51 protein-coding genes, 2 tRNA genes and 1 other RNA gene (2 of these 54 running past the window's edge) are annotated in these 55099 nt (G+C 67.0%); 35 read left to right on the forward strand and 19 right to left on the reverse strand.

Going from position 1 to position 55099, the window contains the following annotated elements; translation table 11 throughout:
• From ACYVKR_RS05580 to ACYVKR_RS05680, 21 genes are all read left to right on the forward strand, one after another.
• Positions 1–344: the 3' portion of an ABC transporter substrate-binding protein gene (locus ACYVKR_RS05580; protein ID WP_460479812.1), read on the forward strand. It extends 1390 nt beyond the left edge of the window; 344 of the gene's 1734 nt are visible here — the last part of the coding sequence; its start codon lies beyond the left edge, outside the window; the stop codon is at positions 342–344.
• 148 nt (positions 345–492) lie between these two features.
• A complete protein-coding gene (locus ACYVKR_RS05585) occupies positions 493–2097 on the forward strand; it encodes a glycerol-3-phosphate dehydrogenase/oxidase (protein WP_460479813.1) in 1605 nt (534 codons plus the stop codon).
• 258 nt (positions 2098–2355) lie between these two features.
• Positions 2356–2724, forward strand: a complete 369-nt coding sequence (gene rplN, locus ACYVKR_RS05590) for a 50S ribosomal protein L14 (protein WP_184705451.1) — start codon at positions 2356–2358, stop codon at positions 2722–2724.
• 10 nt (positions 2725–2734) lie between these two features.
• On the forward strand, positions 2735–3055 hold the full coding sequence (gene rplX, locus ACYVKR_RS05595) for a 50S ribosomal protein L24 (protein ID WP_460479814.1): 321 nt from the start codon (positions 2735–2737) through the stop codon (positions 3053–3055).
• 10 nt (positions 3056–3065) lie between these two features.
• Positions 3066–3605: a large ribosomal subunit protein uL5 gene (gene rplE / locus ACYVKR_RS05600; RefSeq protein ID WP_460479815.1), complete on the forward strand. Its 540-nt coding sequence runs from the start codon at positions 3066–3068 to the stop codon at positions 3603–3605.
• Positions 3606–3613: 8 nt separating this feature from the next.
• Entirely contained in the window at positions 3614–3919 is a 306-nt protein-coding gene (gene rpsN, locus ACYVKR_RS05605) for an uS14 family ribosomal protein (RefSeq protein ID WP_460479816.1), read from the forward strand.
• 18 nt (positions 3920–3937) lie between these two features.
• Positions 3938–4333, forward strand: coding sequence for a 30S ribosomal protein S8 (gene rpsH, locus ACYVKR_RS05610; RefSeq protein ID WP_460479817.1), 396 nt, complete (start codon positions 3938–3940; stop codon positions 4331–4333).
• 27 nt (positions 4334–4360) lie between these two features.
• On the forward strand, positions 4361–4894 hold the full coding sequence (gene rplF / locus ACYVKR_RS05615) for a 50S ribosomal protein L6 (RefSeq protein ID WP_460479818.1): 534 nt from the start codon (positions 4361–4363) through the stop codon (positions 4892–4894).
• Positions 4895–4905: 11 nt separating this feature from the next.
• Positions 4906–5271 carry a 50S ribosomal protein L18 gene (rplR, locus tag ACYVKR_RS05620; RefSeq protein ID WP_460479819.1) on the forward strand — a complete coding sequence of 122 codons (366 nt, stop codon included), beginning with the start codon at positions 4906–4908 and terminating at the stop codon, positions 5269–5271.
• A 15-nt stretch (positions 5272–5286) separates the two neighbouring features.
• On the forward strand, positions 5287–5805 hold the full coding sequence (gene rpsE / locus ACYVKR_RS05625) for a 30S ribosomal protein S5 (RefSeq protein ID WP_460479820.1): 519 nt from the start codon (positions 5287–5289) through the stop codon (positions 5803–5805).
• Between the two features lie 15 nt (positions 5806–5820).
• Entirely contained in the window at positions 5821–6003 is a 183-nt protein-coding gene (gene rpmD / locus ACYVKR_RS05630) for an uL30 family ribosomal protein (RefSeq protein WP_460479821.1), read from the forward strand.
• 11 nt (positions 6004–6014) lie between these two features.
• Positions 6015–6446: a large ribosomal subunit protein uL15 gene (gene rplO, locus ACYVKR_RS05635; protein ID WP_460479822.1), complete on the forward strand. Its 432-nt coding sequence runs from the start codon at positions 6015–6017 to the stop codon at positions 6444–6446.
• A gap of 22 nt (positions 6447–6468) precedes the next feature.
• Entirely contained in the window at positions 6469–7788 is a 1320-nt protein-coding gene (gene secY / locus ACYVKR_RS05640) for a preprotein translocase subunit SecY (RefSeq protein ID WP_460479823.1), read from the forward strand.
• Positions 7789–7896: 108 nt separating this feature from the next.
• Complete coding sequence (gene rpmJ / locus ACYVKR_RS05645; protein WP_460479824.1) at positions 7897–8010, forward strand: 50S ribosomal protein L36; 114 nt, start codon at positions 7897–7899, stop codon at positions 8008–8010.
• A gap of 22 nt (positions 8011–8032) precedes the next feature.
• Positions 8033–8398, forward strand: coding sequence for a 30S ribosomal protein S13 (gene rpsM / locus ACYVKR_RS05650; RefSeq protein ID WP_460479825.1), 366 nt, complete (start codon positions 8033–8035; stop codon positions 8396–8398).
• A 13-nt stretch (positions 8399–8411) separates the two neighbouring features.
• Positions 8412–8816 (forward strand): 30S ribosomal protein S11, encoded by a 405-nt coding sequence (rpsK, locus tag ACYVKR_RS05655; protein ID WP_460479826.1) that lies wholly within the window; start codon positions 8412–8414, stop codon positions 8814–8816.
• Between the two features lie 86 nt (positions 8817–8902).
• Complete coding sequence (gene rpsD, locus ACYVKR_RS05660) at positions 8903–9526, forward strand: 30S ribosomal protein S4 (RefSeq protein WP_460479827.1); 624 nt, start codon at positions 8903–8905, stop codon at positions 9524–9526.
• Between the two features lie 117 nt (positions 9527–9643).
• Positions 9644–10636 carry a DNA-directed RNA polymerase subunit alpha gene (locus tag ACYVKR_RS05665; protein ID WP_460479828.1) on the forward strand — a complete coding sequence of 331 codons (993 nt, stop codon included), beginning with the start codon at positions 9644–9646 and terminating at the stop codon, positions 10634–10636.
• A 96-nt stretch (positions 10637–10732) separates the two neighbouring features.
• Complete coding sequence (rplQ, locus tag ACYVKR_RS05670) at positions 10733–11122, forward strand: bL17 family ribosomal protein (protein WP_460479829.1); 390 nt, start codon at positions 10733–10735, stop codon at positions 11120–11122.
• 120 nt (positions 11123–11242) lie between these two features.
• Positions 11243–11319, forward strand: a tRNA-Met gene (locus ACYVKR_RS05675).
• A 187-nt stretch (positions 11320–11506) separates the two neighbouring features.
• Positions 11507–11583: transfer RNA gene (locus ACYVKR_RS05680), tRNA-Met, on the forward strand.
• A 51-nt stretch (positions 11584–11634) separates the two neighbouring features.
• Here the strand turns inward: ACYVKR_RS05680 and ACYVKR_RS05685 are convergent.
• From ACYVKR_RS05685 to ACYVKR_RS05700, 4 genes are all read right to left on the reverse strand, one after another.
• Positions 11635–12885 carry an FIST signal transduction protein gene (locus tag ACYVKR_RS05685; protein ID WP_460479830.1) on the reverse strand — a complete coding sequence of 417 codons (1251 nt, stop codon included), beginning with the start codon at positions 12883–12885 and terminating at the stop codon, positions 11635–11637.
• A 47-nt stretch (positions 12886–12932) separates the two neighbouring features.
• Entirely contained in the window at positions 12933–13757 is an 825-nt protein-coding gene (locus ACYVKR_RS05690) for a PhaM family polyhydroxyalkanoate granule multifunctional regulatory protein (protein WP_460479831.1), read from the reverse strand.
• A 96-nt stretch (positions 13758–13853) separates the two neighbouring features.
• Positions 13854–15575 carry a cation acetate symporter gene (locus ACYVKR_RS05695; RefSeq protein WP_460479832.1) on the reverse strand — a complete coding sequence of 574 codons (1722 nt, stop codon included), beginning with the start codon at positions 15573–15575 and terminating at the stop codon, positions 13854–13856.
• Complete coding sequence (locus ACYVKR_RS05700; protein WP_460479833.1) at positions 15572–15880, reverse strand: DUF485 domain-containing protein; 309 nt, start codon at positions 15878–15880, stop codon at positions 15572–15574. Before ACYVKR_RS05700 ends, ACYVKR_RS05695 begins: the two co-directional genes overlap by 4 nt.
• Before the next feature lie 274 nt (positions 15881–16154).
• On the opposite strand from ACYVKR_RS05700, the gene ACYVKR_RS05705 reads away from it, so the two are divergent.
• The 5 genes from ACYVKR_RS05705 (at position 16155) to pssA (ending at position 26847) form a co-directional block, all read left to right on the forward strand.
• Positions 16155–17813, forward strand: a complete 1659-nt coding sequence (locus tag ACYVKR_RS05705; protein WP_460479834.1) for an MFS transporter — start codon at positions 16155–16157, stop codon at positions 17811–17813.
• A gap of 213 nt (positions 17814–18026) precedes the next feature.
• Positions 18027–19037 (forward strand): porin, encoded by a 1011-nt coding sequence (locus ACYVKR_RS05710; RefSeq protein WP_460479835.1) that lies wholly within the window; start codon positions 18027–18029, stop codon positions 19035–19037.
• Between the two features lie 265 nt (positions 19038–19302).
• Complete coding sequence (gene uvrA / locus ACYVKR_RS05715; protein ID WP_460479836.1) at positions 19303–25233, forward strand: excinuclease ABC subunit UvrA; 5931 nt, start codon at positions 19303–19305, stop codon at positions 25231–25233.
• Between the two features lie 156 nt (positions 25234–25389).
• A complete protein-coding gene (locus ACYVKR_RS05720; RefSeq protein ID WP_460479837.1) occupies positions 25390–26154 on the forward strand; it encodes a hypothetical protein in 765 nt (254 codons plus the stop codon).
• Positions 26155–26226: 72 nt separating this feature from the next.
• The gene (gene pssA, locus ACYVKR_RS05725) at positions 26227–26847 is read left to right on the forward strand and encodes a CDP-alcohol phosphatidyltransferase family protein (RefSeq protein WP_460479838.1); all 621 of its coding nucleotides are present in this window, start codon (positions 26227–26229) and stop codon (positions 26845–26847) included.
• Between the two features lie 6 nt (positions 26848–26853).
• On the opposite strand, the gene ACYVKR_RS05730 is transcribed toward pssA, so the two are convergent.
• Positions 26854–27570 carry a hemerythrin domain-containing protein gene (locus ACYVKR_RS05730; protein WP_460479839.1) on the reverse strand — a complete coding sequence of 239 codons (717 nt, stop codon included), beginning with the start codon at positions 27568–27570 and terminating at the stop codon, positions 26854–26856.
• A gap of 278 nt (positions 27571–27848) precedes the next feature.
• Between ACYVKR_RS05730 and ACYVKR_RS05735 the strand changes: the two genes are divergently transcribed.
• Entirely contained in the window at positions 27849–28265 is a 417-nt protein-coding gene (locus ACYVKR_RS05735; protein WP_460479840.1) for a hypothetical protein, read from the forward strand.
• Here the strand turns inward: ACYVKR_RS05735 and ACYVKR_RS05740 are convergent.
• The 7 genes from ACYVKR_RS05740 to ACYVKR_RS05770 form a co-directional block, all read right to left on the reverse strand.
• On the reverse strand, positions 28262–29698 hold the full coding sequence (locus ACYVKR_RS05740) for a Calx-beta domain-containing protein (RefSeq protein ID WP_460479841.1): 1437 nt from the start codon (positions 29696–29698) through the stop codon (positions 28262–28264). The two genes, ACYVKR_RS05735 and ACYVKR_RS05740, sit on opposite strands and share 4 nt — an antisense overlap.
• 129 nt (positions 29699–29827) lie before the next feature.
• Positions 29828–30901, reverse strand: coding sequence for a hypothetical protein (locus tag ACYVKR_RS05745; protein WP_460479842.1), 1074 nt, complete (start codon positions 30899–30901; stop codon positions 29828–29830).
• Between the two features lie 91 nt (positions 30902–30992).
• Complete coding sequence (locus ACYVKR_RS05750) at positions 30993–32054, reverse strand: IPTL-CTERM sorting domain-containing protein (protein WP_460479843.1); 1062 nt, start codon at positions 32052–32054, stop codon at positions 30993–30995.
• A 92-nt stretch (positions 32055–32146) separates the two neighbouring features.
• Positions 32147–33238 (reverse strand): hypothetical protein, encoded by a 1092-nt coding sequence (locus ACYVKR_RS05755; protein ID WP_460479844.1) that lies wholly within the window; start codon positions 33236–33238, stop codon positions 32147–32149.
• Between the two features lie 70 nt (positions 33239–33308).
• Positions 33309–34595 carry a TRAP transporter large permease gene (locus ACYVKR_RS05760; protein WP_460479845.1) on the reverse strand — a complete coding sequence of 429 codons (1287 nt, stop codon included), beginning with the start codon at positions 34593–34595 and terminating at the stop codon, positions 33309–33311.
• Positions 34596–34712: 117 nt separating this feature from the next.
• A complete protein-coding gene (locus ACYVKR_RS05765; protein ID WP_460479846.1) occupies positions 34713–35228 on the reverse strand; it encodes a TRAP transporter small permease in 516 nt (171 codons plus the stop codon).
• A 149-nt stretch (positions 35229–35377) separates the two neighbouring features.
• Positions 35378–36364, reverse strand: a complete 987-nt coding sequence (locus tag ACYVKR_RS05770) for a TRAP transporter substrate-binding protein (protein WP_460479847.1) — start codon at positions 36362–36364, stop codon at positions 35378–35380.
• A gap of 190 nt (positions 36365–36554) precedes the next feature.
• Between ACYVKR_RS05770 and ACYVKR_RS05775 the strand changes: the two genes are divergently transcribed.
• The 4 genes from ACYVKR_RS05775 to ACYVKR_RS05790 all read left to right on the forward strand — a co-directional run bounded on the left by ACYVKR_RS05775 (position 36555) and on the right by ACYVKR_RS05790 (position 40900).
• Complete coding sequence (locus tag ACYVKR_RS05775; protein WP_460479848.1) at positions 36555–37232, forward strand: response regulator; 678 nt, start codon at positions 36555–36557, stop codon at positions 37230–37232.
• The gene (locus tag ACYVKR_RS05780) at positions 37222–38727 is read left to right on the forward strand and encodes a sensor histidine kinase (protein ID WP_460479849.1); all 1506 of its coding nucleotides are present in this window, start codon (positions 37222–37224) and stop codon (positions 38725–38727) included. The genes ACYVKR_RS05775 and ACYVKR_RS05780 overlap by 11 nt, the downstream gene beginning before the upstream one ends.
• Before the next feature lie 136 nt (positions 38728–38863).
• Positions 38864–39346 (forward strand): tripartite tricarboxylate transporter TctB family protein, encoded by a 483-nt coding sequence (locus tag ACYVKR_RS05785; protein WP_460479850.1) that lies wholly within the window; start codon positions 38864–38866, stop codon positions 39344–39346.
• A 3-nt stretch (positions 39347–39349) separates the two neighbouring features.
• Positions 39350–40900 (forward strand): tripartite tricarboxylate transporter permease, encoded by a 1551-nt coding sequence (locus tag ACYVKR_RS05790; protein WP_460479851.1) that lies wholly within the window; start codon positions 39350–39352, stop codon positions 40898–40900.
• Positions 40901–41051: 151 nt separating this feature from the next.
• Here the strand turns inward: ACYVKR_RS05790 and putA are convergent, their stop codons facing one another.
• A complete protein-coding gene (gene putA, locus ACYVKR_RS05795; RefSeq protein ID WP_460479852.1) occupies positions 41052–45053 on the reverse strand; it encodes a trifunctional transcriptional regulator/proline dehydrogenase/L-glutamate gamma-semialdehyde dehydrogenase in 4002 nt (1333 codons plus the stop codon).
• Positions 45054–45379: 326 nt separating this feature from the next.
• Positions 45380–46297: a cysteine synthase A gene (cysK, locus tag ACYVKR_RS05800; RefSeq protein ID WP_460479853.1), complete on the reverse strand. Its 918-nt coding sequence runs from the start codon at positions 46295–46297 to the stop codon at positions 45380–45382.
• Between the two features lie 122 nt (positions 46298–46419).
• Between cysK and ACYVKR_RS05805 the strand changes: the two genes are divergently transcribed.
• Positions 46420–47370 carry a LysR family transcriptional regulator gene (locus ACYVKR_RS05805; RefSeq protein WP_460479854.1) on the forward strand — a complete coding sequence of 317 codons (951 nt, stop codon included), beginning with the start codon at positions 46420–46422 and terminating at the stop codon, positions 47368–47370.
• 112 nt (positions 47371–47482) lie between these two features.
• On the opposite strand, the gene ACYVKR_RS05810 is transcribed toward ACYVKR_RS05805, so the two are convergent.
• From ACYVKR_RS05810 to ACYVKR_RS05825, 4 genes are all read right to left on the reverse strand, one after another.
• Complete coding sequence (locus ACYVKR_RS05810; RefSeq protein ID WP_460479855.1) at positions 47483–48835, reverse strand: amidase; 1353 nt, start codon at positions 48833–48835, stop codon at positions 47483–47485.
• A gap of 20 nt (positions 48836–48855) precedes the next feature.
• Complete coding sequence (locus ACYVKR_RS05815) at positions 48856–49533, reverse strand: DUF2848 domain-containing protein (RefSeq protein ID WP_460479856.1); 678 nt, start codon at positions 49531–49533, stop codon at positions 48856–48858.
• Positions 49534–49560: 27 nt separating this feature from the next.
• A complete protein-coding gene (locus tag ACYVKR_RS05820) occupies positions 49561–50880 on the reverse strand; it encodes an MFS transporter (protein ID WP_460479857.1) in 1320 nt (439 codons plus the stop codon).
• A 215-nt stretch (positions 50881–51095) separates the two neighbouring features.
• The gene (locus ACYVKR_RS05825) at positions 51096–52004 is read right to left on the reverse strand and encodes a DMT family transporter (RefSeq protein WP_460479858.1); all 909 of its coding nucleotides are present in this window, start codon (positions 52002–52004) and stop codon (positions 51096–51098) included.
• Positions 52005–52113: 109 nt separating this feature from the next.
• Here ACYVKR_RS05825 and ACYVKR_RS05830 point away from each other — a divergent pair, with 109 nt between their 5' ends.
• On the forward strand, positions 52114–52905 hold the full coding sequence (locus tag ACYVKR_RS05830; RefSeq protein ID WP_460479859.1) for an AraC family transcriptional regulator: 792 nt from the start codon (positions 52114–52116) through the stop codon (positions 52903–52905).
• A 15-nt stretch (positions 52906–52920) separates the two neighbouring features.
• Positions 52921–53355: RNase P RNA component class A (gene rnpB, locus ACYVKR_RS05835), an RNA gene on the forward strand.
• A 53-nt stretch (positions 53356–53408) separates the two neighbouring features.
• Here rnpB and ACYVKR_RS05840 read toward each other — a convergent pair.
• Positions 53409–54284, reverse strand: a complete 876-nt coding sequence (locus ACYVKR_RS05840; RefSeq protein ID WP_460479860.1) for a LysR family transcriptional regulator — start codon at positions 54282–54284, stop codon at positions 53409–53411.
• Positions 54285–54426: 142 nt separating this feature from the next.
• On the opposite strand from ACYVKR_RS05840, the gene ACYVKR_RS05845 reads away from it, so the two are divergent.
• A protein-coding gene (locus ACYVKR_RS05845) for an amidohydrolase family protein (protein ID WP_460479861.1) crosses the window boundary here: on the forward strand, positions 54427–55099 show its 5' portion. 353 nt of this gene lie beyond the right edge of the window; the window shows 673 of its 1026 coding nt (coding positions 1–673); its start codon is at positions 54427–54429; the stop codon falls past the right edge of the window.

The raw sequence follows: 55099 nt of genomic DNA on the forward strand, positions 1-55099 counted from the left end.
GCAGCCCCGCGCGCGTGGCGTGGACGCCCACCGGCACCAACGTGCCCGACTACCCCAAGCTCGCGCAGCTGTGGTGGAAGAACGTGGCCCAGGCCGTGACCGGCGAGAAGACCCCGCAGGGCGCGATGGACACGCTGGCCGAGGAAATGGACCAGGTGATGGCCCGCCTCGAGCGCGCCGGCATGGCCCACTGCGCGCCCAAGCTCAACAAGAAGGAAGACCCGAAGAAGTGGCTGTCCGACAAGGGTGCGCCCTGGGCCAAGCTCGCCAACGAGAAGCCCAAGGGTGAAACCATCGCCTACGACACCCTGCTGCAGGCCTGGAAGGACGGCAAGGCGCGCTGAAGGCCGGGCCGCCGGGGCAGGGCGCCATGCCCGCCCCTTTTTTCGCAACCCCGGCCCGCGGCCGGGGTGTTCGAGAGCCCCAGGCCGGCTCTCAGAAATCCTAGTGAAAACCCTAGGATTGCCACGGAAGCGTGGACAATTGCATCCCATGACGACAACCGAACCATCCGCCCCTCTGCCCACCCCGCGCGCCGAACTGCTGGCCCGCCTGTCCGAGCCCAAGACCTATGACCTCGCGGTCATCGGCGGCGGCGCGACCGGCCTGGGCGTGGCGCTGGATGCGGCCGCCCGGGGCTTCTCGGTGGTGCTGCTGGAGTCGCATGACTTTGCCAAGGGCACCTCGTCGCGGGCCACCAAGCTGGTGCACGGCGGCGTGCGCTATCTGGCGCAGGGCAACATCTCGCTGGTGCGCGAGGCGCTGCACGAGCGCTCGACCCTGCTGCACAACGCGCCGCACATCGCGCAGCCGCTGGCCTTCGTGATGCCCTCGTACAAGCTGCTGGACACGCCGTTCTACGGCATCGGCCTCAAGATGTATGACGCGCTCGCCGGCAAGGCGGGCCTGGGCAACACCCAGTTCCTCAGCGCCTGCAAGACCCGCGAGCTGCTGCCCACGGTGCAGCAGCGCGGCCTCAAGGGCGGCGTCAAGTACTGGGACGGCCAGTTCGACGACGCCCGCCTGGCGATGGCGCTGGCCCGCACCGCGGCCCGCCGCGGCGCGCTGCTGGTGAACTACTGCCCGGTCAGGAAACTGATCCACGACAATGGCCGCGTCGCCGGCCTGGTCTGCGAGGACAAGGATACGGGCCGCAGCTACGAGGTGCGGGCGCGCTGCGTGGTCAACGCCACCGGCCCCTGGGTGGACGCGCTGCGTGAGATGGACGGCGCCGAATCTGGCCGCGCCACCCGCCCCATCGTCGCGCCGAGCCAGGGCGTGCACGTGGTGGTGGATCGCGACTTCCTGCCCAGCGACCATGCGCTGCTGGTGCCCAAGACCGCCGACGGCCGCGTGCTGTTCGCCGTGCCCTGGCTGGGCAAGGTCATCCTCGGCACCACCGACACCCCGCGCGACGACCTCGCGCGCGAGCCCGAGCCCTTCCAGGCCGAGCTGGACTTCATCCTCACCGAAGCCGGCCACTACCTGAGCCGCCGCCCCACCATGGCCGACGTGCGCAGCATGTGGGTCGGGCTGCGCCCGCTGGTCAAGCCCCAGGGCGAGGACGGCGAGAACACCAAGGGCCTGAGCCGCGAGCACACGGTGCTGACCAGCGCCTCCGGCATGGTCACGGTGACCGGTGGCAAGTGGACCACCTACCGAGCCATGGCCGAGGACGTGCTGGACACCTGCTTCACCGCCGGCGCCTTGCCCCGCCGCCCCGGCGGCGCCACAGTGCACCTGCCGCTGGTGGGCGCGCCGCTGGGCGGCGCGCAGCACAGCATGCACATGCCCCAGGGCCTGCACTCCTACGGCAGCGAGGCGGCCGCGGTCAACGCGCTGCCCGGCGCCGACCGCTGGCTGGCCGATGGCCTGAGCGAGGCCATGGTCCGCTTTGCCGCCCGCCACGAATACGCCCGCACGGTGGAAGACGTGCTGGCCCGGCGCTCGCGCCTGCTCTTCCTCGACGCCCGCCAGGCCGCCGCCGTGGTGCCCCAGGTGGCCGCCATCCTGCAGGAGGAACTGGGCCTGGACGACGTCGGCCTGCCGGCATTTTTGGCGCTGGCGCAACAGTACGCCGGCCAAAAAGCGGGTTGAGGCTCCACCCGCCGGCAGGGGCTTGACTCCCTGCCGCATCTTTGCAATAATCATGAGCTTCGCATTAATTTCTGCGGCGGCTATGCTATTTCGGTAGCGGCCTCGGCAGCGAGAGATGCGGAAATTCTGCCCAGGTGAAGCACCGCGTGGTTGCGGTGTGGACGACGGGCCCAAGACTGACTGGCTGCTGGCAGCTCATAAAGAAGTTCATTCTTTCGGGCTGTCCGGTCCTGCTGGTGCAAGTTGGGAAATATTGAAATGATCCAAACAGAATCTCGACTCGAGGTCGCCGACAACACCGGCGCGAAATCTGTTCAGTGCATCAAAGTGCTGGGCGGATCGCATCGTCGCTATGCGAGTGTGGGTGACATCATCAAGGTGAGCGTGAAAGAAGCCGCTCCGCGTGGCCGCGTCAAAAAGGGCGAGGTCTACAGCGCGGTTGTGGTGCGTACGGCAAAAGGCATCCGCCGCGCCGACGGTTCGCTCGTGAAGTTCGACGGCAACGCCGCAGTGTTGCTCAACGCCAAGCTGGAGCCCATCGGCACCCGCATCTTCGGCCCCGTGACGCGTGAACTGCGTACCGAGCGCTTCATGAAGATCGTGTCCCTGGCCCCCGAAGTTCTCTAAGGACAGCACCATGAACAAGATTCGCAAAGGCGACGAAGTGATCGTGCTGACCGGGCGCGACAAGGGCAAGCGCGGCGTGGTGACGCTGCGTTCCGACGACTCCCACGTGGTGATCGAAGGCATCAACCTCGTGAAGAAGCACGTCAAGCCGAACCCCATGAAGGGCACCACCGGCGGCATCGTGGAGAAGGCCATGCCCATCCACCAGTCCAACGTGGCAATTTTCAACGCGGCAACCGGCAAGGCTGATCGCGTGGGCATCAAGGTCCAGGCCGACGGCACGCGCGTTCGCGTGTTCAAGTCCAATGGCGCCGAAGTCAAGGCGGCCTAAGGAGTAAGACATGGCACGACTGCAAAAACAATACCGTGAGCAAATCGCTCCCGAACTGATGAAGAAGTTCGGCTACACCTCTCCGATGCAAGTTCCGCGTCTGAGCAAGATCACCCTGAACATGGGTGTGAGCGAAGCCGTGGCCGACAAGAAGGTGATGGACAACGCCGTGGCTGACCTGACCAAGATCGCTGGTCAGAAGCCCGTGGTGACCAAGGCCAAGAAGGCTATCGCCGGTTTCAAGATCCGCGAAGGCCAGGCCATCGGCTGCATGGTGACCCTGCGTGGCGTCCAGATGTATGAATTCCTGGACCGCTTCGTGACCGTTGCTCTGCCCCGCGTGCGCGACTTCCGTGGTATCTCCGGCCGCTCGTTCGACGGCCGTGGCAACTACAACGTCGGCGTGAAAGAGCAGATCATTTTCCCTGAGATTGAGTACGACAAGGTCGATGCACTGCGTGGTCTCAACATCAGCATTACGACGACTGCAAAGACTGACGACGAGTGCAAGGCACTCCTGCAGGCTTTCCGCTTCCCGTTCAAGAACTGAGGTGATGCATGGCTAAAGTAGCATTGATCCAGCGCGAACTGAAGCGCGAAAAGCTGGCAGCCAAGTTCGCTGCCAAGTACGCAGAGCTGAAGACGGCCTCCAAGGACGCCAAGCTGAGCGAAGAAGAGCGCGACGCTGCACGCCAGGCGCTGCAGCAACTGCCTCGCAACGCGAACCCCACCCGTCAGCGCAACCGTTGCGAAATCACGGGCCGTCCCCGTGGCACCTTCCGTCAATTCGGTCTGGGCCGCGCCAAGATCCGTGAGCTGGCTTTCAACGGCGACATCCCCGGTGTCACCAAAGCCAGCTGGTAAGCAGTCAGGAGATTAAACATGAGCATGAGTGATCCTATCGCTGACTTGCTGACCCGCATTCGCAATGCACAAATGGTGTCCAAGGCCACCGTGTCGGTGCCGTCTTCCAAGGTGAAGGTTGCCATCGCCAAGGTGCTGCAGGACGAGGGTTACATCGACGGCTTCGAAGTGAAGACCGAAGATGGCAAGTCTGAACTCGCAATTACCTTGAAGTACTACGCTGGCCGTCCGGTGATCGAGCGCATCGAGCGCGTGAGCCGCCCCGGTCTGCGTGTCTACAAGGGCCGCGATGCCATCCCCCAGGTCATGAACGGCCTGGGCGTTGCCATCGTCACCACCCCCAAGGGCGTGATGACGGATCGCAAGGCGCGCGCTGCCGGTGTCGGCGGCGAAGTGCTTTGCTACGTGGCTTAACCGTGGCATTGAAGGAGAAATACTGAAATGTCCCGAGTTGCAAAAATGCCTGTGAGCATCCCCCAAGGTGTGGATGTCTCCATCAAGGAAGACCAGATCAGCGTCAAGGGCTCCGGCGGTACGCTGAGCCTGACGCCCAACGCTCTGGTCAAGGTGGCCAGCGCCGACGGCAAGCTGTCGTTCGAACCCGTGAATGACTCCCGCGAAGCCAATGCCATGAGCGGCACCATGCGTCAGCTGGTGAACAACATGGTGGTGGGCGTGAGCAAGGGCTTCGAGAAGAAGCTGTCGCTGGTGGGCGTGGGCTACAAGGCCGCCGCTGCTGGCAGCAAGCTGAACCTGAACGTGGGTTACTCGCATCCCGTGAACTTCGAGATGCCTGCTGGCATCGCCGTGGCATGCCCGACCCCGACCGAAATCGTGATCAAGGGTGCTGATCGCCAACGTGTGGGCCAAATGGCCGCCGAGATCCGCGCCGTCCGTCCTCCCGAGCCTTACAAGGGCAAGGGCATCCGTTATTCGGATGAGAAGGTCGTGATCAAAGAGACCAAGAAGAAGTAAGGAGCTGCATGATGTTCAACAAGAAAGAGCAGCGTCTTCGTCGTTCCCTGCAGACCCGTTACCGCATTGCCGAGCAAGGCGTGGCGCGTCTGACCGTGAACCGTACGAACCTCCATATCTACGCTACCGTGATTTCCGGCGACGGAACCAAGGTGCTGGCCTCTGCTTCCACGCTGGAAGCCGAAGTGCGCAGCAGCCTGGGCGCCGCAGGCAAGGGTGGCAACGCCGCCGCAGCCCAGATCATTGGCAAGCGCATCGCCGAGAAGGCGAAAGCTGCTGGTGTCGAGAAGGTTGCATTCGATCGCGCAGGCTTTGCATACCACGGCCGCGTCAAGGCCCTGGCAGACGCAGCCCGCGAAGCCGGTCTGCAGTTCTAAGCGGAGTAGATAGAAATGGCAAAGTTTACCCCCAAGGTGCAAGACGAAGGTCGTGACGACGGTCTGCGCGAAAAGATGATCGCGGTCAACCGCGTGACCAAGGTCGTGAAGGGTGGTCGTATTCTCGGCTTCGCTGCACTGACCGTGGTCGGCGACGGTGATGGCCGCGTGGGCATGGGCAAGGGCAAATCCAAGGAAGTGCCGGCTGCTGTGCAGAAGGCCATGGAAGAAGCCCGCCGCAACATGATCAAGGTGTCGCTGAAGAATGGTTCCATCCACCACAAGGTGATGGGCCACCACGGCGCCGCCAACGTGATGCTGGCTCCTGCTCCCAAGGGTACCGGCATCATCGCCGGTGGCCCGATGCGCGCAGTTTTCGAAGTGCTGGGTATCACCGACATCGTGGCCAAGAGCCATGGTTCGTCCAACCCCTACAACATGGTTCGCGCCACTTTCGACGCTTTGAACAACTCCACGACCCCTTCGGAAGTGGCAGCAAAGCGTGGCAAGTCGGTTGAAGACCTGTTCGCCTGATAGGAAGTCTTCACTATGACGACGCAACAAACTGTCAAGGTCCAACTGGTGCGTAGCCCGATTGGCACCAAGGAAGACCACCGCGCCACGGTGCGCGGTCTGGGTCTGCGCAAGCTCAATAGCGTGAGCGAACTGAAGGACACCCCTGAAGTGCGCGGCATGATCAACAAGATCAGTTATCTGGTCAAGGTGCTCTGAAAGGATTGATGATGGAACTCAATAGCATCAAGCCTGCAGCAGGTGCCAAGCACGCCAAGCGCCGCGTGGGCCGTGGTATCGGCTCCGGCCTGGGCAAGACCGCTGGTCGTGGCCACAAGGGTCAGAAATCGCGTTCGGGTGGCTACCACAAGGTGGGCTTCGAAGGCGGTCAAATGCCTCTGCAGCGCCGTCTGCCCAAGCGCGGCTTCAAGTCGGCTTCGTTGAAGTTCAACGCCGAAGTGACGCTGGCAGCGCTGGAGAACCTCGGCCTGGCCGAAGTCGACCTGGCTGTGCTGAAGCAGGCTGGCCTGGTGGGTCAGCTGGCCAAGGTGGTCAAGGTGATCAAGAGCGGTTCGCTGAGCAAGGCTGTCAAGCTGAACGGCATCGGCGCTACCGCCGGCGCCAAGGCTGTGATCGAAGCTGCTGGCGGCAGCATCGCCTAACCCATTCTGAAAGAAGACATCAGTGGCTACGAGCAACGCAACGATTGCAAAGACCGGCAAGTACGGCGATCTGCGCAAGCGGCTGGTTTTCCTGCTGCTGGCGTTGGTGGTGTACCGCATCGGGGCTCATATCCCGGTGCCGGGCATCGACCCGACCCAGTTGCAGCAGCTCTTCAATAGCCAACAAGGTGGGATTCTCAACCTGTTCAACATGTTCTCGGGCGGGGCGCTGTCGCGCTTCACCGTGTTCGCACTGGGGATCATGCCGTACATCTCGGCATCGATCATCATGCAGCTGATGACCTACGTGGTCCCCAGCTTTGAACAGATGAAGAAGGAAGGTGAAGCAGGTCGTCGCAAGATCACCCAGTACACCCGTTACGGTGCACTGGCGCTGGCGCTCTTCCAGTCGCTCGGCATTGCCGTGGCGCTGGAAGGTACGGCGGGTCTGGTGCTGAATCCGGGTTTCGGGTTCCGCATGACCTCGGTGGTCAGCCTGACGGCAGGTACGATGTTCCTGATGTGGCTGGGTGAGCAGATCACCGAGCGCGGTCTGGGCAACGGTATCTCGATCCTGATCTTTGCGGGTATCGCCGCAGGCTTGCCGAGTTCGATCGGTGGGCTGCTGGAACTGGTGCGCACGGGTGCGATGAGCATCCTGGCCGCGATCTTCATCGTGCTCGTGGTGGCAGGCGTGACGTACTTCGTCGTGTTTGTCGAACGCGGGCAACGCAAGATCCTGGTGAACTATGCGCGCCGCCAGGTGGGCAACAAGGTGTATGGTGGCCAGTCTTCGCACTTGCCGCTGAAGCTGAACATGGCCGGGGTCATTCCTCCCATCTTCGCTTCGTCCATCATCCTGCTGCCGGCCACCGTGGTGAACTGGTTCAGCGCTGGCGAATCGATGCGCTGGCTGAAGGACATCGCAGGTACGCTGACCCCCGGTCAGCCGATCTATGTGATGCTCTATGCAGCCGCGATCATCTTCTTCTGCTTCTTCTACACTGCCTTGGTCTTCAACAGTCGCGAGACTGCAGACAACCTGAAGAAGAGTGGTGCGTTTATTCCCGGTATCCGACCAGGGGATCAGACTGCACGGTATATTGACAAGATTTTGGTTCGTTTGACACTTGCAGGTGCTGTCTACATCACCTTCGTGTGTCTGCTGCCAGAGTTCTTGATCCTGAAGTACAACGTTCCGTTCTATTTCGGTGGCACTTCCTTGTTGATCATTGTGGTGGTGACCATGGACTTCATGGCCCAGGTCCAGAACTACATGATGTCTCAGCAATACGAGTCGCTTCTGAAGAAGGCGAACTTCAAAGCCTCGCCCAAGGTTTGAGGCGAGCAGCTGAGATCAATAGGAAAGTGTGCCCTCCAGCCAATTCGGGGCCTTTGACAAGGAAGACCGCCGGCAGGCTGGAGCGGATGGAAGTTTTAGGAGAATGACATGAGAGTTTCGGCTTCGGTAAAGAAAATTTGCCGCAACTGCAAGATCATCCGCCGCAAAGGTATCGTGCGCGTGATCTGCACCGACCAGCGCCATAAGCAGCGCCAAGGTTGATTGAAAGTATTAGAGGACTAATATGGCACGTATTGCTGGTATTAACATCCCGCCGCACAAGCATGCTGAAATCGGCCTGACCGCCATCTTTGGCATCGGTCGTACGACGGCACGCAAGATCTGCGACGCTTGCGGCATCGAATATTCCAAGAAGATCAAGGATCTGACGGACGGCGATCTGGAAAAGATCCGCGACCAGTTGGCTCCGCTGACGCTGGAAGGCGATCTTCGTCGTGAAACCACGATGAACATCAAGCGCCTGATGGACATCGGCTGCTACCGTGGCTTCCGCCATCGCCGTGGCCTGCCCATGCGCGGTCAGCGCACCCGCACCAATGCCCGTACCCGCAAAGGTCCGCGCAAGGGCGCAGCGGCACTGAAGAAATAAGGATTAGATCGCTATGGCAAAGTCTCCTGCAAGCAACGCAGCTTCGCGCGTTCGCAAGAAGGTCCGCAAGAATATTTCGGACGGTATCGCGCACGTTCACGCTTCGTTCAACAACACCATCATCACGATCACCGATCGCCAGGGCAACTCCCTGTCGTGGGCATCCTCCGGTGGCCAGGGCTTCAAGGGTTCGCGCAAGTCGACGCCTTTTGCTGCCCAGGTGGCTTCCGAAGTGGCCGGCCGTGCCGCGATGGAACAAGGCATCAAGAACCTGGACGTCGAGATCAAGGGCCCCGGCCCGGGTCGCGAGTCCTCGGTGCGCGCTCTGGGCGCACTGGGTATCCGCATCACTTCCATCTCGGACGTGACGCCGGTCCCGCACAACGGCTGCCGCCCTCAAAAGCGTCGTCGTATCTAATTTATCCATAAGCCCACCGCCGCCTGCGCTTTTACTGCGCCGGCGGCTCCCGCAATGATTGCGGCAGATGACACAAGGAAGATCAAGTGGCACGTTATATCGGCCCCAAGGCCAAACTCTCCCGCCGTGAAGGCACCGACCTGTTCCTGAAGAGCGCTCGCCGCTCGATCGCCGACAAGGCCAAGTTCGACACCAAGCCCGGCCAGCACGGCCGTACCTCCGGCTCGCGCACGTCCGACTACGGTCTGCAGCTGCGTGAAAAGCAGAAGGTCAAGCGCATGTACGGCGTGCTGGAAAAGCAGTTCCGCCGCTACTTCGAAGAGGCTGACCGTCGCAAGGGCAACACCGGCGCGAACCTGCTGTCGCTGCTGGAAAGCCGCCTGGACAACGTGGTGTACCGCATGGGCTTCGGTTCGACCCGTGCCGAGGCGCGCCAGCTGGTGTCCCACAAGGCCATCACGGTGAACGGCCAGTCCGTGAACATTCCTTCCTACATGGTCAAGGAAGGTGACGTGGTTGCCGTGCGCGAGAAATCCAAGAAGCAGGCCCGCATCGTCGAAGCGCTGCAACTGGCACAACAGGTCGGCATGCCGGCGTGGGTGGAAGTGAGTGCGGACAAGGCTGAAGGCACTTTCAAGAAGTCGCCTGACCGCGACGAGTTCGGTTCCGACATCAACGAATCGCTGATCGTCGAACTGTATTCTCGTTAATTGCCCTGTCGTCTCGACTGCAGAGGTACCTGTTCCAGAACCGCGAGGCATCGCGGTTCTGGCGCTTCACCAGCCTTACCGGTGTAACGAGCCGGGGGTATTGAGAGGAAGTTTTGCATGCAAACCAATTTGCTGAAGCCCAAGACCATCAACGTAGAACAGCTCGGCCACAATCGCGCCAAGGTGGAGCTCGAGCCCTTTGAACGTGGATACGGCCATACGCTGGGCAATGCGCTGCGCCGCGTGCTGCTGTCGTCCATGGTGGGCTATGCAGCGACGGAAGTCACCATTGCAGGCGTTTTGCATGAGTACTCGTCGATCGACGGCGTGCAGGAGGATGTGGTCAACATCCTGCTGAACCTCAAGGGTGTGGTGTTCAAGCTCCACAACCGCGATGAGGTGACGCTCTCGCTGCGCAAAGATGGCGAAGGCGTGGTGACGGCAGCTGATATCCAGACGCCCCACGACGTGGAAATCATCAATCCCGAGCATGTGATTGCCCATCTGTCGCAAGGCGGCAAGCTGGACATGCAGATCAAGGTCGAAAAGGGCCGTGGCTATGTGCCGGGTAATGTGCGCCACTATGGCGACGAGTCGACCAAGTCGATCGGCCGCATCGTTCTGGACGCCTCTTTCTCGCCGGTCAAGCGCGTGAGCTACACCGTGGAAAGCGCCCGTGTGGAACAGCGCACGGACCTGGACAAGCTGGTGCTCGAGATCGAAACCAACGGTGCGATCGCTGCTGAAGATGCAGTCCGCTCGTCGGCCAAGATCCTGGTGGAGCAACTGGCGGTGTTCGCGCAGCTGGAAGGCGGCGCGCTCGACGTGTTCGACCAGCCGGGCAGCAACCGCAGCAACGCCACCTTCGATCCGATCCTGCTGCGTCCGGTGGACGAGCTCGAACTGACGGTGCGTTCCGCGAACTGCCTGAAGGCCGAGAACATCTACTACATCGGCGATTTGATCCAGCGTACCGAGAACGAGCTGCTCAAGACCCCGAACCTGGGTCGCAAGTCGCTCAACGAGATCAAGGAAGTGCTGGCCTCGCGCGGCCTGACCTTGGGCATGAAGCTCGAGAACTGGCCGCCGGCTGGCCTGGAAAAGCGTTAAACGCTACAATCTTCGGTTCCGCAATTTTGCGGACCAGTGCATTGGGCAGTACCTGATACGGCTGCCCGATTTAATTAAAGTGAAGGAAAAAGCACCATGCGTCACGGAAATGGACTCCGTAAACTGAACCGTACCAGCGCTCACCGCAAGGCGATGCTGCAGAATATGATGAACTCGCTCATCGAGCACGAGGCCATCAAGACCACGGTTCCCAAGGCCAAGGAACTGCGCCGCGTGATCGAGCCCATGATCACCCTGGCCAAGACCGACTCGGTGGCTAACCGCCGCCTGGCATTCAACCGCCTGCGCAACCGCGACAACGTGACCAAGCTGTTCAATGTGCTGGGTCCCCGTTCGGCCAACCGCCCCGGCGGCTACACCCGCATCCTGAAGATGGGCTTCCGCGTGGGCGACAACGCTCCGATGGCCTACGTCGAGCTGGTGGACCGTGCCGAGGAAACTTCGGCTGAAGCTGCAGCCGAGTAAGCACCTGCCTTGAGCATGTTCGAAAGCCCACTTCGGTGGGCTTTCGGCTTTTTGCGGCCTTTCTTTTATAAAGTGGGATGACTTTTCATATGGAGGTCATCCTTGGCGTATAATCCGTATCGCGCGATGGAGCAGTCTGGTAGCTCGTTGGGCTCATAACCCAAAGGTCGGAGGTTCAAATCCTTCTCGCGCAACCAAGATGATGAAAGCCTGCTGTCTCAGCAGGCTTTTTGCATTGGGGGAAGAGAAACGGTCTTTTTGCTCGTTGAGCGGTGCTACCGGAAAAATGCGTTCTTGCTGTCTGCTGTACACGCGCGGAATCTTTTTTGTGCCAGCCTCTGCCCAGAGGCGGTTCCTAGGGTTTTTCCGAGTTATACTCTTTATCGCGCGATGGAGCAGTCTGGTAGCTCGTTGGGCTCATAACCCAAAGGTCGGAGGTTCAAATCCTTCTCGCGCAACCAAGATGACAAAAGCCTGCTGTTTCAGCAGGCTTTTTTTATGGCTGTCTCGGCTCAGCGCGGCTGCAGGAAGGCCAGCAAGACCCCGCTGTAGCGGTGCAGGTGGCGATCTGCGATCTGTCCATTGCTGAAGAACCCGATCAGCGGGATATCGCCGAGCGTCTGGTGCAGGAGTTCCAATTCTGCATGTTCGCCACCGAAGTAGGGGCCGCCCCGGCCGATGCAGCTGACGTAGATGGCTCCGGCGATATAGCGGCGAGGATCCCTGCCTGTACCTGTCCCGAAGGCCTCTGCCATGAAGGAGGGCGCGGAAAGCTCTTCGCGAACTTCAGTACCCATCCGCACGAGGTCGCTTTTGGCCGTGGCGAGGCTGCGTTGGCAGAAACTGAGCCACTGGCCTACGGCAACAGCTTCCGGCAACACGATGCCGCGCCGGCTGATATCCAGCCCCAGCAGTGGCCGCATGCGGGCCGAGGCCAGGAGGCCTCCCTGCAGCCTCGCAGGCGCTAGCGCATGGGCCTCATCCTCCAGCCCGACGAGAAAATGCGGCATTTTCCTAACGGCATCTTCCGGGTGCTGCGCAATGCTTACCTGCAGCACCTGTTCCAGTACGTCCAGCGCAGGCCGGCCATCCAGCTCCAGCACAACGTTTTCTTCGGCCGCGGAGACACGCATGCGTGCGGTGACTGCATCACAGCCATGGGCGAGGCGGATCACTGCCTGCGCTTCGCTGTGGAAGGCGATACCTGACAGGCCGCCGGTGAAAACCCCGCTGTGCCCCGGGGCCAGTGCCTTGCTCCAGGCGATCTGCACCGGTGCGACGATGCCTGAGCTCACCCCTCCTGTCAGGGTCTGGCGACGCGTGCGCTCGGACAGTTCTTCGAGCAGGTTGTCCAGTTCGGGCAGGGCGCCATCGGCATGCACCAGCGCAGTTTCTGCCTGAAAGCCAGCGATGCCGGGGAGGGTGGGGATGGGCGCGATGCCGGAAAAGATCCGGTAGGCATCGGCGGGCAAGTCCAGCAGCATGACGCTCAGTGCCGCATCGCCCATGTACTCCGCGTGCGAGCCCATGACCCCGACGCTGACCGATCCTGCCCAGTCCGTGACCTGGGGAAACTCATCCTGCAGCGCTTCCAGGATAGCCTCGGCATCACGGGCATAGTGATCGCTGAAATACAGCAACCCCAGATTGGCTGTGCGCGCATAGTTGGCGGTGGCCATGCGTGCCCGGACCTGCGCGACCACCAGCGCGACGGCAATCCGCCAGGCGGGATGAGTGGCATGTCCGTAGGGGAAGAGCTTCACGCCGGTGGTCCTTCAGGATCTGGCCGCGAGCTGTCGGTGGCACGCCGTCAGCGCGAGCGAGGTTTCGGGGGCGAACTTTTGCTTTTGGCGGCTGCAGCCGTACTGCGCTTCGGGGCTCCGGCTGCAGGAGATGTCGCGGCCTTTTTCGCGCTGGAGGCTGCAGCCTTGCGGGCCGGGGTGGCGGGCGCATTGGCAGCCATGCCGGCCTGGGCCTGCTTGGCTGCCTGCATGACGCCGGCTGCGGATTCTGCTGCAGCCTGGTTGGAGGCTGCTGCCTGCGCCATGGTGCGCTGGGTCACATCCTGGATGGCTTGGCTGGCGATCTGCTGGAACTGCTGGGTCAGTGCGCCCCACCACTGCATGGCATCCACCGTGGACGCTGTGCCCGTATCCGCAGCCGGCGCAGGGGCCGGCGTGCTGGCAGCCTGTGGTGCCTCTGCGGGTGCGGCTGCCTCGGCCGGCGCTTGGGCGGCAGCGGCTGCGAATGCTGCGCTATAGGGGTTGGCGGTCTTTTCCGCGGCGGGCGCCGCCTCCGACGAAGATGCCAGATTGCGCCAGCTCTGCACCATCGATGCCGCCATGTTCTCCATGGGCACGTTCATGGTCTGCAGCGTGGCCAGGGTCATCTTCTGCACTTCCAGGGCCTGGATGGTGGCCGCGAGAGCCCGCTGGTTCTGCTCCAGCCAGAACTGGATGGTCTTGAGTTCGCTGATCCGCTTGTCCAGCTCCTGCACATTCATCGTGGGGGCGACCCAGTCCGCCCATTGCGGAAACTGGCTGCTGGCCAGGCGTTCCTTGCCTTCCGTCAACTGCTTGAGAAAATCGAATCCCGGTGCAAAGGGATTGAAGCCGCTTGCCATGTCCTGCATCATGTGTCGTCTCCAGAGTGGGGCTCAGCCAGCTTACCTTAAAAGCAGACCATAAAAAAACCGGGCGAGCCCGGTTTTTTCGATGGAGAGAACGGGTGTTCAGTGCCCGGATGCGCCAGCAGCGCCCAGCCCGGTTTCGGAGCGCACCTGTTGCGCAGCAAAGGCATCGCGTTCCTTGTCGGCCTGTCCGCTCCTGTCCAGCACCGAGAACAGCCACACGCCGACGAAGCCGATGGTCATCGAGAACAGCGCCGGCGAGGTATACGGGAACCAGGCCGAGCCCTTGGGATAGCCCAGGGTGGCTTCCCAGACCGAGGGCGAGACGATGGTCAGGGCCACCGACGAGATCAGCCCCAGGAAGCCACCGATCACCGCGCCCCGGGTGGTGCAGCCCTTCCACAGCACCGACAGCAGCAGCACTGGGAAGTTGGCCGAGGCCGCCACGGCAAAGGCCAACGACACCATAAAGGCGATGTTCTGCTTCTCGAACACGATGCCCAGCAGCACGGCGATGATGCCCAGCGCCAGCGTGGTGATGCGCGACACGCGCAGTTCCGAGGCGCTGTCAGCATTGCCATGCTTGAACACCGTGGCATACAGGTCGTGCGACACGGCCGAGGCTCCGGACAGCGTCAGGCCAGCGACCACCGCGAGGATGGTGGCGAAGGCCACGGCCGAGATGAAGCCGTAGAACACGTCGCCGCCCACGCTCTTGGCCACCAGCACGGCCGCCATGTTGGCCGTGCCGGCACCGCCCTTGATCACGCCCTTGGCCGTATCGGCCAGCTCGGGATTGGTCAGCACCATGGTGATGGCGCCGAAGCCGATGATGAAGATCACGATGTAGAAGTAGCCGATCCAGGTGGTGGCCCAGAACACGCTCTTGCGCGCTTCCTTGGCATCGGGCACGGTGAAGAAGCGCATCAGGATGTGGGGCAGGCCCAGCGTGCCGAACATCAACGCCATGCCGAAGCTGATGGCCGATATCGGGTCCTTGATGAAGCCGCCGGGCCCCATGATGGACAGGCCGAGTTTGGCCGCTATATCGGGTGCCGCGCCCCCGTTGGAGGCGATCTCGGTCTTGACGCGCACACCGTCGGCGAACAGCTTTTCCAGGCTGAAGCCATAGTGCGACATGATCATGAAGGCCATGAAGGTGACGCCTGCCAGCAGCAGGCAGGCCTTGATGATCTGCACCCAGGTCGTGGCCGTCATGCCACCGAACAACACGTAGATCATCATCAGCGCGCCCACCAGCACCACGGCGATCCAGTAGTCCAGGCCGAACAGCAGCTTGATCAGTTGGCCGGCACCCACCATCTGCGCGATCAGGTAGAAGGCCACCACCACCAGCGTGCCACTGGCCGCGAAGGCGCGGAACGGCCCTTGTGCGAAGCGGTAGCCCGCCACGTCGGCGAAGGTGAACTTGCCCAGGTTGCGCAGCCGCTCTGCCAGCAGGAAGGTTAGGATGGGCCAGCCCACCAGGAAGCCGATCGAGTAGATCAGCCCGTCGTAGCCGCTGGCCATCACCGAGGCCGAGATGCCCAGGAAGGACGCGGCCGACATGTAGTCGCCCGCAATCGCCAGGCCGTTCTGGAAGCCGGTGATGCCACCGCCGGCAGTGTAGAAATCTGCGGCCGACTTGGTGCGGCCCGCAGCCCACTTGGTGATCCACAGTGTGCCGGCCACGAAGGCGACGAACAGGATGATGGCGGTCCAGTTGGTGGCCTGCTTGGCGGTCTCGCCGACATCGCCGCCGGCGGCATGGGCTGCGCCTGCAAACGCCAGCGCAGCGAAAAGGGACAGGGTACGGGTGTTCATTGGCCGACGTCCTTCAGGATTTGCTGGGTCATGGCATCGAACTCGGTATTCGCGCGGCGCACGTAGATGCCGGTGATGATGACGGTGAAGACGATGACGCCCAGGGCGATCGGAATGCCCAGCGTGGTCACGCCGGTGCCCAGGGGCTTGGCGAGGAACTCCTTGTCAAAGGCGATGAGCCCGATGTAGCCGTAGTAGACGATCAGCATCAGGATGGTCAGCGTCCAGCCGAAGGCATTGCGCTTGCGCTTGAGCTCCTGGTACCGCGGGTTGGCTTGGATTTTGGCAACGACGGGGTCGTTCATGTCTGTCTCCAATAGAAGGGCCGGATGGATCACAGCAGTCTCGATGCTGCTTGCGCCGGATTCTGGAAACCGCAACTGACGAACTGCTTACGCATCCCCGGTTCCCGCGCCTGGGGCGGCGGATCTGCGGGTAACTCCGGATCAGAATGTTGTGGTCGTAACTGAATGTGAGAACTATTTGTAAGAGTTCAGTCAGGAATCGTTTCGATAGTGTGTTGCGGGCGAGGCCGGTGGGTGTCGTCCGCCATTCCAATCAAAAGATCAGGAGACATTTATGGCAACCAGTGCGCCAGCGCGGCCCATGACGCCGGAAGAACGCAAGGTGATCTTTGCGTCATCGCTCGGAACCGTTTTCGAGTGGTACGACTTCTATCTGTACGGTTCGCTGGCGGCCATCATCGCCAAGCAGTTCTTCTCGGGGCTGGACCCGACATCCGCCTTCATCTTCGCGCTGCTGGCGTTTGCCGCGGGCTTCATCGTGCGTCCGTTCGGCGCGCTGGTGTTCGGGCGCCTCGGGGACATGATCGGGCGCAAATACACCTTCCTGGTCACCATCCTGCTGATGGGCGCGTCGACCTTCATCGTCGGCATCCTGCCCAACTACGCCAGCATCGGCGTGACGGCACCGATCATCCTGATCGTGCTGCGCATGCTGCAGGGCCTGGCGCTGGGCGGCGAGTATGGCGGTGCTGCCACCTACGTGGCCGAGCATGCGCCGCATGGCAAGCGCGGCGCCTACACTTCGTGGATCCAGACCACGGCCACGATGGGCCTGTTCCTGTCGCTGCTGGTCATCCTGGGCACACGCACGCTGATGGGTGAGCCCGCCTTCAATGACTGGGGCTGGCGCATTCCGTTCCTGGTGTCCATTCTGCTGCTGGGCGTGTCGGTGTGGATCCGCCTGTCGCTGTCCGAATCGCCCGCGTTCCAGCGCATGAAGGCCGAGGGCAAGACCTCCAAGGCACCGCTGAAAGAGTCCTTCGGACAGTGGAAGAACCTGAAGATCGTGATCCTGGCGCTGCTGGGCCTCACGGCCGGTCAGGCTGTGGTCTGGTACACCGGCCAGTTCTATGCCCTGTTCTTCCTGACGCAGCAGCTCAAGGTCGACGCCGTCACCGCCAACCTGATGATCGCCGTGGCCCTGCTGATCGGCACGCCCTTCTTCGTGGTGTTCGGCTCGCTGTCCGACAAGATCGGCCGCAAGCCCATCATCATGGCCGGCTGCCTGCTGGCGGTGCTCACCTACTTCCCGGCATTCAAGATGCTGGCGGCCGCCGCCAACCCCGATCTGACCGCCGCGCAGGCGCGCAGCCAGGTGGTGGTCGTGGCCGATCCCGCGGAGTGCTCGTTCCAGTTCAACCCGACCGGCACCTCCAAGTTCAGCAGCTCCTGCGACATCGCCAAGCAACTGCTGTCTGCCAGTTCGGTCAGCTACGAGAACGAGGTGGCGCCTGCCGGTACCCCGGCCGCGGTGAAGATCGGCAGCGAGGTCATCCCCAGCTACAGCGCCAAGGGACTGGCCGCCGACGAGGCCAAGGCCAAGGATGCTGCCTTCAAGAAGGCCGTGAGCGAGACGCTGGCCCGGGATGGCTATCCCACCAAGGCCGATCCGGCCAAGATGAACAAGGTGATGACGGTTGCGCTGCTGACCTACCTGGTGATCCTCGTCACCATGGTCTATGGCCCGATCGCCGCGATGCTGGTGGAAATGTTCCCGACCCGCATCCGCTACACCTCGATGAGCCTGCCGTACCACATCGGCAATGGCTGGTTCGGCGGCCTGCTGCCCACCACCTCGTTCGCGATCGTGGCGCAGACCGGCAACATGTACAACGGCCTGTGGTATCCGATCATCATCGCCGGCATCACCTTCGTGCTGGGCGTGCTGTTCATCCGCGAGACCAAGGACGTGGATATCTACGCAGCGGATTGAGGCCCTGCAACTGTGCGCCGCGGGGCCTGGGGTAAACCATAGGCTGTAGCGGCGGCGCGTCACACTGTCAGCCAAATCCGTCGAAATCGTCGGAGTTGGCTGACAACCCACCTAGAATTTCATCCATGTGCAAAACGATGTGAACGCCTGTAACCCGGGCGATTCAGTCCACGCGTCGTTTGCCAAACCCATTGACCATTTGGAAGGATTGTTATGCGTTTGAACCGTTTGATGATTGCCGTGCTGGCTGTGGCCGGCACCTCGGCCGCCCTGGCCCAGAGCAGCGTGCAAGTGTATGGCCGTGTGAACACCACGGTGGAGCGCCAGAAGGTTGGCGACGACACGGTGACCGGCCTGTTCAACAACTCTTCCCGTATCGGCTTCCGTGGCACGGAAGACCTGGGTGGCGGCCTGAAGGCTGGCTTCATCCTGGAATCCGGCTTCAACTCCGACACCGGCTCTGGCACCGGCTCCACCCCGGGCCTGACCTTCAAGCGCCAGAGCGAACTGAACCTGTCCGGCAACTTCGGTATGGTGCGCCTGGGCAACTGGTTCCCCGAGTCGTACTTCGCCACGGCCGACTACGTGAGCATGCACAACCATGACACGGGTTCGTCCTCCGACGCGCTGTACATCGACCCGAACTGGATGGGCGCTGGCACCCCCACGCAAGGCGGCCCTGGCGGCACCGGCACCGGCAACAAGATTGCCTACCGTACGCCTAGCTTCAGCGGCTTCACCGCCGAAGGCGCGATCTCGATGCACGAGAAGGCTGCCGGCACGAACAGCAAGAACGGCTACGACCTGGCCGCCAACTACAACACCGGCCCGGTCCACCTGGGTGCTGGCTACAGCAAGTGGGACAAGAACTGGCAGGCATCGCTGCGGGCGCTGTACACCTTCGGCCAGTTCACCGTCGGCGGCTACTACCAGCGCAACGACGACGACCTGCTGGGCTCGCGCAACAACTTCCGCGTGTCGGGCATGTACGCCCTGGGCGCATCGGAATTCCACGTCAACGTGGGCCGTGCCGGCAAGTGGAGCGACCTCGACAGCTCCGCCGCCATGCAGTGGACGCTGGGCTACAACTACAACCTGAGCAAGCGCACCAAGGTGTATGGCTACTACACCAAGGTCGACAACAAGGCGAACGCTGCCTACGGCACCGGCAAGGCTGGCGTGGACTTCAGCTCGTTCGCTGTGGGTGTCCGCCACAACTTCTAAGGTTTGATTCCCTCCCTCGCCCGTTGAGTTCCGGGCAAGGTTGACAGGCGCTCGCCCGCATCTCCCCGGAGATGCGGGTTTTTTTATTTCTGAATCAAAAATGCCTCTCAGGCTTATGGGATAAGCGCAAGCAGCTATCAATTTCAATAAAAATCTGTTTTTATGTACAGTGGTTTGCAGGGTCATTCCTTGCGCTGGAAGGTGCGGCTGGGCAACTACCTAGAATGGTCTGCCTTTGCTTCGCATCCTTCTACGGAATGACGGTATGACCCAGGGACAGATTCGCATCCGCGGCGCGCGCCAGCACAACCTGAAGAACATCGACCTCGACATCCGCACCGGCGAGCTGACGGTGGTCACCGGCCCCAGCGGCTCGGGCAAGTCCAGCCTGGTGTTCGACACGCTGTACGCCGAGGGCCAGCGCCGCTATGTGGAGACCTTCAGCGCCTATGCGCGCCAGTTCCTCGACCGCATGGACAAGCCGGCCGTGGACAAGGTCGAGGGCGTGCCGCCAGCCATTGCCATCGACCAGACCAACCCGGTGCGCAGCTCGCGCTCCACCGTGGGCACGATGACCGAGCTGAACGACCACCTGAAGCTGCTGGTCGCGCGCGCCGGCCATTTGTTCGACCGCGAGACCGCGCTGCCGGTGCAGCACGACACGCCGGAAAGCATCTATGCGAAGCTGGTGCAGCGCGCAGAAAAGGACGATCCTCGCCTGGTGGTGACCTTCCCGGTGGAGCTGCCCGCCAACACCAGCGCCGACGAGGTCGCGCAGTGGCTGTCGGCCAGCGGCTTCACCCGCATCCAGGCCGAGCGCGAGGTCGATGCGCCGGCGCGCGCGGCGGCCGAGCCGGCCAAGGCCGGCACCAAGGCCAAGAAGCCCAAGGCCGACGAGGCTCCCGCGCGCATCAAGCTGCTGGACGTGGTGGCCGACCGCTTCCGCATGGCCAAGGCCGAGAAGGCGCGCGTGATCGAGGCCATCGAGGTCGCGCTCAAGCGCGGCAGCGGCCACATGACGGTCTACCGCATGGCCGAGGAAGAGGGCGGCGAGCCCGAGCTGTGGAAGTTCTCCTCGGGCCTGCACTGCCCCGAAAGCCAGCTGCGCTACCGCGAGCCGATTCCGTCGATGTTCTCGTTCAACTCGGCCGTCGGTGCCTGCGAGGCCTGCCGCGGCTTCGGACGCGTGATCGGCGTGGACTGGAACCTCGTCATCCCCAACGACAAGCTCACGCTGCGCACCGGCGTGATCAAGCCCGTGCAGACCCCGGCGTGGAAGGAGATCCAGGACGACCTGATGCGCCATGCCGAAGCCTTCGGCATACCGCGCGACACGGCCTGGGCCAAGCTCACCGAGGCGCAGAAGCACTGGGTCATCAACGGCCAGGACGACTACCGCGATGGCAACTGGAGCCGCCAGTGGTATGGCATCCGGCGCTTCTTCGAGTACCTGGAAACCAAGTCCTACAAGATGCACATCCGCGTGCTGTTGTCCAAGTACCGCAGCTACACGCCGTGCCCGGTGTGCGCTGGCGCGCGGCTCAAGACCGAGAGCCTGCTGTGGCGCGTAGGCAGCAAGGAAGACGCCGATGCCGCGCTGGCGCCGGAAAAGCGCTTCCTGCCCCAGGGCACGGCCTGGACGCGCGCGCAGCTCGAGGCCTTGCCCGGCCTGTGCCTGCACGACCTGATGCTCCTGCCCATCGAGCGGCTGAGGCTGTTCTTCGAACGCATGGATATCCGCCGCAGCAACGACGGCGACGCCCAAGCGCTGAAGCTGCTGCACGAGGAGATCAGCAACCGTCTCAAGTACCTGTGCGACGTGGGCATCGGCTACCTCACGCTCGACCGGCAGAGCCGCACGCTCAGCGGCGGCGAGGTGCAGCGCATCAACCTGACGACGGCGCTGGGCACCTCGCTGGTCAACACGCTGTTCGTGCTGGACGAGCCTTCGATCGGCCTGCACCCGCGCGACATGGACCGCATCACCGTGGCGATGAAGCGCCTGCGCGACGCGGGCAACACCCTGGTGGTGGTCGAGCACGACCCGGCCGTCATGTTTGCGGCCGACCGCATGATCGACATGGGCCCCGGCCCCGGCGAGAAGGGCGGCCAGATCGTGTTCGACGGCCCCACGGCCGCGCTGCGCCGCGCCGACACGCTGACCGGCGCCTACCTGGGCAGGCGCAAGCAGGTGGGCATGGGCGCCAAGCGCATGGTCACCGAGGCCACGCCGCGCCTGATCCTCGAGGGCGCCAGCGAGCACAACCTGCGCGACCTGGATGTGGACTTTCCGCTGCAGCGGCTGGTGGTGGTCACCGGCGTCAGCGGCTCGGGCAAGTCCACGCTGATCCAGGACGTGCTGGCGCCCGCGCTGATGCGGCATTTCGGCAAGCCCACCGAGGCCGCCGGCGCGCACCGCCGCCTGCTGGGCGCCGACCACCTGAGCGATGTGGTGTTCGTCGACCAGTCGCCCATTGGCAAGACGGCGCGCTCCAACCCGGTGAGCTATGTGGGCGCGTGGGACGCGATCCGCGAGCTGTTCGCCACCGCGCCGCTGTCGGCGCAGCGCAGCTATACCGCGGCCAAGTTCAGCTTCAACAGCGGCGACGGGCGCTGCCCCACCTGCGGCGGTTCGGGCTTCGAGCATGTGGAGATGCAGTTCCTCTCCGACGTGTACCTGCGCTGCCCCGACTGCGACGGCCAGCGCTACCGCCCCGAGATCCTGGAGGTGAAGATCGAGCGCGGCGGCCGCCATCTGAACGTGGCCGATGTGCTGGCGCTGACGGTGAGCGAGGCCGCGCAGTGCTTCGCCCATGACCGCGACGTGATCCGCGCGCTGCAGCCTATCGTCGACGTGGGGCTGGAGTACGTGAAGCTCGGCCAGCCCGTGCCCACGCTCAGCGGCGGCGAGGCGCAGCGCCTCAAGCTCGCGGGCTACCTGGCCGAGGCCGCCAAGAGCCAGGCCAAGTCGCGCCAGTCGCTGGCGCGCAAGGGCATGCTCTTTTTGTTCGACGAGCCCACCACCGGCCTGCACTTCGACGACATCGCCAAGCTCATGCGCGCGCTGCGCAAGCTGCTGGAGGCCGGGCATTCGCTGATCGTCATCGAGCACAACCTCGACGTGGTCCGCGCCAGCGACTGGCTGATCGACCTCGGCCCCGACGCGGGCGACCACGGCGGCGAGATCGTGGCCCAGGGCACGCCCGAGGAGGTGCGCAAGAGCGGCCAGTCGCACACCGCGCAGGCGCTGCGCGACTACGAACTGGCCATGTGCGGCGATCTCGGCGACGAGCCGCCGCACGCGGTGCACGAGGCCGAGGCGCTCTACCGGGTGGAGCACAGCGTGCCCGACACCTCGGCGCCGGCGGCCAAGAACGCCATCGAGATCGTCAACGCCAAGGAGCACAACCTCAAGTCGCTGAGCGTGGATGTGCCGCGCGGCAAGTTCAACGTGGTGACCGGCGTGTCGGGCTCGGGCAAGTCCACGCTGGCCTTCGACATCCTGTTCAACGAAGGCCAGCGCCGCTACCTCGAATCGCTCAACGCCTATGCGCGCTCCATCGTGCAGCCCGCGGGCCGGCCCGAGGTGGACGCGGTCTACGGCATCCCGCCCACCGTGGCCATCGAGCAGCGCCTGTCGCGCGGCGGGCGCAAATCCACCGTGGGCACGACCACCGAGGTCTGGCATTTCCTGCGCCTGCTCTACGTCAAGCTCGGCGTGCAGCACTGCATCCACGACGAGGCCGCCGTGCAGCCGCAGACGCCGGACAGCATCGCCGCGCAGCTGCTCACGCAGTACCGCGGCCGGCTCATCGGCCTGATGGCGCCGCTGGTGGTGGCGCGCAAGGGCGTGTACACCGAGCTGGCCGACTGGGCCCGCCCGCGCGGCTATACGCACCTGCGCGTGGACGGCGCCTTTCTGCCGACCACGGGCTTCCCGCGGCTCGACCGCTTCAAGGAGCACACCATCGAGCTGCCGGTGGCCAGCCTGGTCATCGAGCCGGGCAACGAGGCGCTGCTGCGCGACAAGCTGGCCACGGCACTCGAGCTGGGCAAGGGCGTGCTGCACGTGCTGTCGGGCATCGATGCGCTGGAGGGCGCGATGCAGGCCGGCGACGACACCGCCGGCATCGGCCGGGTGGAGGTGTTCTCCACCAAGCGCGCCTGCCCGGTCTGCGCCACCAGCTATGCCGAGCTGGACCCGCGCTTGTTCTCGTACAACAGCAAGCACGGCTGGTGCCCCGACTGCGTGGGCACCGGCGTCAAGCTCACCAAGGAGCAGCGCAAGGCCTTCGACGATTCGGTGATGGCGCAGGACAACCGCGGCCGCGAGCAGAGTTTCGAGGAACCCGATGCCGAAGACGTGGGCGAGACCGCCTGCCCCAGCTGCAAGGGCACGCGGCTGAACCCGGTGGCGCGCGCGGTGCGCTTCCACGGCATGTCCATCACCGACATCGCGCAGCTCTCGGTCAGCGACGTGCGGCGCTGGGCCGAGGGGCTGCAGCTCTCCGGCCGCGAATCCGACATCGCCCGCGACCTGCTGCCCGAGATCGTCGGCCGCCTGGCCTTCCTCGAAGAGGTGGGACTGTCGTACCTGACGCTGGACCGCGGCGCGCCGTCGCTCAGCGGCGGCGAGGCGCAGCGCATCCGCCTCGCGGCGCAGCTCGGCAGCAACCTGCAGGGCGTGTGCTACGTGCTCGACGAGCCCACCATCGGCCTGCATGCGCGCGACAACCACATCCTGCTCAACGCGCTGCACAAGCTGGGCGACAAGGGCAACACGCTGGTGGTGGTGGAGCACGACGAGGACACCATCCGCCGCGCCGACCACATCATCGACATCGGCCCCAGCGCCGGCAAGCGCGGCGGCCAGCTGGTGGCCGAAGGCTCGGCGGCCGACATCATGGCCGCGGCCGATTCGCAGACCGGCCGCTACCTGCTGCACGCCATGCGCCATCCGTTCCAGCCGCGCCGCTGGGTGGGTGAGGGCGTGCCGCCCGCTGCAGCCGATGCTATGGTTTCAGAAGCTGCTGCCGCTGATCCAGCAAGCAATGCAGATAAGAAACCAGCCAAAACCGGCAAGAAGAAAGCGCTGAAAGCTACTGAAAATGTAGCGATCGAAACCGCTCCCGCGCTGCCCTGGCTCACGGTGCGCGGCGCCCACCTGCACAACCTGCAGAACGTGGACCTGCGCATGCCGCTGCAGCGCCTGGTGGCCGTCACCGGCGTCAGCGGCTCGGGCAAGTCCACGCTGGCGCGCGACGTGCTGCTGGCCAACGTGGCGGCCTGGGTGGGCCAGCGCGCCACCAAGGCCGGGCGCGACGCGATGGACGCCGGCAAGGCGCCGGCCCTGGTCGGCTGCAAGGGCCTGCAGGGCTTCGAGACCGTGGACCGCGTGCTTGAGGTCGACCAGACCCCCATCGGCAAGACGCCGCGCTCCTGCCCGGCCACCTACATCGGCTTCTGGGACACCATCCGCAAGCTCTTCGCCGAGACACTGGAGGCCAAGGCGCGTGGCTACGCGGCCGGACGCTTCTCGTTCAACACCGGCGAAGGCCGCTGCCCGGCCTGCGAGGGCCAGGGCATGCGCACCATCGAGATGGCCTTCCTGCCCGATGTGAAGGTGCCCTGCGAGGTCTGCCACGGCGCGCGCTTCAACCCCGAGACCCTGGCCGTCACCTGGCGCGGCAAGAGCATCGGCGACGTGCTGCAGATGGAGGTGGACGAGGCGGTGGACTTCTTCGCCAGCATGCCCAGCATCGCGCACCCGCTGCAACTGCTCAAGGACGTGGGCCTGGGCTACCTCACGCTGGGCCAGCCCTCGCCCACGCTCAGCGGCGGCGAGGCGCAGCGCATCAAGCTCGTCACCGAGCTGACCAAGGTGCGCGACGATGTGACCCGGCGCGGCAACAAGGCGCCGCACACGCTGTATGTGCTCGACGAGCCCACCGTGGGCCTGCACATGGCCGACGTGGACAAGCTCATCCGCGTGCTGCACCGCCTGGTGGATGGCGGCCACAGCGTGGCGGTGATCGAGCACGACCTCGACGTGATCGCCGAGGCCGACTGGATCATCGACCTCGGCCCCGAGGGCGGATCGGGCGGCGGCCGCATCGTGGCCGCCGGCACGCCCGAGGAGCTGGTGCGCATCGGCACGCACACCGGCAAGGCGCTGGCGCCGGTGCTGCAGCGCTGACCGCCGGCCCTGCTGCGCTCCGCCCGCAAGGCGAGCGCGGCAGCGGCCTGGCCGCCATCAGGGTGCCTCCGTATGGTGAAGTTTTGTTGCTCTGTGTTACGTTTGAAATATGTTTGTAAATACACGTGTCTGTGATACGGAACCAAGGAGTGCTTCATGCTGAAACGGATGCTGGTGGTCGGGTGTTTGCTGTTGTCGGGCTGGGCGCAGGCCTTCGTGCCCCAGTCGGGAACCTGGGTCGTGACGAGCGAGCTCAACGGCGCGCCCGGGCGGGGCCTGGCCATCGACCTGCAGGGCGATGTGCTGGTGATGCAGATGTACGCCTACGAGCAGAGCGGCCAGCCGACCTTCTACATGGCGTCCGGCCCCATGACGGACAACCAGGTCACCATGGCGCTGGGCCGGTACTCGGGCGGCCGCTTCCTGGGCAGCGGGCCCCGCAGCGGCGTGGAGGACGGCAGCCCCGGCAATGTGTCGCTGCGCTTCACCAGCGGGGTCACCGGCTTCATCACGCTGCCGGGCGAGGGCGAGGTGGCCATCAAGCGGTATGAATTCGGCGTGGCGCGGACCCCTGCGGCGCTGATGGGCCTGTGGCTCTATGTGGCGGCGGACTCCGACGACGACACCGGCGACCTGGTCAGGCTCAGCCAGAACGTGGGCACGACCGCCGGCGGCACGGGCCTGGCCGCCGATCCGTCCAAGCAGCTCGGCTGCGAGTACCGGCTGGTGGACGACGGGCCCTACAACCTGTACTGCGGCGTGGTGTCGGGATCGGGCGTAGCCTGGATCGCGAAGATCAAGGTGGTCGGCAACGAAGGGGAGGGCATCACCCTCGACCCGGCCACCGGCCGCAAGGATGGCGTGGTCTACGTGCGCAAGCTGCGCGATGCGCGGGGGCGCTACCTCGGCCTGTTCGAGTGAGGCCCCGGCCGGCGCCCGCGGGCGCCGGCCATCGTTGCGGGAAGGCGGGTGCCGCCGTTCCATAATGCACGCATGACTTCCTCCCCCAAACGCTTCTCGATGATCCGCGAGTTCCACCTCGCGGACTGGTTCACGCTGGGCAATGCCGTCTGCGGCGTGGGTGCGCTGTTCTCGATCATCACCTACATCGAGCGCGCGGACGTGCACCATGTGTACTTCGCCTGTGCGCTGGTGCTGGCGGCGCTGGTGTTCGACATCCTCGACGGCCGCGTCGCGCGCTGGCGCCAGAAAAGCTCGGCCATGGGGCGCGAGCTGGATTCGCTGGCCGACGTGATCTCGTTCGGCGTGGCCCCCGCGCTGATCGCCTACGGCTGCGGCATGCAGGGGCTGTACGACCGCATCGTGCTGGCCTACTTCGTGGCCTGCGGCGTGTCGCGGCTGGCGCGTTTCAACATCACCGCCGAGTCCCTGTCGGGCGGCACCGGCAAGGTGAAGTATTTCGAGGGCACGCCCATCCCCACGTCGATCGTGCTGGTCGGCCTGATGGCGCTGGCCGCCTCCATGGGCGCGCTGCGCGACCAGCTGTGGCTGGGCAGCGTGGTGATCGGCGGCTTCACGCTGCACCCGCTGGTGCTGCTGTTCGCACTGTCGGGCTCGCTGATGATCAGCCGCATCCGCATTCCCAAGCTCTGAGCCGCTTCAGGCCACGATCCAGGCCGGCGCCTTCGCCGGTGCCAGCGCGCTGCCGAGCTTGGCCCAGTCGCGCTGGCTGAGGTGCGGCTGCACCGTGTCGAGCACCGCGGCCACCACGGGCGCCGGGGCCGCGGCCTGCATGCCGCCCAGCAGCGCGGCGCGCTCGACGGGCGCCATCGCCGGAATCATCCAGCGCAGGTACATCAGGTTCTCCGCCGGCGGCATCGAGGCCACGATGCGCCCTTCCAGCGCCTGCAGCTCGTCGTCGCTGTAGCAGGCCCACAGCACCTGGTTGTGCTCGGTTTCCTCGACATGCATGTGCACGAAGTTCTCGGCCACGAACAGCGCGAGCTTGCGGTACAGCGCCAGCGCCGCCTGCTCCTGCATCGGGCCGCGGCAGGCCGCGCACAGCTCGGACACCGCGTCGCGCAGCTCGGCGATGGCGGCCAGGTGCTCGGCATGCTCGGTGGCGATATGGCCGGCCGAGCCGGGCCGGCGCGCCTCCATCGCGGCGTGGACGAAGTCGTTCTCATGCGCCAGGTGGCCGGCGCAGGCGTCGCCCAGCTCCAGCACGCGCTCGCACACGGCATGCAGCTCGGCGGTGTCGTGCACATCGACGCGGCCCATGGCGTGCAGCGTGTCCATCATCATGGCGCGCATGGCCTTGTGGATGCCGGCGTAGATGTCCAGGCGCGCAGCGGTGGCGGGGGATTGGTTTTGCATGGTGGGGCTTTCTGCGAAAAATGAGGAAGTGGCAAGGAACCGTCAGGGGCTGCGGCCGCATTCTGGAAGCGGGCGCCGGGGCCCGCCATTCCCCCAAGGGATACGGCCGGCGCCGGCTGCGGTGACGGGTTGTTGCCAGTCTAGAAATACCGCCGCGAGGGCCTTGCTAAGAGTTGGCTAAGCGTTTGCTAAAAACTTGCTAAACGGCCCGGAGCGGTGCCTGCGCGCCCTGGCCCGCCGGTATCGTGGCGGCTCCTTTGCTTGTGGAGAGAACCGCCATGCTTCGCCATCACCTGCGGGCGCTCGCGCTGGGCATCGCCTGTGCCTGCGCCCTCACCGCCCACGCGGCCGAGCCCGAAAAATTCAAGCTCACGCCGGTACTGCTCGACCGCATGCAGGTCCTGCAGACCGAGGCCGATGCCATGGGCAAGGGCCAGGCCGAGCGGGACGTCGACGCGCAGTCGGTGGCCGAACTGGCGCGCGAGCTGGACGCCGATCCGCGCATTCGCGCGCTGCTGGCCAAACACCGGATCAGCAGCGGCGACTATGCGAGCGCGGTGTTTGCCATGCTCCATGCCGGCACCTTCCTGGCGATGGAGCCGACCCTGGGCAAGCGGGACTGGTCCGCCGCACTGGCGAAGTTCACGCCCGAGCAGCGCGCCAACATCGAGCTGCTGCGCAAGCGCACGCCCTAAGGCAGGTAGCCCGGGTGCCGCTTGCCCTGCCGCCGTGCACGCCGCGCTGCCGGGGCCCACGCGGCCAGTGTCACCGAGAGCACGGCCATCGCGGCGGCCGACAGCGCGGGCACGGGCCGGGCACCGCTGGGCGGCGGCACGGTGGCATCGTCGTCCTGGATGGTGCCGGTGGCCTGCACCGGCAAGGCCTTGGCGAAGCTCGCGATCTCCTCCAGCACGATGTGCATGGTCTCGTTGCCCTCGGCCTCGGCGTCGCCCTGCACGCTGACCGTGATGGTGCGCGGGCTGGCGTCGCCGGCCGCCCAGGTGAAGGAGCCAGAGTCGCTGGCGTAGTCCTGCGGCGCGGTGGCCGTGCCGTCGGCGGTGCGCCAGCGCAGGCTGAAGGGCTCGGCGGGCGGCGCCGACAGGCTGACGGTGAAGCGCAGCCGCTCGACCCCGCCCGGCCCGCCTTCGACGCTGGTGGCGTCGGTGATGTGCACCTGGGGCGGCGGCAGCGGCCCGTCGTCGTTCAGGATGACGCCGGTGCCCACCGTGGCGGTGTCGCCCGCCATGCCCACGAAGTCGCCGAGCCGCACGCTGAAGGTCTCATCCGGCTCGGGCGTGGTGTCGCCCTGGATGGGGATGGTGATGGTCTTGTAGCTGTCCTCGCCCGCGGCCCAGGCCAGGCTGCCTTCGCCGGCGGTGTAGTCCGCGGCGGCGGTGGCCGTGCCGTCCACGGTGCGCCAGCGCAGGCTCACGTTTTCGGTGGGGATCTTGGACAGCGTGACGGTGAACTCCATTGCGGTGCTGCCGGCGTTGCCCTCGACCACGCGGCCGTTGCTGATCGAGGCCAGCGGTGCGTCCAGCACCAGCCGGCCAGAGGCGTAGTTGGCGGTGGAAGCGGCGCTGTCCGCGCTGTTGAAGCCGAAGCAGGTGTCGGCCACGCCCTCGGCCGAGGTGCCGCGCACGGTGCAGGGCGCGTTGACGATGGCCTGGTTGTACTCGGGGTTGTAGGGCGAGGTGCGCGCCGCGATGAGCTGGGCGCGGTCGCCCTGCTGGTGTGGGGCGTTGGATTCGTCGTGCCAGCGGCTGACCAGGATGGACGCATGCGTGGGCTTGCCGGCGGCGTCGGTGGCCACGCGGAAACCCAGCACGCGCGCGCCGGGTGCGTCGTGCGTGATCACGGTCTGGCCGTCGCTGAAGGCCCAGCCGGTGATGCGCGGCAGGATCACGTCGTTTTCCGTCAGGTTCGGCGGCAGCACCTCGGCGGTGGTGAAGAAACCGACCACGCCATTGCCTGGCGCGAATTCGAGGCAGGTGCCCGCGCCGCAGGGCTTGGCGTAGTGCTTGAAACGGTCGTAGGCCGTCGATTCATAGCGGTAGGTGACGGCCTGCGCAGGCAGGCTGCAGGCGGCTGCCAGCAGGGCGAGTGCGGAAAGGAGCTTGGTCTTCATGCAATGGTTCCAGATGCAGTGCGCCCTCCATGGCGGGGCGGCGGCTGTATTCTGGAAACGCCGGCCCGCCTGCACCATCCCCCCAGGGATACCACCGCAGGCGGCCGGCGCGTTGTGGCCGGCGGGCCGTCAATCCGCGCGCAGGCTGCGCCCCAGCTCCTCCCAGTTGCCGGCGCTGGCGACTTCGAGGATGGTGCCCAGATGCTTCTTCAGCGCGGCATTGCTCACGCTGGCCAGCGCCAGGCTGTCGGCGCGCGCATGGCCCAGCCCGGCCAGCGTGGCGATCTCGCGCTGCAGTGGCGTCAGCGGCAGCGCCAGCACACGGCGCACCACGTCGATCTGGCGCGGGCGCTGCAGCTGCAGCGTCAGCAGCCAGTGGGTGGCATGGTCCGTGGCCTGCGCACCGGGGTGCAGCGGGCGGGTGTGCAGCTCCAGCACGCCCTGGGGCACGGCCAGCCGCCGGCCCTGGCCGGGCTGCAGGCCCAGCAGCGACAGCAGCCCGGCCGGCAGCGCATCGGCGCTGGCGCCATACAGGCCCAGGCCGGGCACATGGGCGGCCTGCAGCAGCTGCAGCGCCTGCACGTCGGCCGACAGCGGGCGCAGGCTGGCGGCGTCGAGCAGCACGTGGCCGGTGGCGCTCTGCGCGCTGCCGCTCCACGGCCCGGGCTGCAGCAGAAAGGCGCGCTGCAGGCTGGCCGAGGCCCGCTCCAGCAGCTCGGCCTCGGCTGAGCCAAAGCCCCGGCCCGGTGCGCGGAACAGGGCCACGACGGCGCGTGCCACGGGGCCGTGGGGCCCCGGGATCTCCACGCGCAGATCCAGCGTGTAGTGGTGGCCGTTGGGGCGCATCAGCAGGTTGTGGCTGTTGCTGCGGTAATGCGCGGCGGCGGGCGACAGCAGCCGGCCCACGCGCGGCCCCCCGGCCCGGGCCAGCGCGACGATGTTGGGCTCGGCGGGGCCGGCGAACAAGCGCTCGAACTCGTTGAGGAACAGGTTGCGCACGCTGGCGGGCGAGTCCTCGTGGTGGAAGCCCGCCGGCCGGCCGTGCTCGTCGAGCCAGAACAGCGCGGCGGCATCGGCGCCCACCAGCGTGCGCAGCACCGCGCAGACCTCGGCGGCGATGGGCGCGAGGCCCAGGCCCAGGCGGCACAGCAGGTCCAGCTCCTGCCACAGCCGCTGGCGCTGCAGGGGCGGGCCGGCCGTCATGGCGCGGCGGCCCAGACGGTGGCGATGGTGACGGCCAGCGTGCCGAGGGCGATCATGAAGACCGCCAGGGCTGCGGCGATGAGGCGCAGCGTCATGGCCGGGCCCCGCTGCGCCGGCCCCGCCGCAGGGCGGCCAGCCCCAGCAGGGCGCCCAGCAGTGACAGGCCCCAGGCGCCCAGCGCGGGCACCGGCCGTACCGGGCCCGGCGGCGGCACGGCACCGTCGTCGTTGGCGATGGTGCCGGTGCCGCTGGTGGATTCGCCGCCCGCGATGCCCTCGAAGCCATACAGCTCCACCGAGAAGTTCTCGTCGGGCTCGGCCGTGGTGTCGCCCAGAACGTCGATGTCGATGTGCTGGGCCTCGTTGTTGCCGGTGGCCCAGCTGAGCATGCCGCTGGCGGCCGTGTAGTCCTGCCCGGCCTGGGCCGTGCCGTTCACGGTGCGCCAGCGCAGGCGCACCGGCGTGTCCGAGGCCTCGCTGAGCGTGACGGTGAAGCGCAGCGGCGTGCTGCCGGCATGGCCCTCGGGCGTGGAGACGCTGTCGATGTTGGCCCGCGGCGCCTCCAGCGTCCAGGTGCCGCCGGCGGCGTAGCTGGCGCGGGCGCTGGAGTCGGGCAGGGAAAATCCGTTGCAGCTATCGGCCACGCCGGTCTGGGCCATGGCGACCTCGCGGCACGAGGCATTGACCACCGCGGTGTTGCTGAGCCCGTCCTGCGTCACCGCGGCGCCGATGTAGTCCACGCGGTCGCCCTCGGTGTGGGGGCCGGCTGCGCCGTCCTGCCAGCGGCTGAAGAGGATGCGGGTATCGGTGATGCGGCCCTGGGCATCGGTGGCCACGCGGAAGTTCAGCAGGCGCACGCCGGGCGTGTCGCGCGTGAGGGTGAAGCTGCCGTTGCTGAAGACCCAGTCCTGCACCGAGGGCGAGAACTGCTGCGCCAGCGTCAGGTTGGGCGGCAGCGGCGCGGCGGTGATGAAGTAGCCGGTCACGCCGGTGTCCGCGGCGAGGTTGGCGCAGGCGCCGCCGCTGCAGGGCGCCACGAAGTCGGTGAGGCTGTTGTACAGCGGCGAGGCGAAGCGGTAGGCGACGGTGGCCAGCGCGGCCGGGCTGTTGGCGAAGGCGAGGGCCGCGAGGGCGGCGGGTATCCAGCGTTTCATGGTGGTCGAGATTCCAGGAGGCAAGCCGCCCCAGGGCGGGGCGGTGGCGGGATTCTGGCGGGCCGCGGCCGCGCGCGCCATTCCCCCAAGGGCTACGGCCCGCCATGCAGCCGGCTCGCCAGGGCCTCCCAATCGCTGGCGTCGGCCACCTCGAGGATGGTGCGCAGGTGCTTCTTGAGCGCCGCGCTGCCCACGCCGGTGAGCGCGGTGCAGTCGGCGCGCGCATGGCCCAGGCCGGCCAGCGCGGCGATCTCGCGCTGCAGCGGCGACAGCGGCAGCGCCAGCACGCGGCGCACCACGTCGATCTGGCGCGGGCGCTGCAGCTGCAAGGTCAGCAGCCACTGGCCGGCGCCGCCGGCCACGGGATGCAGCGGGTGCATGCGCATGTCCAGCACGCCGTGCGGCACCGGGATGCGCGCCGACTGGCCCGGCTGCAGGCCCAGGTGCTGGAACAGATCGGCCGGCAGCGCGGCGCCCGCGGCCTCGCCGCCCTGCAGGCCCAGTCCGCGCAGGTTGGCGCTCTGCAGCAGCTGCGTGGCCGTGGCATCGGCGAGCAGCGGGCGCAGGCTGGCGGCATCGAGCAGCACATGGCCGACCGCGCCGTCGGCGCTGGGCGCCAGGCCGGTGGCCGCGGGCCGCACGAAGGCGCGCTGCAGGCTGGTGCCGGCGCGCTCCAGCAGCGCGGCCTCGGCGGCGTTGAAGCCATTGCCCGGCGCGCGGAACAGCGCAACCACGGCGCGGGTCACCGGGCCGGTGGGGCCGGGTACCTCGACGCGCAGGTCCAGCGTGTGGTGGTGGCCGCTGGCGCGGATCAGCAGGTTGTAGGTGTTGGAGCGGAAGTAGCCGGCATCGGGCGCCAGCAGGCGGCCGACGCGCGGGCCGTGCGGCTGCGCGAGCGCGAACACATTGGTCTCGTGCGCGCCGACGAACAGGCGCTGGAATTCATTGAGGAACAAGTTCTGCGCCGAGGCCGGCGAGTCCTCGTGGAAGAAGCCTTCGGGCAGGCCCTGCTCGTCGAGCCAGAACAGCGCCGCGGCGTCCGCACCGATCAGCGTCCGCAGCACCGTGCACACATCGGGCGCCACCGGCGCCAGCCCCAGGCCCAGCCGGCACAGCATGTCCAGCTCCTGCCAGAGCCGCTGGCGTGCGGCGGCGGGCGTGGTGGTGGGCGGTGGGGACTGCATGGCGCTGGGGAACCTCGTGTGAGGCGCGCATTATGCGCAGCGCCCTGGCGGCTGTAAATCGGGGGCGGTGCTACTGGAAGCCCAGCGTGTGCGGCAGCCAGGTCGACAGCGCGGGGATGAAGGTCAGCAGGCACAGCACGATGAAGTGCGCCAGCAGGAACAGCGGCATCTCGCGGGTCAGCTCGGTGATCGACACGCGCGTGGCCACCGAGGTGACGAACAGCAGCCCGCCCACCGGCGGCGTGATCATGCCCAGCGTGAGGTTGACGATCACCACCATGGCGAAGTGCGTCGGGTCGATGCCGAGCTTGAACGCGATCGGCGCGAGGATGGGCACCAGGATCATCACACCGGGCAGCGGCTCCATGAAGATGCCGAACAGCAGCAGCAAGATATTCACCGCGACCAGGAACATGGTGGGCGAGAGCTGCCAGCTCACGATCAGCTCGGACAGATACTGCGGGATGCCTTCCACCGTCAGCACCCAGGCGAAGGCCGCCGACGTCGCCATCACCAGCAGCACCGAGGCGGTGAGCATGGCCGAGCGCGCCAGGATGCCCGGCAGCGCCGACCACTGCAGCGTGCGGTAGATCCACTTGCCGCAGATGAGGGCGTAGAACACGGCCACCACCGAGGCCTCGGTGGGCGTGAAGATGCCGAAGCGGATGCCGACCACGATCAGCACGATGAGCATCAGCGCGGGCACGGCCTTGAAGCTGTTGACCCACATCTCGCGGCCGCTGGGGCGCGGCTCGGTGGAGCGGTAGTCGCGCTGCTTGCACACCCACCAGTTCACCGCCGCCATCGCGATGGAGATCAGGATGCCCGGGATGAAGCCGGCGATGAACAGGCCGCCGACCGAGACGTTCTCGTCCTGCAGCGCGTAGATGATCATGCTGACCGACGGCGGGATGATGGGGCCGACGATGGCCGTGCTGGCCGTGAGCGCGGCCGCGTAGGGGCGGCTGTAGCCGGCCTTGTCCATCATCTTCACCATCATCGAGCCGGGGCCGGCGGCATCGGCCAGCGCCGAACCCGAGATGCCCGAGAACAGCGTCAGCGACAGCACGTTGGCATAGCCCAGGCCGCCGCGCAGGTGGCCGACGAACTGCGCCGCGAAGCGCAGCAGCACATGCGTGAGCGCGCCGCCGGACATCAGCTCGGCCGCGAGGATGAAGAAGGGCACGGCCATCAGCGGAAAGCTGTCGATACCGGTGAACATCTCCTTGAACACGACGAGCTGCGGGTAGCGGCCGCCGACGAACACGGCCAGCGAGGCCGAGATGGCGAGTGCGAAGGCCACCGGAAAGCCCAGCGCGAGCAGGACGACGATGGCGAGGAAGAGGGTGAGGGCCATGGGGATAGCTATGAAAAGATGAGCTGCTGGCGCTTGCTGTTGCTATGTACTAAATACAAAAGTATTCAAGGTGATTGCATGGCAAGCGCGGGCAGCTCACTTTTTTGAAGAGGTCGATCAGATCGACGCGGCGGCGTCGGCATCCATCTCGTCGGATTCGGCGAAGGCGCCGGCCTGGATGTAGCCGCGCGCGATGAACAGCAGGTGCGCCAGCATCAGCACGAAGCCCACGGGCATCGCGGCGTAGATGTACGAGATCGGGATGTCGGTGGCCGCCGTGGTCTGGAAGCGCGTGGCGTACACATACTGCGACGAGGCCACGGCCATCACGATGAAGAACAGCGCCAGCCCCAGCACGATCAGGCGGCGCAGCCCGCGCGCCGGCCGCGGGCCGATGGCGCGGTGCAGGTTGTCGATGGCCACGTGGCCGCCAAAGCGCAGCACCAGGCCCGCGCCGAGGAAGGTCACCCAGATCATCATGTGCCGGGCCACCTCCTCGGCCCAGACGATGGAGTCGCCCGTGGTGTAGCGCAGCACCACGTTGGCGAACACGATGCAGGCCATGGCCAGCAGCAGGACGATCAGCAGCCAGCGGTTGCCGGCCACCAGGGCGCGTTCGATTCGGTTGAGCATGGGAGTGGAGTGGGAAAGATCGGCGCGTGGCGCCGGGATGACTCCCTCTCCCCCGGGGGGGGAGAGGGTTGGGGTGAGGGCAGGCCGCAGACCCTCACCCCGGCCCTCTCCCGCAGGCGGGAGAGGGAGGGAAGCCAGCGGTCGGAGGTTTACTTGGCGCTGGCGATGGTGTCCAGCGTCTTCTGGCCGAACTTCTTTGCGTACTCCTTGTACGCCGGCTCCAGCGCGGCGCGGAACGCGGCCTGGTCCACCTTCTCGACCACCTGCATGCCGTTGGCCTTGGCCTCCTCGACGCCCTTCTTCTCGACCGCGTCGACGAAGGCGCGCGAAGCCAGCGCACCCTTCTTCGCGCCTTCGGTGAAGGCCGCCTTCTGGCTGTCGTTCAGCGTGCCCCAGAAATTGGGCGACACCAGCAGCGCCACCGGCGCGTAGACGTGGGCCGTCAGCGTCAGGTGCTTCTGCACCTGCCACAGCTTGGCCGAGGCCAGCACCGACACCGGGTTCTCCTGGCCGTCGATCGTGCCCTGCTGCAGCGCGCCGATCACCTCGGGCCAGGACATGGGCGTGGGCGATGCGCCCAGCGTGCGGAAGGCGGTGATATGCACTGGGTTCTCGGTCACGCGGATCTTCAGGCCCTTGAGGTCGGCCACGGTGTTCACGGCGTGCTTGTTGTTCGTCAGGTGGCGGAAGCCTTGCTCGCCCCAGGCCAGCGCGACCAGGCCGCGTTTGCCGAACTTGGCCAGCAGCTCCTGGCCGAAGGCGCCGTCGAGCACCGCGCGCGCATGCTGCGTGTCGCGGAACAGGAAGGGGATGTCGACCACACCCACGTCGGGCACGAAGTTGCTCAAGGCGCCGGTGGAGACGATGGCGGCCTCGACCGTGCCCAGCTGCAGGCCCTCGACCAGCTCGCGCTCGCCGCCCAGCGCCGACGACGGGAACTGCTTGAACTTGACAGCGCCGTTGGTGGACTTCTCCACCGTGTCGGCCCAGGCCTGGGCCGCGGCGCCGTAGTGCGAGTTCACGGCCAGCGCGTAGCCGATCTTGACTTCCTTGGCCTGGGCGAAGGCGGCGGGCGCGGCCAGCGCGGCGGTGGCGGCCACGGCGGTGGCGACGAAGGTGCGGCGAATCAGGTACATGGCGGGTTGCTCTCGGTTGTTTTCTGGACGCAAAAATTGTAGTGAGCACCAACCCAGGGTTGTCCCCAGGCTGGCAATCGTCTTACGCGCAATGGGGCATCGCGGTTGGCGATGGCGACAGGCGCCGCGACGCCCGGCGTATCGACGCCCGGCGTATCATCGGCGCTTTCTCCCCGCCACTGCCCCCGCCATGCGCATCCTGCTGATCGAAGACGAACTCGAAATGGCCGCCTGGCTGGTGCGCGCGCTGAGGCAATCGGGCATCAGCGCCGAGCATGCGCCCGATGCGCGGCTGGGCCGCTCGATGGTGCTGAATGCCGAGTTCGACGTGGTGGTGCTCGACCTGCAGCTGCCCGACCAGCACGGCTTCGACTGGGTGAGCGAGATGCGGGCGCAGGGGCTGCGCACGCCCATCCTGATCCTCACCGCGCAGGGCGCGCTGAACGATCGCGTCGAGGGCCTGCACCGCGGCGCCGACGACTACCTGACCAAGCCTTTCGAACTGCCGGAGCTGGAGGCACGCCTGGCCGCGCTGCAGCGCCGCAGCCAAGGCCGCGCGCAGGCCATGGTCGAGTGCGGCTCGCTGCGCTTCGACAGCAACCACCAGACCTTCTGGCTGGGCGGCGAGCTGCTGGCGCTGACGCCGCGCGAACACGCCGCGCTCGAGGCGCTGCTGGCCCGTGCCGGCGCGCCGGTGGGCAAGGCGCGGCTGGCGGGGCGGGTGTTTCCGCAGGACAGCACCGTGGGGCCCGATGCGATCGAGCAGGTGCTGCACCGCGTGCGCCGCAAGCTCGCGGGCAGCGACGTGCACATCGTCACCGTGCGCGGCCTGGGCTACATGCTGGAGCCAGCGCCCGATGCCGCATGAACCGCATGGGCAGCAGCGCGGCGCGGCCCTGGGCCTGCGCGCCCGGCTGCTGCTGGTGCTGGCGCCGGTGCTGGTGGTGCTCTTTCTCTTCGACAGCTGGAACGACACGCGCACGCTGGGCCAGGAGCTGGAAAAGGCCTACGACCAGAGCCTGATCGAGCCCGTGCAGGCGCTGGTGGACCGCGTGGCCTGGGACGAGCAGGGCCGCGTGGAGGTGAGCGACGTGGCGCACATCCGCTCCATGCTCGAATCCGTCGGCAGCGCCAACCAGTACCTGCGCGTGGAGCTGCGCTCGCCCGATGGCCAGACGCGGCGCGTGCTGCTGGGGCCCGAGGCCTTTCCCGAGCCGCCGCTGCCGGCCGGCGGCTCGGTCTGGCAGGCCGCGGACGGCGCCGAGGTGTTTTATAACGCCAGCTACCACCAGCTCTCGCTGCGCGTGGCGGCGCAGCTGCACGAGTCGCTGGACCGCGAGGGCCGGCCGTGGCGGCTGCTGGTGCAGGCAGCCCGCGGCACGCGCTCCATCGATGCGGCCAAGCGCGAGCTGCTGTGGCAGACGCTGTGGCGCGATGCGCGCACGCTGCTGGCGCTGGTGGCCGTCATCTGGCTGGGCATCGCCTGGGGGCTGCGGCCGCTGCGCGCGCTGCGGCGCACGGTGCAGGAGCGCGCACCCCACGACCTGCAGCCGCTGGCCGCGCACCTGGCGCCGGGCGAGGTCGCGCCGCTGGTCGAGGCGCTGAACCAGCACCTGGCGCAGCAGCGGCAGGCGCTGGAGGAGCAGCGCCGCTTCCTGGCCGACGCCTCGCACCAGCTGCGCACGCCGCTGGCCATCCTGCACACGCAGGCGGGCTATGCGCTGCGCGAGCCCGACAGCGCCGAGGTGCGGCGCACGCTGCAGGGCATGCTGCAGCAGCTGCAGCACAGCCGGCGCGTGTGCGAGCAGCTGCTGGCGCTGGCCCAGGTGCAGCAGGCCGGGACGGCTGCGTCGCCGCGCTGCGATGCCAACGCGGTGGCGCGTGCGGTGGTGCTGCAGCATTTGCCGCTGGCGCGCGGCCGGCACATCGACCTGGGCTGGTGCGACGCGCGCGGCAGCGATGCCGACAATGATGATGATGGCGAGACCACGGCCGTGGCGCCGGTGCAGGCCGCGCCCGAGGCGCTGCACGAGGCCATCGCCAACCTGGTGCACAACGCCATCGTCTACACGCCGGCACAGGGCCGGGTCAATGTGTCGGTGAAGCTGCTGGAGGGCTGGTGCGAGGTCTGGGTGCAGGACAGCGGGCCGGGCATCGCGCCCGCCGACCGCGAGCGGGCCTTCGCGCGCTTCGAGCGCCTGGCCGGCCGGCGCGGCGCCGAGGCATCCGTCGTGCCCGGCTCGGGCCTGGGCCTGGCCATCGCGCAGGCGCTGGTGCAGCGCATGGGTGGGCAGATCGCGCTGCACGATGGCGAAGGCGGTGTGGGCCTGGCGGCCTGCGTGCGGCTGCCGCTGGCCACCTAGCGCCGCTACGTAGATACACGTATTTTGCGGCTCGCAGCCGCGTTTGGCAGCTGTTTGGCAGGCCTGCTTCCTAGACTTGGTTCATCCAGTTACAGGAGGCAAACATGCAGTCACTGCATAGACACGGGAGGCGGCCATGAGCACGCCCCGATTCAACAAGGACTACTACGGCGGCGCGCTGCTGGTCATCGTCGGCGCCAGCGCGGCCTATGCCTCGCAGGGCTACCACATCGGCTCGCTGGAGCACATGGGGCCGGGCTACTTTCCGTGCGCCGTGGGCGTGCTGCTCGCGCTGTGCGGGCTGCTGCTGGTGCTCTCGGGCCGCAAGCCGCCCGGCGGCGCGCGCCAGGAGGCAGCGCTGGTGGGGCACAACCACGACATACCGGACTTCCGCGGCGCGGCCTGCATCATCCTCGGCACCGTGGCCTTCTACTTTTTGGGCGAGTACTTCGGCCTGCTGCCGGCCACGTTCGCCATCGTGTTCATCAGCGCGCTCGGCGACCGCAGCAACAGCGTGTGGCAGGCGCTGCTGCTGTCGGCGGCGATGATGGTCGTGGCCGTGGTGATCTTCTGGTGGGCGCTGCAGGTGCAGATGCCGCTGATCAAATTCGGAGGCTGAACCATGCAGCAATCCTTGCAAGACCTGTGGTTCGGCTTCGGCGTCGCCTTCCAGGGCCACAACCTGATGTGGTCGTTCTTCGGCGTGCTGGTGGGCAATCTGATCGGCGTGCTGCCGGGCATGGGCGCGCTGTCGGCCATCTCCATCCTGCTGCCGCTGACCTACACCATGCATCCGGTGCCGGCGATCCTGATGCTGGCCGGTATCTTCTACGGCTCGCAGTACGGCGGCGCGATCGGCGCCATCCTGCTGAACCTGCCCTCGCACCCGCCGCACGCGGTGACCTGCCTGGACGGCTACCCGATGACCAAGAAGGGCAAGGGCGGCACGGCGCTGGGCATCACCATGATCTGCTCGTTCTTCGCCGCGTCGGTGGGCATCATCGTGATGATCTTCGCGTCGCCGCTGCTCACCAGCATCGCCTTCAAGTTCGGCCCGGCCGAGCTGTTCTCGATCATGCTGCTGGGCCTGCTGGCGGGCTCGACCATGTCGCGCGGCTCGCCGCTCAAGGGCGTGGCCATGACGCTGTTCGGCCTGCTGTGCGGCGTGGTCGGCACCGACGTGAACAGCGGCACCTTCCGCTTCGCGTTCGACATCCCCGACCTGAGCGACGGCCTGGAGATGGTGGCCGTGGCCATGGGCCTGTTCGGCATCGCCGACTTCCTGCTCAACGTCAACCGCATGAAGGCGATCACCTCCAACACCAGGATGCGCATCCGCGACATGCGCCCGTCGATGGCGGAGCTGAAGGAGGCCTTCTGGCCCATGGTGCGCGGCACCGGCGTGGGCACGCTGTTCGGTGCCATGCCGGGCACCGGCCCGACCATCACCACCTTCATCGCCTATGCGCTGGAGCAGAAGGTGTCGAAGACGCCCGAGAAGTTCGGCACCGGCCAGATCGCCGGCGTGGCCGCGCCCGAGGCCTCGGCGCACTCGAAGACGCAGGTGGACTTCATCCCGACGATGAGCCTGGGCATCCCGGGCGACGCGGTGATGGCGCTGATCCTCGGCGCGCTGCTGATCCAGGGCATACAGCCCGGCCCGCAGCTCATCACCGAGCACCCGGACATCTTCTGGGGCCTGATCGCCAGCTTCTGGATCGGCAACGTGATCCTGATGGTGCTGAACGTGCCGCTGATCGGCGTGTGGGTGAAGATGCTGCAGGTGCCGTACCGCTACCTGTTCCCGTCGGCCATGTTCTTCATCGCGGTGGGCGTCTTCACCACGCAGAACAGCCTGTTCCACATCTGGGAGGTGCTGGCCTTCGGCGTCATCGGCGCGATCCTGATGGTGCTGGATTTCTCGGTGGCGCCGATCATGCTGGGCTTCGTGCTCGGCCCGATGATGGAGGAGAACTTCCGCCGCTCGCTGCTGCTGTCGCGCGGCGACATGATGGTCTTCCTGCAGCGCCCGATCAGCGCCACCTTCATGGCCATCAGCGCACTGCTGCTGCTGGCGGTGACTTGGTCGGCCTGGCGCAAGACCCGCGTCAAGCGCCTGGAGGCCAGGGTGGACGCATCGCCCCAGGGGCTGGCCCCGGTGTCGGACGCCTGAAACCCCCGGGCCTTGGGCATAAAAAAGGAGCGTGCCTGGCACGCTCCTTTTTTGCTTGAACGCCTGCACCATGCAGGTATTTGCTATTAAATATATAGCTTATTGCGCTTAATGGAAAAGCGCTGGAGGCCGATTTGGCTTGAAGCCGGCATCAGGCCATGGTCATCAGCTGCGCGTTGCCGCCGGCGGCCGCCGTGTTGGTGCTGATCGACTGCTCGTGGAATAGCGCCGCCAAGTCGTAGCCGCGGCCGGCGTGCAGGTCGTCGCTGCTGCGTGCCTCGATGCGCACGATGGCGCCATCGCGGGCGGCCACCTGCGTGGCGACCTGCTGCAGCGCGTCGCCGTCGCCCTCGAACAGCAGCGCGGCCAGCGGCGCGCCGGCATCGGCCAGCGTCTCGGGGCCGGCGCGGTGCAGCCATTGCGCGGCGCCCGGCATGGCCGACAAGGCCTGCCACAGTGCCGCGCAGGGCGCATCGCCTTCGGGCAGCACCACATGGCAGGGATTGCCGCTGGCCAGCGCCGCGGCCACCTGGGCCAGCAGGCCCAGCGGCGTGCGCGGCAGCGCCCAGACGGGGCCGCGCGGCAGCAGGCGGTAGCGGTTGGACTCGCCGGTGGGGCCGGGCAGCAGCAGGCTGGCGCCCAGGCGCGAGGCCGCATGCGCGGCCTGTGCGATGGCGCGGGCCGGGGCCTGTTCGTCGTCGGCGAGTGCGGTGCTGGGCAGGGCCTGGCGCTGCAGTGCGTCCAGCAGCTGCAGCGCGGGGTGGGCCGCCAGCGCCTCGGGGCGCTCGATGGCGGCCAGCGCCGCATGGGCCGGGCCCTGCGCCAGGCGGTGCAGGTACAGCGGGCCGCCGGCCTTGGGGCCGGTGCCCGACAGGCCCATGCCGCCGAAGGGCTGCACGCCGACCACCGCGCCGATCACGTTGCGGTTGACGTAGAGGTTGCCGGCCTGGATGCGCTCGCTCAGGTGCGCGATGGTCTCGTCGATGCGGCTGTGCACGCCGAAGGTCAGGCCGTAGCCGCTGGCGTTGATGTCGTCGATCAGCGCGTCGAGCTGTTCGCGCTGGTAGCGGATGATGTGCAGCACCGGGCCGAAGACCTCGCGCTGCAGGCGCGAGATGCTGTCGATCTCGATGACCGCCGGCGCGACGAAGTGGCCGTTGAGCGGCCCGTCTTGTCGTGCGGCCCGGGCCACGGCCTGGCCGGCGCCGCGCATGCGCTCGATGTGGGCCTCGATCTGCGCGCGGGCCTCGGCGTCGATCACCGGGCCCACGTCGGTGGACAGGCGGTCGGGGTTGCCCAGCGTCCATTCCTGCAGCGCGCCGCGCAGCATGCCGATGGTGCGCTCGGCCACGTCGTCCTGCACGCACAGCAGGCGCAGCGCCGAGCAGCGCTGGCCGGCCGAGTCGAAGGCCGAGGCCAGCACGTCGGCCACCACCTGCTCGGTCAGCGCCGACGAGTCCACCACCATTGCGTTCTGGCCGCCGGTCTCGGCGACCAGCGGGATCGGCCGGCCCGCGGGCGACAGGCGCCGCGCCAGCTGGCGCGCGATGAGGCGCGCCACTTCGGTGGAGCCGGTGAACATCACGCCCGCGACCTGCGGGTGCGCGACCAGGGCCGCGCCCACGGTCTCGCCGCTGCCGGGCACGAGCTGCAGCACGTCCGGCGGCACACCGGCCTCGTGCAGCAGAGCGACCATCGCCGCGGCGGTGAGCGGCGTCTGCTCGGCGGGCTTGGCCAGCACGGCATTGCCTGCGGCCAGCGCGGCCACGGCCTGGCCGCAGAAGATGGCGAGCGGGAAGTTCCAGGGGCTGATGGCCAGCACCACGCCCAGCGGGCGCTGCGTGGCATTGTCGAACTCGCGCGCGGCCTGCGCGCCGTAGTAGCGCAGGAAGTCCACGGCCTCGCGGATCTCGGCCACGGCGTTCGACAGGGTCTTGCCCGCCTCGCGCATGATCAGGCCCATCAGCGGCTGGCTGCGCTGCTCCAGCAGGTCGGCGGCGCGGGCCAGCGCGTCGGCGCGCGCGGCGGGTGGCGTGCCGGCCCAGATCGGCGCGGCCTGCGCGGCGCGGGCGGCGGCGGCCTGCACGTCATCGGCGCTGGCCTCGCGCACCCAGCCCACGGTGTCGGACAGCTCGGCCGGGTTGCGCAGCGGTTGCCAGCCTTCGGCCTGCGCCAGGTCGGCGGGCAGGGCCGTGGCGGGCAGGGCGGTCGGGTAGGCCAGGTAGGTCTGGCGCGTGCTGTGCAGCAGCGCGGCGGCCAGCGAGGCCAGCTGCTGCTCGTGCGCCAGGTTCATGCCCTGCGAGTTGGCGCGGGGGCGCAGCAGGTCGGCCGGCAGCGCGATGCGCGGGTGCGGCGCGCCCAGCACGCCTTCGTGGCGGGCGATCTGCCGCGCTTCGTCGACCGGGTCGGCCACCAGCTCGGCCACCGGCACCTTGGCGTCGCCGATGCGGTTCACGAACGAGGTGTTGGCGCCGTTCTCGAGCAGGCGGCGCACCAGGTAGGCGAGCAGGGTCTCGTGGCTGCCCACCGGCGCGTAGATGCGGCAGGGGCGGGCCAGCTGGCCTTCGCTGGTCGGGCCGGTCACCTGCTGGTACAGCGGCTCGCCCATGCCGTGCAGGCACTGGAATTCGTACTGGCCGCTGTAGTAGCTGCCGCCCACGGACTGGGCCATGTGGTAGATGCTGGCCAGCGTCTGCGCGTTGTGCGTGGCGAACTGCGGGTAGATGGCGTCGGGCGCGGACAGCAGCTTGCGGGCGCAGGCCAGGTAGCTCACGTCGGTGTAGACCTTGCGCGTGTAGACCGGGTAACCGGCCAGGCCGTCGACCTGGGCGCGCTTGATCTCGCTGTCCCAGTAGGCGCCCTTGACCAGACGCACCATCAGGCGGCGGCGGCTGCGGCGCGCCAGATCCACCAGGTAGTCGATGACCTGCGGGCAGCGCTTTTGATAGGCCTGCACCACGAAACCTATGCCGCTCCAGCCCTTCAGCGAAGGCGCGGCGCACAGGGCTTCGAGCAGGTCCAGCGACAGCTCCAGGCGGTCGGCCTCTTCGGCGTCGATGTTCATGCCGATGTCGTAGCGCTTGGCCAGCTCGGCCAGGTGCAGCACGCGCGGCAGCAGCTCGTCCATCACGCGCTCGTACTGCGCGCGGCTGTAGCGCGGGTGCAGGGCCGAGAGCTTGATCGAGATGCCCGGCCCCTCGAAGATGCCGCGCCCGTTGGACGCCGCGCCGATGGCGTGGATGGCCTGCTCGTAGGCCTGCAGGTAGCGCTGCGCATCGGCCTCGGTGGCGGCGGCCTCGCCCAGCATGTCGTAGCTGTAGCGGAAGCCCTTGGCCTCGAAGGCGCGGCTGTTGGCCAGCGCCTCGGCGATGTCCTGGCCGGTGACGAACTGCTCGCCCATGAGCTTCATCGCGCGGTGCACGCCCTGGCGGATCAGCGGCTCGCCGCCCTTGCCGATCACGCGCGTGAGCGCCGACGACAGGCTTTTCTCGCTGCTGGTGGCGGTGAGCTTGCCGGTGAGCACCAGGCCCCAGGCCGCGGCGTTGACGAACAGCGAGGGCGAGCGGCCCACGTGCGACTTCCAGTCGCCCTTGCTGATCTTGTCGCGGATCAGCGCATCGCGCGTGGCGCGGTCGGGAATGCGCAGCAGCGCCTCGGCCAGGCACATCAGCGCCACGCCTTCCTGGCTGGACAGCGAGAACTCCTGCACCAGCGCGGCCACGCCGCTGCCCGCGGGCGCGTCGCGCAGGCCCTGCACCAGGCGCGAGGCGAGCTGGCGCGTGGCCTCGGCCTGGACGTCGTCGGGCGCGCGGGCCAGCGGCAGCAGCACCGGCAGGCACTCGGGCTCGGGCCGGTGCCAGGCGGCGGTGATGGCGGCGCGCAGCGCGGTCTGCGGCAGGATGGATTGGGCGAAGGCGAGGAAGGGTTGCACTTCGTGGGCGGCAACGGGTTGCACCTCGGGCGCGGCCTCGTCGTCGGCCATGCCGTCGGCGGCCGCCAGCCGGATGGTGGTGGCGCCGCGCTCCAGCGCATCGACATACTGCACGACGGCCTGCTTGATCAGCCAGTGCGGCGTGCGGCCCATTTGCTGCGCAGCGGCGCGGATGCGCTCGCGCAGCGCGTCATCGACTTTGATGCCTACGGTGGTGGACATGGAGGAACTCGGTGGGGTGGGTGGAAATCGAGAAAGGTGCAACCTTTCTTGGCGATGAAATGTGGCATGGGTTGCACCTTTTATTAATCATGGTTAACCCTTGGTGTTTACAACGGGCGTAAAAAAAAGCCCCTGGCGCGGGGCCAGGGGCTGGGGAATATGTTGAGGGTTTCAGTGGTCCTGAGTATCTGCTTCGTTTACGGCGTACGAAACTGGCGCAGTCCTATGTGCGGGCACCGAGGAAGGGCCGCCCCGCACCGAGGGTGCCGTCCTCCTCCCGCGAAGCGAGAGAGGGGGAAGCGGCGTAGCCGCTCAGGGGGTGTTTTCTAGGTAGGCAGGAAGCCTTCCACGGACAGGTAGCGCTCGCCGGTGTCGTAGTTGAAGCCCAGCACCTTGGCGCCCGGCGGCAGTTCGGGCAGCTTCTGCGCGATGGCGGCCAGCGTGGCGCCGGACGAGATGCCGACCAGCAGGCCTTCCTCGCGCGCGGCGCGGCGGGCGTACTCGCGGGCCGGCTCGGCATCGACCTGGATCACGCCGTCGAGCACGGCGGTGTCGAGGTTGCGCGGGATGAAGCCGGCGCCAATGCCCTGGATGGGGTGCGGCGCGGGCTGGCCGCCCGAGATCACCGGCGAGGCCAGCGGCTCCACCGCGAACACCTTGAGCTGCGGGAACTTGGCCTTGAGCACATGGGCCACGCCCGAGAGGTGGCCGCCGGTGCCCACGCCGGTGATGATGGCGTCCAGCCCGTCGGGGAAGTCGGCCAGGATCTCCTGCGCCGTGGTCTGCTCGTGCACGGCCACGTTGGCGGGGTTCTCGAACTGCTGCGGAATCCACGAGCCCGGCGTCTGCGCGGCCAGCTCTTCGGCGCGGGCGATGGCGCCCTTCATGCCCTTTTCCTTGGGCGTGAGGTCGAAGCTCGCGCCGTAGGCCAGCATCAGGCGGCGGCGCTCGATGGACATGCTCTCGGGCATCACCAGGATCAGCTTGTAGCCCTTGACGGCCGCGACCAGGGCCAGGCCCACGCCGGTGTTGCCGCTGGTGGGCTCGATGATGGTGCCGCCGGGCTTGAGCTTGCCGGACTTCTCGGCATCCTCGACCATGGCCAGCGCGATGCGGTCCTTGATCGAGCCGCCGGGGTTGCTGCGCTCGGACTTGATCCACACCTGCGCGCCCGGGCCAAACAGCCGGTGGATGCGGATGTGCGGCGTGTTGCCGATGGTCTGCAGAATGTTGTCGACTTTCATGGAGGTCTCCAGCAAGGTGTGGGGGCGGATGGATGAAACGCCCATTGTGGCGCAGTTGTTCCATCCGGGTGCTATATCGATATGCTGCCCACCGCGGGTGGCTTGTGCCTGAAAATCACGCCATGAATCTGCGCTTCATCGAAACCTTTGTGCTGCTGGCCGAGCTGCGCAACTTCCGCATGACGGCCGAGCGGCTGTTCACCACGCAGGCCGCGGTGTCGAGCCGCATCGCCACGCTGGAGCAGGAGTTCGGCGTGCGCCTGTTCGACCGCGGCGTGCGCGAGGTCACGCTCACGGCCGACGGCGCCAAGGCGCTGGTGCATGCCGAGCGCATGCTTAGGCTCATGCGCGAGATGCGCGAGGACATGCTGGACAAGCAGGCCTATGCGGGCGTGATCCGCATCGGCGCCATCGAGTCCATCGTGCACAGCTGGTTTCCCGACTTTCTCGCGCTGCTGCAGCAGCGCTACCCGCGCCTCAGGGTCGAGATCGCCAGCGACACCACGCTGCACATGTCGGAGCAACTGGCCAAGGGCCAGCTCGACGTGTCGCTGCAGGCCAAGCCGGTGGCGGCGAGCGCGATCGCCAACCTCTCGCTGGGCGAGTTCGCCATGGCCTGGGTCGGCAGCCCGCGGCTGGGCATCGGCGACGAGACGCTGAGCCTGGCCGAGCTGGCGGCGTTCCCGATCATGAGCTTTGCGCGCGGCTCCGAGCCGTATGCGGTGATCGAGCAGCTGTTCAGCCCCTTCAGTGCCGACAGCGGCGCCTCGCCGCACCTGAACTGCATCGCCTCGGTGGCGACGATGATCCGCGTGGTCTGCGACGGCCTGGGCGTGGCGGCCGTGCCGCCGGCCATCATCCAGCGCGAACTGGCCGAGCAGCGCTTGCGCCTGCTGCGCGTGGACCGCGAGTTTCCGCCGCTGCCGCTGGTGGCCTGCTGGCGCTGCGACCACCAGAACCCGCTGGCCGAAGCGGTGGCCCATGCCGCCGAGGAAGTGGCCACGGCCTTTGCGCTGAACCAGGGCCCGGCGATCGCGCGCCTGCCCGGCAGCAGCCTCGCGGGAGAGGCGTAGGGTTATCAAAAAAGGAGCTGCTGGCGCTTGTTGATGCTGTATTCCAATGTGATTTGATATTGAAATCAAGCAGGGATGAGCGCCAGCAGCTCCTGTTTTTGATAGCTTGCCGTCAGGCCTGGGCGAGCAGCCCTTCCACCGCCAGCGCCACCGACAGCAGGCGCCGGTCCTGCCCGGCCGTGCCGGCGAGGCTCAGGCCCACGGGCGCCTCGCCCGCCCGGTGGCAGGGCAGGGACACCGCGCAGCTGTCCAGGAAGTTGACCAGCGTGGGGTTGCGCAGCATCAGGCCGTTGGCCGCGAAGTAGGCCTCGTCGCTGGCCTCGAGCTCGGCGATCCTGGGCGCGATCACCGGCACCGTGGGCATGAGCAGCAAATCATGGTCCGCCATCTGCGCCTCGACCTGGGCGATCCATTGCTGGCGGCGCGCCAGCAGCTCGAGGTAGTCGGCCGCGCTGATGTCCTTGCCGCGCAGGATGCGCGTGCCCACGCGCGGGTCGTATTCGGCCAAGCGCTCGGCGATGTGGTGGCGGTGCCAGGCCCAGGCCTCGGCGGCGGTGAAGCCGCCCTGGGCATTGATCTGCGCGAGTTCGGAGAACGGCGCCACCACAGCCTCGGTGATCTGCGCGCCCGCGGCGGACAGCAGCGACAGCGCGCGCTGCCAGGCGGCGGCCACGGCGCTGTCCATGCCATCCAGCACCACATTCGTGGGCGCGAGCAGGCGCAGGCCGCGCAGCGACGCGGGCTGCAACTCGGCATGCTGCTCGCCCGACAGCACCGCATCCAGCGCGGCGCAGCAGCGCACGCTGGGCGCTAGTGGGCCGATGGAGTCGAGGTTGGCCGACAGCGGCAGCACGCCCTGCATGGACACGCGGCGCGCCGTGGGCTTGAAGCCGGTCAGGCCGCACAGCGCCGAGGGAATGCGCACCGAGCCGCCGGTGTCCGAGCCGATGGCGGCGAGCGCCATGCCGTCGGTCACCGAGATGGCCGCGCCCGAGGACGAGCCGCCGGGAATGCGGCCGCCGCCATCGGCATCGCGCTGCCAGGGATTGCGCGGCGTGCCGTAGTGCGGGTTCAGCCCCAGGCCCGAGTAGGCGAACTCGGTCATGTTGGTCGTGCCCACGATGACCGCGCCCGCGCGGCGCAGGCGCTGCACGGCTTCGGCCGTCTGCGTGGCGGGTGCGGCGCCGGCCAGCAGTTTGGAGCCGCCCAGCGTGGGGTGGCCGGCGATGTCGAACAGGTCCTTGACCGAGATCGGCAGGCCTTCGAGGGGCGAGCGCGCCAGCCCGGCCGCGCGCAGCATGTCGCTGGCGCGGGCCTCGGCCAGGGCCTGCTCGCGCAATACGCGGGTGAACACGCGCGGGCCTTCGCCCTGCGCGGCGCGGTCCAGCGCCTGCTCGGCCAGTTGCACGGCGCTGGTCTGGCCTTGGGCCAGATGCTCGGCGGCTTGGGTGAGGGTGGTTGTCATGGGCGCTCCTGTCCGGTCGATCAGGCGACGATGTCCAGCAGCTCGCTGCGGTAGCGGTGGCGGATGCTGCGCTGGCTGCGCGGGTCGTGCAGCTCCATGGCGAACTGCGTGGCCGGGCGGATGCCGCCGATGGCCGCCATGGTGCCGCAGGTCATGCCGCTGCCCTCGGGCAGCAGGCTCTTGCCTCCGGTATGGCCGGCGATCAGGTCCTGGGGCGTGCGCAGGCTGGCCAGCGTGCCTTCCTGGTACAGCACCTCGCGGCCGTCCTCCACGATCCACGAGCGCAGGATCAGCTCGTCCCAGTGGCCGGCCACGTCGGCAAAGCGCCAGGCCTGGGTGGCCACGGGCTTGACGCAGGCCTGCTTGGAAAAGGCCACGCTGTAGGCCTCGAGCTTGCGGTCGGTGTGGTCCGAGGCCAGGCTCACGAACATCTCGTCGCCATGGGTGAAGACGAAGACCTCGGCCTCGCCCGAGGAGTCCGGGCCCAGCACCTGCAGCGTGCTGCTCTGGCTCAGCTGGTTGCTGGCGATGCGGTAGTACAGCGGCACGGCGCTGGGGCGCGGAATGCCGAGTGCGGCCAGCTCCTCGATGTGGTGCTCGATGGCCGCGTGGTCGCGGCCGGCCCAGCCGGCGACGATCAGGGTGTCGAAGATGGGGGCCAGGGTCTGGCCTTCGGGGGTGGTGAATTGCAGTTGCATGGTGGGATGCTCGAAAGAGAGGGTGACTTACTGCTTCTTGACGAAGCACACGACCAGGAAGGCGGCGAGGAACTCCAGCGCGGCCACGAAGTACAGCCCCGAGGACAGCGAGCCCGTGCTGGTCTTGAGCGCGCCGATCATGTAGGGCGCGACGAAGCCGGCCAGGTTGCCGATGGAGTTGATGAGGGCGATGCCGCCCGCAGCCGCCGTGCCGGCCAGGAAGGCCGAGGGAATCGACCAGAACACGGGGAAGGCCGCGAGGATGCCGATGGAGGCCAGCGTCAGCGCGCACAGGGCCAGCACGGCGTCGTGCAGGAACATGCCGGTGAGGACCAGGCCCGCGGCGGCGATCAGCGCGGCGATGGCGCTGTGCATGCGGCGCTCGCCGGTCTTGTCCGAGTGCATGCCGTTCCAGACCATGGCCAGCGTGCCGGCGAGGAAGGGAATGGCCGAGATCAGGCCGATCTGCAGATTGTTCTGGATGCCGATCTCCTTGATGATGGACGGCGACCAGAAGGCGATCGTGGCGTTGCCGCTGACGATGCAGAAGTACACCGCCGCGCACAGCCACACGCGGTAGTTGCGGCAGGCGTCGATGAAGGAATGCTGCTTGTGGCCCTGCTGGCTCTCGGCGGCCACGGCGGCCGTGACGGCGCGCTGCTCGGCGGCGCTCAGCCACTTGGCGTTCTCGGGCTTCTCGGGCAGCCAGGCCAGCACGAAGAAGCCGGCGATCACCGAGGGAATGCCTTCGAGGATGAACAGCCACTGCCAGTTGGCCAGGTGGCCCACGCCCTGCATGCCGTTCATGATGGCGCCCGCGATCGGGCCGCCCACGGCGCCGGCGATGGCGAACGAGGTCATGAACAAACCGTTGACGCGGGCGCGGTGGCGGGCCGGGAACCAGTAGGTCAAATACAGCACCACGCCGGGGAAGAAGCCCGCCTCGACCACGCCCAGGATGAAGCGCAGCACGTAGAACATGATGGGCGTGCTCACATAGGCCAGGGCCATCGAGGCGCCGCCCCACAGGATGGTGATGCGCGCCAGCGTCTTGCGCGCGCCGATCTTTTCCAGCAGCAGGTTGCTGGGCACCTCGAACAGGAAGTAGCCGATGAAGAAGATGCCGGCGCCCAGGCCGTAGACGGCCTCGCTGAACTGCAGGTCCTGCAGCATCTGCAGCTTGGCGAAGCCGACGTTGACGCGGTCGATCCAGGCCAGCACGAAAAGAAAGACCAGGAAGGGGATCAGCCGCCAGGCGATCTTGCGGTAGGTGGCTTCCAGGTCGGTGGGCGGCGCATCGCTGGCGCCGTGGGCGAGGGGGTGGGTGGCCGTGGCCGGGCTGCTCATGGGTGTCTCCTGTCTTGGATCGATGCCGTGGGCACGCAGCGGCGGCCAAGCGGCCGGCTGGTGCGCTCCGGGAAGCTCCGGCGCGTGCCGGGTTCCGTTGCCTGCAGTATCGAAATGCGGGACAGGACTGTCCAACGAGAAATTCTGAGCGGCGACGAACAGAAATTCTTATCGCTCGCCGCGGCGCGGTCGGACTGCGGTCAGTCGGGCTGCGCTCAGCCGCAGCTGGTGGCGGCCGTCGGGCGGGGCGCGCGCAGCGGCTGCTTCCACAGCTCGGCCAGCAGCAGGCCGGCGATGGTCAGCGCGCCGCCGGCCGCGTGGTAGGCCGCCAGCGGCTCGCCCAGCGCGGCCACGGCGATCAGCGCGGTGAAGATCGGCGTCAGGTTGAAGAACATGCTGGCGCGGCTCGGGCCGATGCGCGCCACCGAGGTCATCCACAGCAGCGGCGCGGCGATGGACGCCATGATGCCGGCAAAGGCCACCAGCGGCAGATTGGCCGCGTTCAGGCCGGTCTTGGGCGCCAGCAGGTACAGCGGCAGCTGCGCCGCCACGGCCACCAGAACCTGCAGGTACAGCAGCTGCACCGTGGCCAGGCGCGGCATGGTCCAGCGCTTGAGCAGGATGTTGTAGACCGCATAGGCCAGCATGGCGATGAACATCAGCGCGTCGCCGCCATTGAGCCCCTGCGTGAACAGGCTGGCCGGATCGCCCGACGACACCACCAGCGACACGCCCGCGATGGCCAGCAGGCTACCCAGCACCGCGCCCCAGCTCAGGCGCTGGCCCAGCAGCGCGGTGGACAGCGCCAGCACCATCATCGGCGTGAGCGAGCCGATGATGCCCATGTGCGTGGCCGTGGTCAGGTGGGCTGCATAGTAGGCCAGGCTCTGGTAGACCACCATGCCCAGCAGGCCCAGCACCACCAGGCGCGGCAGCTGCGCCCGCACCTCGGCCCGCTGGCGCCAGACCGACGGCAGCACGAAGGGCGTGAACAGCACGGCCGCCACCAGCCAGCGGAAAAAGCCGATCTCGGCCGCGGCTATGCTGTCGGCCGCCAGCTTGCTGACCACGGTGTTGACCGACCAGATCAGCACGGCGGTCAGCGGAAAAAGATAAGACCCCATCGCCATACTCCTCAGACTGGCCGCTATCATGGCGCTGTCTGACTTGCAGTGCATTGCTGATTTCAGACAAACGATAGCGCAACCCGGACCTTTCCCTTTCGTGCCCGCCATGTCCAGCCGCCACCCGCCCATGCGCATCCAGAACGTCGAGGACGTGCAGGGCCAGTACTTCTTCCGCTACGACGAGTTCGGCGCCCATACCGAGGCGCCGCCGCACAGCCACAGCTGGGGCCACCTGAACTATGCGCTGCGCGGCAGCATGCGCATGGACATGGCGGGCGGGCGCTGGGTCTCGCCGCCGCAGTACGGCGTGTGGATTCCGCCGGGCGTGGTGCATGGCTGCTATGTGACGCATGCAGTGGTCTACCGCTCGGTCTACCTGGCGCCGGCGTTGTGCGCGGCACTGCCGGCGCAGCCGTGCTCGCTGCGCATAGGCCCCATCGTGCGGGCCATCCTGGCCGACTTCGCCGCGCGTGACGTGCACGGGCCGCGCAGCGACGCCGACCTGCGCCTGGCCCGCGTGCTCTACGACCAGCTGCTGGCCGTGCCCGCCGAGACCGGCTACCTGCCGGCGGCCGAGCATCCCGCGCTGGTGCAGGTGCTCGAAGCCATGCGCGCCGCGCCGCACGACCACCGCAGCCTGGCCGCCTGGGCCGACAGCGTGCACATGACCGAGCGCACCCTGGCGCGCCACTGCCAGCGCGAGCTGGGCATGAGCCTGGGCGAGTGGCGCCAGCGCATGCGCTACCTGCAGGCCATCGACGCGCTGGAGGGCGGCGCCAGCGTGCAGAGCATCGCCTACGACCTGGGCTACAGCACGCCGTCGGCCTTCATCGCCATGTTCCAGCGCGAGGCCGGCATGTCGCCCGAACAGTTCCGCCGCGAATGCTGCGCGACGTAGGATAATGTCGCCCGTGAAGCCTGCCAGACCGCCGCTGGTGCAAGCGTGGAAACACGGCACTGGAGGAACGTCCGGACTGCACAGGACAGCGTAGCAGCTAACGGCTGCCCACCGCGAGGTGAGGATCAGAGCAACAGAGACGAGTCAGGGTCGTTTTGCCACCTTGGTGTTCTATGGGGTTGCCAGCGAAAGCTGGCAACGGCTGGCGTAAGCCAGACGCGCAAGGCGCAAGCCTTGCAGCCCCATAGCCACCCAGGGCGCGAAGCGCCCTGGGTGAAACGGGCAATCTCTACGCGCAGCAATACCAAGTAGGCCAGCGTTGATGTGGTTCCGCAGAGCTGGCGGGTAGGTAGCATCGAGCCGTGGTGGCGACACCCGGCCCAGAGTAATGGCGGTCACGCCGCGGGCAACCGCGGTGCACAGAATCCGGCTTATCGGCAGACTTCACACCATTTTTCGGCCCCTCGGGGCCATCTCCGCCAAAGATGCCGGCGTGTGCCGGCTCAGCGCACCTGGCCTTCGCGGACGGACTGGATGGCATAGCCATAGAGCACCTGCGCGGCCGGGCTCAGGCTCTCGCCTTTTCGCTTCAGCAGCTCCACGCTCCTGCGCGCGGTCCGGTCCGCGAGCGGCAGGCATAGGAGCCCGGCGGTCTCCATGATGGCCATGCGCGGCAGCACCGTCACCCCCAGGCCGTTGCGCACGTAGGTCAGCAGCGAGGTGGTGTTGTGGATCATCAACCGGCTGTCCTTGACCAGTTGCTGGACGCCGGCCGCAGGAAATTTGGCGCACAGGCCGTTGGCGATGAAGTCCACGCTGCGCAGGTCGTCCCAGCGAACGGCCCGCTTCAAGGTGCTCAACGGGTGCTGGCTGGGGCACACCAGCACGAAGGGGTCCTCGATGAGCGGCGTCGCCTCGATGTCCGTGACTCCCTGTGGCAGGGTGCCAATGCCGAAATCCACTTCTCCCGCGTTGAGGGCCGCCGCCACGGCCTGCGAGTCGGTATCGCGCAGATCGATCCGAATCTGCGGGTGGGTCTGCCGCATGTGCAGCGTCATGAAGGGGAGCAGCCGCGTGGCGGCCGTCGGCACGGCGGCGACCCGCACCATGCCCTGGCGGCCGCTGGCAAACGCGCGCAGGTCTTGCACCGTGTCATCAAAATCGGCAACCGCGCGCTTGGCCATGGCATAGGCGTGCTCACCCAGCGGTGACAGGCGCGCCTTGCGCTCGCCTTCGAACAGATGGCCGCCGAGGTCTTCTTCCAACTGGCGCAGCGCCATCGACAGCGCGGCCGGCGTGCGCCCGACACGGGCACCCGCCTCCGCCAGTTCGCCCGCCTCGACCACGGCAACGAAATAGCGCAGGAGTTCGATCTTCATTTAAGTTTTATTTAATCAATATAAAAATATTTTAGATTGATTAAAGCGAAAGCGCTTCTTAGACTTCGTCGCATCGCAGTCCGATACCGGTGTTGCAACCACACGCCTTCCGACTGCACTCTCTTTTCATTGGATGGGATACATGAAGCCAGCGCTCCCCTTTCGCATCGACGGCATGCAGTACAGCAACTGGTCGCGGCCGGTATTCGAGACGCTGCGGCAAGCCGGGCTCGATGCCGTCCATGTCACCATCGCCTACCACGAGAATTTCCGTGAAATGGTGGCCAACCTCGAACGCTGGAACGGCTGGTTCGAGCAGTTCCCGGAGCTCATCTGCAAAGCCAGGACGGCGCAGGACGTGCGCGAGGCCAAGAGCCGGCAACGCACCGCCGTCATCTTCGGCTTCCAGAATCCGTCCCCCATGGAGGACGACATCCGGCTCATTGAGATCGTGCACGAACTCGGTGCCCGCTTCATGCAACTGACCTACAACAACCAGTCGCTGCTGGCGTCGGGCTGCTACGAGAAGACGGACAGCGGCGTCACCAGGATGGGCAAGGAAGTCATCCAGGAAATGAACCGCGTGGGGCTGGTGATCGACATGAGCCATTCGGCCGAGCGCTCCACGCTGGAGGCGATTGACCTGTCCTCGCGTCCCATCGCCATCACGCATGCCAATCCCCATGCGTGGGAGCCCGCGTTGAGAAACAAGTCGGATGCCGTCATACGGGCCCTGGCGGCCCGCGGCGGCATGCTCGGCTTCTCGCTGTACCCACACCACCTGCGGCACAAGAGCCAGTGCACGCTGGAGGACT

Source organism: Comamonas humi, assembly GCF_054782535.1.

Excerpts from the sequence above, each read along its gene's own strand:
- ACYVKR_RS05585 (WP_460479813.1), top strand. The coding sequence starts at position 493 with ATGACGACAACCGAACCATCCGCCCCTCTGCCCACCCCGCGCGCCGAA.
- rplN (WP_184705451.1), top strand. The coding sequence starts at position 2,356 with ATGATCCAAACAGAATCTCGACTCGAGGTCGCCGACAACACCGGCGCG.
- rplX (WP_460479814.1), top strand. The coding sequence starts at position 2,735 with ATGAACAAGATTCGCAAAGGCGACGAAGTGATCGTGCTGACCGGGCGC.
- rplE (WP_460479815.1), top strand. The coding sequence starts at position 3,066 with ATGGCACGACTGCAAAAACAATACCGTGAGCAAATCGCTCCCGAACTG.
- rpsN (WP_460479816.1), top strand. The coding sequence starts at position 3,614 with ATGGCTAAAGTAGCATTGATCCAGCGCGAACTGAAGCGCGAAAAGCTG.
- rpsH (WP_460479817.1), top strand. The coding sequence starts at position 3,938 with ATGAGCATGAGTGATCCTATCGCTGACTTGCTGACCCGCATTCGCAAT.
- rplF (WP_460479818.1), top strand. The coding sequence starts at position 4,361 with ATGTCCCGAGTTGCAAAAATGCCTGTGAGCATCCCCCAAGGTGTGGAT.
- rplR (WP_460479819.1), top strand. The coding sequence starts at position 4,906 with ATGTTCAACAAGAAAGAGCAGCGTCTTCGTCGTTCCCTGCAGACCCGT.
- rpsE (WP_460479820.1), top strand. The coding sequence starts at position 5,287 with ATGGCAAAGTTTACCCCCAAGGTGCAAGACGAAGGTCGTGACGACGGT.
- rpmD (WP_460479821.1), top strand. The coding sequence starts at position 5,821 with ATGACGACGCAACAAACTGTCAAGGTCCAACTGGTGCGTAGCCCGATT.
- rplO (WP_460479822.1), top strand. The coding sequence starts at position 6,015 with ATGGAACTCAATAGCATCAAGCCTGCAGCAGGTGCCAAGCACGCCAAG.
- rpmJ (WP_460479824.1), top strand. The coding sequence starts at position 7,897 with ATGAGAGTTTCGGCTTCGGTAAAGAAAATTTGCCGCAACTGCAAGATC.
- rpsM (WP_460479825.1), top strand. The coding sequence starts at position 8,033 with ATGGCACGTATTGCTGGTATTAACATCCCGCCGCACAAGCATGCTGAA.
- rpsK (WP_460479826.1), top strand. The coding sequence starts at position 8,412 with ATGGCAAAGTCTCCTGCAAGCAACGCAGCTTCGCGCGTTCGCAAGAAG.
- ACYVKR_RS05665 (WP_460479828.1), top strand. The coding sequence starts at position 9,644 with ATGCAAACCAATTTGCTGAAGCCCAAGACCATCAACGTAGAACAGCTC.
- rplQ (WP_460479829.1), top strand. The coding sequence starts at position 10,733 with ATGCGTCACGGAAATGGACTCCGTAAACTGAACCGTACCAGCGCTCAC.
- ACYVKR_RS05690 (WP_460479831.1), bottom strand. The coding sequence starts at position 13,757 with ATGATGCAGGACATGGCAAGCGGCTTCAATCCCTTTGCACCGGGATTC.
- ACYVKR_RS05695 (WP_460479832.1), bottom strand. The coding sequence starts at position 15,575 with ATGAACACCCGTACCCTGTCCCTTTTCGCTGCGCTGGCGTTTGCAGGC.
- ACYVKR_RS05700 (WP_460479833.1), bottom strand. The coding sequence starts at position 15,880 with ATGAACGACCCCGTCGTTGCCAAAATCCAAGCCAACCCGCGGTACCAG.
- ACYVKR_RS05705 (WP_460479834.1), top strand. The coding sequence starts at position 16,155 with ATGGCAACCAGTGCGCCAGCGCGGCCCATGACGCCGGAAGAACGCAAG.
- ACYVKR_RS05710 (WP_460479835.1), top strand. The coding sequence starts at position 18,027 with ATGCGTTTGAACCGTTTGATGATTGCCGTGCTGGCTGTGGCCGGCACC.
- uvrA (WP_460479836.1), top strand. The coding sequence starts at position 19,303 with ATGACCCAGGGACAGATTCGCATCCGCGGCGCGCGCCAGCACAACCTG.
- ACYVKR_RS05720 (WP_460479837.1), top strand. The coding sequence starts at position 25,390 with ATGCTGAAACGGATGCTGGTGGTCGGGTGTTTGCTGTTGTCGGGCTGG.
- pssA (WP_460479838.1), top strand. The coding sequence starts at position 26,227 with ATGACTTCCTCCCCCAAACGCTTCTCGATGATCCGCGAGTTCCACCTC.
- ACYVKR_RS05730 (WP_460479839.1), bottom strand. The coding sequence starts at position 27,570 with ATGCAAAACCAATCCCCCGCCACCGCTGCGCGCCTGGACATCTACGCC.
- ACYVKR_RS05735 (WP_460479840.1), top strand. The coding sequence starts at position 27,849 with ATGCTTCGCCATCACCTGCGGGCGCTCGCGCTGGGCATCGCCTGTGCC.
- ACYVKR_RS05740 (WP_460479841.1), bottom strand. The coding sequence starts at position 29,698 with ATGAAGACCAAGCTCCTTTCCGCACTCGCCCTGCTGGCAGCCGCCTGC.
- ACYVKR_RS05745 (WP_460479842.1), bottom strand. The coding sequence starts at position 30,901 with ATGACGGCCGGCCCGCCCCTGCAGCGCCAGCGGCTGTGGCAGGAGCTG.
- ACYVKR_RS05750 (WP_460479843.1), bottom strand. The coding sequence starts at position 32,054 with ATGAAACGCTGGATACCCGCCGCCCTCGCGGCCCTCGCCTTCGCCAAC.
- ACYVKR_RS05755 (WP_460479844.1), bottom strand. The coding sequence starts at position 33,238 with ATGCAGTCCCCACCGCCCACCACCACGCCCGCCGCCGCACGCCAGCGG.
- ACYVKR_RS05760 (WP_460479845.1), bottom strand. The coding sequence starts at position 34,595 with ATGGCCCTCACCCTCTTCCTCGCCATCGTCGTCCTGCTCGCGCTGGGC.
- ACYVKR_RS05765 (WP_460479846.1), bottom strand. The coding sequence starts at position 35,228 with ATGCTCAACCGAATCGAACGCGCCCTGGTGGCCGGCAACCGCTGGCTG.
- ACYVKR_RS05770 (WP_460479847.1), bottom strand. The coding sequence starts at position 36,364 with ATGTACCTGATTCGCCGCACCTTCGTCGCCACCGCCGTGGCCGCCACC.
- ACYVKR_RS05775 (WP_460479848.1), top strand. The coding sequence starts at position 36,555 with ATGCGCATCCTGCTGATCGAAGACGAACTCGAAATGGCCGCCTGGCTG.
- ACYVKR_RS05780 (WP_460479849.1), top strand. The coding sequence starts at position 37,222 with ATGCCGCATGAACCGCATGGGCAGCAGCGCGGCGCGGCCCTGGGCCTG.
- ACYVKR_RS05785 (WP_460479850.1), top strand. The coding sequence starts at position 38,864 with ATGAGCACGCCCCGATTCAACAAGGACTACTACGGCGGCGCGCTGCTG.
- ACYVKR_RS05790 (WP_460479851.1), top strand. The coding sequence starts at position 39,350 with ATGCAGCAATCCTTGCAAGACCTGTGGTTCGGCTTCGGCGTCGCCTTC.
- putA (WP_460479852.1), bottom strand. The coding sequence starts at position 45,053 with ATGTCCACCACCGTAGGCATCAAAGTCGATGACGCGCTGCGCGAGCGC.
- cysK (WP_460479853.1), bottom strand. The coding sequence starts at position 46,297 with ATGAAAGTCGACAACATTCTGCAGACCATCGGCAACACGCCGCACATC.
- ACYVKR_RS05805 (WP_460479854.1), top strand. The coding sequence starts at position 46,420 with ATGAATCTGCGCTTCATCGAAACCTTTGTGCTGCTGGCCGAGCTGCGC.
- ACYVKR_RS05810 (WP_460479855.1), bottom strand. The coding sequence starts at position 48,835 with ATGACAACCACCCTCACCCAAGCCGCCGAGCATCTGGCCCAAGGCCAG.
- ACYVKR_RS05815 (WP_460479856.1), bottom strand. The coding sequence starts at position 49,533 with ATGCAACTGCAATTCACCACCCCCGAAGGCCAGACCCTGGCCCCCATC.
- ACYVKR_RS05820 (WP_460479857.1), bottom strand. The coding sequence starts at position 50,880 with ATGAGCAGCCCGGCCACGGCCACCCACCCCCTCGCCCACGGCGCCAGC.
- ACYVKR_RS05825 (WP_460479858.1), bottom strand. The coding sequence starts at position 52,004 with ATGGGGTCTTATCTTTTTCCGCTGACCGCCGTGCTGATCTGGTCGGTC.
- ACYVKR_RS05830 (WP_460479859.1), top strand. The coding sequence starts at position 52,114 with ATGTCCAGCCGCCACCCGCCCATGCGCATCCAGAACGTCGAGGACGTG.
- ACYVKR_RS05840 (WP_460479860.1), bottom strand. The coding sequence starts at position 54,284 with ATGAAGATCGAACTCCTGCGCTATTTCGTTGCCGTGGTCGAGGCGGGC.